The 53909-nt window shown below is 72.5% G+C and carries 59 protein-coding genes (2 of these 59 running past the window's edge); 28 read left to right on the top strand and 31 right to left on the bottom strand.

Features of this window, described 5'->3' with window-relative positions; all coding sequences use genetic code 11:
* From ACIQD7_RS20740 to ACIQD7_RS20720, 5 genes are all read right to left on the bottom strand, one after another.
* Window positions 1–802: the 5' portion of an ATP-binding protein gene (locus ACIQD7_RS20740; RefSeq protein ID WP_121830855.1), read on the bottom strand. It extends 593 nt beyond the left edge of the window; 802 of the gene's 1395 nt are visible here — the first part of the coding sequence; its start codon is at window positions 800–802; its stop codon lies off the left edge, out of view.
* Between the two features lie 20 nt (window positions 803–822).
* A complete protein-coding gene (locus tag ACIQD7_RS20735; RefSeq protein ID WP_121830854.1) occupies window positions 823–2376 on the bottom strand; it encodes an SCO6880 family protein in 1554 nt (517 codons plus the stop codon).
* Window positions 2373–3707, bottom strand: a complete 1335-nt coding sequence (locus tag ACIQD7_RS20730; protein ID WP_402443260.1) for a hypothetical protein — start codon at window positions 3705–3707, stop codon at window positions 2373–2375. The genes ACIQD7_RS20735 and ACIQD7_RS20730 overlap by 4 nt, the downstream gene beginning before the upstream one ends.
* Entirely contained in the window at window positions 3697–4536 is an 840-nt protein-coding gene (locus ACIQD7_RS20725; protein ID WP_121830852.1) for a hypothetical protein, read from the bottom strand. Before ACIQD7_RS20725 ends, ACIQD7_RS20730 begins: the two co-directional genes overlap by 11 nt.
* Before the next feature lie 113 nt (window positions 4537–4649).
* Complete coding sequence (locus tag ACIQD7_RS20720; protein WP_024757447.1) at window positions 4650–4958, bottom strand: hypothetical protein; 309 nt, start codon at window positions 4956–4958, stop codon at window positions 4650–4652.
* Window positions 4959–5405: 447 nt separating this feature from the next.
* On the opposite strand from ACIQD7_RS20720, the gene ACIQD7_RS20715 reads away from it, so the two are divergent.
* On the top strand, window positions 5406–6365 hold the full coding sequence (locus ACIQD7_RS20715; protein ID WP_237529068.1) for a bifunctional lytic transglycosylase/C40 family peptidase: 960 nt from the start codon (window positions 5406–5408) through the stop codon (window positions 6363–6365).
* A gap of 205 nt (window positions 6366–6570) precedes the next feature.
* Complete coding sequence (locus tag ACIQD7_RS20710; RefSeq protein WP_402443259.1) at window positions 6571–7302, top strand: phosphatase PAP2 family protein; 732 nt, start codon at window positions 6571–6573, stop codon at window positions 7300–7302.
* 28 nt (window positions 7303–7330) lie between these two features.
* On the opposite strand, the gene ACIQD7_RS20705 is transcribed toward ACIQD7_RS20710, so the two are convergent.
* A complete protein-coding gene (locus ACIQD7_RS20705; protein WP_183953211.1) occupies window positions 7331–7498 on the bottom strand; it encodes a hypothetical protein in 168 nt (55 codons plus the stop codon).
* Between the two features lie 122 nt (window positions 7499–7620).
* On the opposite strand from ACIQD7_RS20705, the gene ACIQD7_RS20700 reads away from it, so the two are divergent.
* Window positions 7621–8463: a hypothetical protein gene (locus ACIQD7_RS20700; RefSeq protein WP_402443257.1), complete on the top strand. Its 843-nt coding sequence runs from the start codon at window positions 7621–7623 to the stop codon at window positions 8461–8463.
* Window positions 8464–8626: 163 nt separating this feature from the next.
* Window positions 8627–8812, top strand: coding sequence for a hypothetical protein (locus ACIQD7_RS20695; protein ID WP_030221031.1), 186 nt, complete (start codon window positions 8627–8629; stop codon window positions 8810–8812).
* 38 nt (window positions 8813–8850) lie between these two features.
* Here ACIQD7_RS20695 and ACIQD7_RS20690 read toward each other — a convergent pair whose 3' ends face one another.
* A complete protein-coding gene (locus tag ACIQD7_RS20690; RefSeq protein ID WP_402443255.1) occupies window positions 8851–9225 on the bottom strand; it encodes a metal-sensitive transcriptional regulator in 375 nt (124 codons plus the stop codon).
* Between the two features lie 192 nt (window positions 9226–9417).
* Here ACIQD7_RS20690 and ACIQD7_RS20685 point away from each other — a divergent pair, with 192 nt between their 5' ends.
* Both ACIQD7_RS20685 and ACIQD7_RS20680 read left to right on the top strand, forming a co-directional pair.
* Window positions 9418–10038: a DUF47 domain-containing protein gene (locus ACIQD7_RS20685; protein WP_121830848.1), complete on the top strand. Its 621-nt coding sequence runs from the start codon at window positions 9418–9420 to the stop codon at window positions 10036–10038.
* A 6-nt stretch (window positions 10039–10044) separates the two neighbouring features.
* Window positions 10045–11043, top strand: coding sequence for an anion permease (locus ACIQD7_RS20680; protein WP_402443253.1), 999 nt, complete (start codon window positions 10045–10047; stop codon window positions 11041–11043).
* A 124-nt stretch (window positions 11044–11167) separates the two neighbouring features.
* Here the strand turns inward: ACIQD7_RS20680 and pstB are convergent, their stop codons facing one another.
* From pstB to pstS, 4 genes are all read right to left on the bottom strand, one after another.
* A complete protein-coding gene (gene pstB / locus ACIQD7_RS20675) occupies window positions 11168–11944 on the bottom strand; it encodes a phosphate ABC transporter ATP-binding protein PstB (RefSeq protein ID WP_121830846.1) in 777 nt (258 codons plus the stop codon).
* Between the two features lie 26 nt (window positions 11945–11970).
* Window positions 11971–13044 carry a phosphate ABC transporter permease PstA gene (gene pstA / locus ACIQD7_RS20670; RefSeq protein WP_121830845.1) on the bottom strand — a complete coding sequence of 358 codons (1074 nt, stop codon included), beginning with the start codon at window positions 13042–13044 and terminating at the stop codon, window positions 11971–11973.
* Window positions 13041–14015, bottom strand: coding sequence for a phosphate ABC transporter permease subunit PstC (pstC, locus tag ACIQD7_RS20665; protein ID WP_402443251.1), 975 nt, complete (start codon window positions 14013–14015; stop codon window positions 13041–13043). The genes pstA and pstC overlap by 4 nt, the downstream gene beginning before the upstream one ends.
* A 113-nt stretch (window positions 14016–14128) precedes the next feature.
* Window positions 14129–15271: a phosphate ABC transporter substrate-binding protein PstS gene (gene pstS, locus ACIQD7_RS20660; protein ID WP_402443250.1), complete on the bottom strand. Its 1143-nt coding sequence runs from the start codon at window positions 15269–15271 to the stop codon at window positions 14129–14131.
* A 278-nt stretch (window positions 15272–15549) separates the two neighbouring features.
* Between pstS and ACIQD7_RS20655 the strand changes: the two genes are divergently transcribed.
* Window positions 15550–17196: a recombinase family protein gene (locus ACIQD7_RS20655; RefSeq protein WP_402443248.1), complete on the top strand. Its 1647-nt coding sequence runs from the start codon at window positions 15550–15552 to the stop codon at window positions 17194–17196.
* On the opposite strand, the gene ACIQD7_RS20650 is transcribed toward ACIQD7_RS20655, so the two are convergent.
* The 7 genes from ACIQD7_RS20650 to mshD form a co-directional block, all read right to left on the bottom strand.
* A complete protein-coding gene (locus ACIQD7_RS20650) occupies window positions 17147–17593 on the bottom strand; it encodes an NUDIX hydrolase (RefSeq protein WP_121830840.1) in 447 nt (148 codons plus the stop codon). The two genes, ACIQD7_RS20655 and ACIQD7_RS20650, sit on opposite strands and share 50 nt — an antisense overlap.
* Window positions 17590–18573 carry a CHAD domain-containing protein gene (locus tag ACIQD7_RS20645; RefSeq protein WP_402443246.1) on the bottom strand — a complete coding sequence of 328 codons (984 nt, stop codon included), beginning with the start codon at window positions 18571–18573 and terminating at the stop codon, window positions 17590–17592. The genes ACIQD7_RS20650 and ACIQD7_RS20645 overlap by 4 nt, the downstream gene beginning before the upstream one ends.
* Entirely contained in the window at window positions 18560–20788 is a 2229-nt protein-coding gene (locus ACIQD7_RS20640) for an RNA degradosome polyphosphate kinase (protein ID WP_402443244.1), read from the bottom strand. Before ACIQD7_RS20640 ends, ACIQD7_RS20645 begins: the two co-directional genes overlap by 14 nt.
* Before the next feature lie 200 nt (window positions 20789–20988).
* Entirely contained in the window at window positions 20989–21972 is a 984-nt protein-coding gene (locus ACIQD7_RS20635) for an ABC transporter permease (RefSeq protein WP_402443242.1), read from the bottom strand.
* Complete coding sequence (locus ACIQD7_RS20630; RefSeq protein ID WP_402443240.1) at window positions 21969–22811, bottom strand: ATP-binding cassette domain-containing protein; 843 nt, start codon at window positions 22809–22811, stop codon at window positions 21969–21971. Before ACIQD7_RS20630 ends, ACIQD7_RS20635 begins: the two co-directional genes overlap by 4 nt.
* Window positions 22808–23197: a GntR family transcriptional regulator gene (locus ACIQD7_RS20625; RefSeq protein WP_121830860.1), complete on the bottom strand. Its 390-nt coding sequence runs from the start codon at window positions 23195–23197 to the stop codon at window positions 22808–22810. Before ACIQD7_RS20625 ends, ACIQD7_RS20630 begins: the two co-directional genes overlap by 4 nt.
* 111 nt (window positions 23198–23308) lie before the next feature.
* Window positions 23309–24235 (bottom strand): mycothiol synthase, encoded by a 927-nt coding sequence (gene mshD, locus ACIQD7_RS20620; RefSeq protein WP_402443238.1) that lies wholly within the window; start codon window positions 24233–24235, stop codon window positions 23309–23311.
* 156 nt (window positions 24236–24391) lie between these two features.
* Between mshD and ACIQD7_RS20615 the strand changes: the two genes are divergently transcribed.
* Both ACIQD7_RS20615 and ACIQD7_RS20610 read left to right on the top strand, forming a co-directional pair.
* A complete protein-coding gene (locus ACIQD7_RS20615; RefSeq protein ID WP_402443236.1) occupies window positions 24392–26233 on the top strand; it encodes a bifunctional metallophosphatase/5'-nucleotidase in 1842 nt (613 codons plus the stop codon).
* Window positions 26234–26340: 107 nt separating this feature from the next.
* Complete coding sequence (locus ACIQD7_RS20610) at window positions 26341–27195, top strand: phosphatidylinositol-specific phospholipase C (protein ID WP_402443234.1); 855 nt, start codon at window positions 26341–26343, stop codon at window positions 27193–27195.
* Here ACIQD7_RS20610 and ACIQD7_RS20605 read toward each other — a convergent pair.
* From ACIQD7_RS20605 to ACIQD7_RS20585, 5 genes are all read right to left on the bottom strand, one after another.
* Complete coding sequence (locus ACIQD7_RS20605) at window positions 27160–28584, bottom strand: ATP-binding protein (RefSeq protein WP_402443304.1); 1425 nt, start codon at window positions 28582–28584, stop codon at window positions 27160–27162. The genes ACIQD7_RS20610 and ACIQD7_RS20605 overlap by 36 nt on opposite strands.
* 89 nt (window positions 28585–28673) lie before the next feature.
* The gene (locus ACIQD7_RS20600) at window positions 28674–29402 is read right to left on the bottom strand and encodes a response regulator transcription factor (protein WP_161372139.1); all 729 of its coding nucleotides are present in this window, start codon (window positions 29400–29402) and stop codon (window positions 28674–28676) included.
* A gap of 20 nt (window positions 29403–29422) precedes the next feature.
* Window positions 29423–30613, bottom strand: a complete 1191-nt coding sequence (locus tag ACIQD7_RS20595; RefSeq protein ID WP_402443233.1) for a S1C family serine protease — start codon at window positions 30611–30613, stop codon at window positions 29423–29425.
* 102 nt (window positions 30614–30715) lie between these two features.
* Window positions 30716–31777 (bottom strand): LacI family DNA-binding transcriptional regulator, encoded by a 1062-nt coding sequence (locus ACIQD7_RS20590; RefSeq protein ID WP_121828038.1) that lies wholly within the window; start codon window positions 31775–31777, stop codon window positions 30716–30718.
* Between the two features lie 24 nt (window positions 31778–31801).
* Window positions 31802–32620 (bottom strand): response regulator transcription factor, encoded by an 819-nt coding sequence (locus ACIQD7_RS20585; RefSeq protein ID WP_402443231.1) that lies wholly within the window; start codon window positions 32618–32620, stop codon window positions 31802–31804.
* 444 nt (window positions 32621–33064) lie between these two features.
* Here ACIQD7_RS20585 and ACIQD7_RS20580 point away from each other — a divergent pair, with 444 nt between their 5' ends.
* The 7 genes from ACIQD7_RS20580 (at window position 33065) to ACIQD7_RS20550 (ending at window position 37396) form a co-directional block, all read left to right on the top strand.
* Complete coding sequence (locus tag ACIQD7_RS20580) at window positions 33065–33319, top strand: MoaD/ThiS family protein (protein ID WP_161374566.1); 255 nt, start codon at window positions 33065–33067, stop codon at window positions 33317–33319.
* 11 nt (window positions 33320–33330) lie between these two features.
* The gene (locus tag ACIQD7_RS20575) at window positions 33331–34530 is read left to right on the top strand and encodes a hypothetical protein (RefSeq protein WP_402443228.1); all 1200 of its coding nucleotides are present in this window, start codon (window positions 33331–33333) and stop codon (window positions 34528–34530) included.
* 140 nt (window positions 34531–34670) lie between these two features.
* Window positions 34671–35357 carry a DUF2993 domain-containing protein gene (locus tag ACIQD7_RS20570; RefSeq protein ID WP_121828042.1) on the top strand — a complete coding sequence of 229 codons (687 nt, stop codon included), beginning with the start codon at window positions 34671–34673 and terminating at the stop codon, window positions 35355–35357.
* Between the two features lie 253 nt (window positions 35358–35610).
* The gene (locus ACIQD7_RS20565) at window positions 35611–35691 is read left to right on the top strand and encodes an Ms5788A family Cys-rich leader peptide (RefSeq protein ID WP_351229977.1); all 81 of its coding nucleotides are present in this window, start codon (window positions 35611–35613) and stop codon (window positions 35689–35691) included.
* Between the two features lie 149 nt (window positions 35692–35840).
* Complete coding sequence (locus ACIQD7_RS20560; protein WP_121828043.1) at window positions 35841–36686, top strand: sulfurtransferase; 846 nt, start codon at window positions 35841–35843, stop codon at window positions 36684–36686.
* A 53-nt stretch (window positions 36687–36739) separates the two neighbouring features.
* On the top strand, window positions 36740–37027 hold the full coding sequence (locus ACIQD7_RS20555) for a DUF1416 domain-containing protein (RefSeq protein ID WP_030220952.1): 288 nt from the start codon (window positions 36740–36742) through the stop codon (window positions 37025–37027).
* 105 nt (window positions 37028–37132) lie between these two features.
* On the top strand, window positions 37133–37396 hold the full coding sequence (locus tag ACIQD7_RS20550) for a DUF3099 domain-containing protein (RefSeq protein WP_161374568.1): 264 nt from the start codon (window positions 37133–37135) through the stop codon (window positions 37394–37396).
* Window positions 37397–37400: 4 nt separating this feature from the next.
* On the opposite strand, the gene ACIQD7_RS20545 is transcribed toward ACIQD7_RS20550, so the two are convergent.
* Window positions 37401–37763: a DsrE family protein gene (locus tag ACIQD7_RS20545; RefSeq protein WP_121828046.1), complete on the bottom strand. Its 363-nt coding sequence runs from the start codon at window positions 37761–37763 to the stop codon at window positions 37401–37403.
* A gap of 175 nt (window positions 37764–37938) precedes the next feature.
* Between ACIQD7_RS20545 and ACIQD7_RS20540 the strand changes: the two genes are divergently transcribed.
* From ACIQD7_RS20540 to ACIQD7_RS20515, 6 genes are all read left to right on the top strand, one after another.
* Complete coding sequence (locus ACIQD7_RS20540) at window positions 37939–38676, top strand: hypothetical protein (RefSeq protein WP_402443225.1); 738 nt, start codon at window positions 37939–37941, stop codon at window positions 38674–38676.
* 17 nt (window positions 38677–38693) lie between these two features.
* Entirely contained in the window at window positions 38694–39548 is an 855-nt protein-coding gene (locus ACIQD7_RS20535; protein WP_402443223.1) for a hypothetical protein, read from the top strand.
* A complete protein-coding gene (locus tag ACIQD7_RS20530; protein ID WP_402443221.1) occupies window positions 39545–40441 on the top strand; it encodes a hypothetical protein in 897 nt (298 codons plus the stop codon). Before ACIQD7_RS20535 ends, ACIQD7_RS20530 begins: the two co-directional genes overlap by 4 nt.
* 226 nt (window positions 40442–40667) lie before the next feature.
* Window positions 40668–41240, top strand: a complete 573-nt coding sequence (locus ACIQD7_RS20525; RefSeq protein WP_121828049.1) for an FABP family protein — start codon at window positions 40668–40670, stop codon at window positions 41238–41240.
* A gap of 60 nt (window positions 41241–41300) precedes the next feature.
* Window positions 41301–41765: a Fur family transcriptional regulator gene (locus ACIQD7_RS20520; protein WP_121828050.1), complete on the top strand. Its 465-nt coding sequence runs from the start codon at window positions 41301–41303 to the stop codon at window positions 41763–41765.
* 92 nt (window positions 41766–41857) lie between these two features.
* Window positions 41858–42838 (top strand): folate-binding protein YgfZ, encoded by a 981-nt coding sequence (locus ACIQD7_RS20515; RefSeq protein ID WP_121828051.1) that lies wholly within the window; start codon window positions 41858–41860, stop codon window positions 42836–42838.
* A 2-nt stretch (window positions 42839–42840) separates the two neighbouring features.
* Here the strand turns inward: ACIQD7_RS20515 and dtd are convergent, their stop codons facing one another.
* On the bottom strand, window positions 42841–43266 hold the full coding sequence (gene dtd / locus ACIQD7_RS20510) for a D-aminoacyl-tRNA deacylase (RefSeq protein ID WP_161372925.1): 426 nt from the start codon (window positions 43264–43266) through the stop codon (window positions 42841–42843).
* Between the two features lie 129 nt (window positions 43267–43395).
* Between dtd and ACIQD7_RS20505 the strand changes: the two genes are divergently transcribed.
* Together ACIQD7_RS20505 and ACIQD7_RS20500 are read left to right on the top strand one after the other, a co-directional pair.
* The gene (locus ACIQD7_RS20505; protein WP_121828053.1) at window positions 43396–43995 is read left to right on the top strand and encodes an ABC transporter substrate-binding protein; all 600 of its coding nucleotides are present in this window, start codon (window positions 43396–43398) and stop codon (window positions 43993–43995) included.
* A 107-nt stretch (window positions 43996–44102) separates the two neighbouring features.
* Entirely contained in the window at window positions 44103–45347 is a 1245-nt protein-coding gene (locus ACIQD7_RS20500) for a GNAT family N-acetyltransferase (protein ID WP_402443218.1), read from the top strand.
* A 37-nt stretch (window positions 45348–45384) separates the two neighbouring features.
* Here the strand turns inward: ACIQD7_RS20500 and ACIQD7_RS20495 are convergent, their stop codons facing one another.
* On the bottom strand, window positions 45385–46140 hold the full coding sequence (locus tag ACIQD7_RS20495) for an ABC transporter permease (RefSeq protein WP_402443217.1): 756 nt from the start codon (window positions 46138–46140) through the stop codon (window positions 45385–45387).
* Window positions 46133–47101 carry an ATP-binding cassette domain-containing protein gene (locus ACIQD7_RS20490; RefSeq protein WP_402443216.1) on the bottom strand — a complete coding sequence of 323 codons (969 nt, stop codon included), beginning with the start codon at window positions 47099–47101 and terminating at the stop codon, window positions 46133–46135. The genes ACIQD7_RS20495 and ACIQD7_RS20490 overlap by 8 nt, the downstream gene beginning before the upstream one ends.
* Before the next feature lie 614 nt (window positions 47102–47715).
* On the opposite strand from ACIQD7_RS20490, the gene ACIQD7_RS20485 reads away from it, so the two are divergent.
* From ACIQD7_RS20485 to ACIQD7_RS20475, 3 genes are all read left to right on the top strand, one after another.
* Window positions 47716–48480: a TetR/AcrR family transcriptional regulator gene (locus ACIQD7_RS20485; RefSeq protein WP_402443215.1), complete on the top strand. Its 765-nt coding sequence runs from the start codon at window positions 47716–47718 to the stop codon at window positions 48478–48480.
* On the top strand, window positions 48477–49103 hold the full coding sequence (locus ACIQD7_RS20480) for a TetR/AcrR family transcriptional regulator (protein ID WP_402443213.1): 627 nt from the start codon (window positions 48477–48479) through the stop codon (window positions 49101–49103). Before ACIQD7_RS20485 ends, ACIQD7_RS20480 begins: the two co-directional genes overlap by 4 nt.
* Window positions 49104–49173: 70 nt before the next feature.
* Window positions 49174–51186 carry a HelD family protein gene (locus tag ACIQD7_RS20475; protein WP_402443212.1) on the top strand — a complete coding sequence of 671 codons (2013 nt, stop codon included), beginning with the start codon at window positions 49174–49176 and terminating at the stop codon, window positions 51184–51186.
* A 201-nt stretch (window positions 51187–51387) separates the two neighbouring features.
* On the opposite strand, the gene ACIQD7_RS20470 is transcribed toward ACIQD7_RS20475, so the two are convergent.
* From ACIQD7_RS20470 to ACIQD7_RS20460, 3 genes are all read right to left on the bottom strand, one after another.
* On the bottom strand, window positions 51388–52101 hold the full coding sequence (locus ACIQD7_RS20470) for a DUF5710 domain-containing protein (protein WP_402443210.1): 714 nt from the start codon (window positions 52099–52101) through the stop codon (window positions 51388–51390).
* A gap of 60 nt (window positions 52102–52161) precedes the next feature.
* The gene (locus ACIQD7_RS20465) at window positions 52162–52578 is read right to left on the bottom strand and encodes a VOC family protein (RefSeq protein WP_402443208.1); all 417 of its coding nucleotides are present in this window, start codon (window positions 52576–52578) and stop codon (window positions 52162–52164) included.
* A gap of 138 nt (window positions 52579–52716) precedes the next feature.
* Window positions 52717–53112 carry a helix-turn-helix domain-containing protein gene (locus tag ACIQD7_RS20460; RefSeq protein ID WP_121828062.1) on the bottom strand — a complete coding sequence of 132 codons (396 nt, stop codon included), beginning with the start codon at window positions 53110–53112 and terminating at the stop codon, window positions 52717–52719.
* Between the two features lie 64 nt (window positions 53113–53176).
* Here ACIQD7_RS20460 and ACIQD7_RS20455 point away from each other — a divergent pair, with 64 nt between their 5' ends.
* On the top strand, window positions 53177–53740 hold the full coding sequence (locus ACIQD7_RS20455) for an HAD domain-containing protein (RefSeq protein ID WP_402443206.1): 564 nt from the start codon (window positions 53177–53179) through the stop codon (window positions 53738–53740).
* Window positions 53741–53751: 11 nt separating this feature from the next.
* Here the strand turns inward: ACIQD7_RS20455 and ACIQD7_RS20450 are convergent, their stop codons facing one another.
* Window positions 53752–53909: the final stretch of an endonuclease/exonuclease/phosphatase family protein gene (locus tag ACIQD7_RS20450; RefSeq protein WP_402443204.1), read on the bottom strand. 784 nt of this gene lie beyond the right edge of the window; 158 of the gene's 942 nt are visible here — the last part of the coding sequence; its start codon lies beyond the right edge, outside the window; it ends in the stop codon at window positions 53752–53754.

The raw sequence follows: 53909 nt of genomic DNA, 5'->3' as shown, positions 1-53909 counted from the left end.
AGACGATCAGGGGCGCGTCGAGGTCGATGCCGACGGTCGTCGGGCCGTCGAACATGCCGCGCAGGTCGCCGTCGACCAGGCGGTCCAGGACGAGGGCGACGTCCAGGCCCCAGGCCCGTACGTCCTCTATGGCGACGTTCATCGCCTCGGCGGACTCGGCCTTGGGGTGGCGCAGCTGCTCGACGATGTCGGTGAGGATCGGCTGGCGTTCGGTGACGTGGTTGTTCACGTACGCGTGGGCGACCTTGAGCGCGAAGCCGGAGCGCTCGTCGAGGCCGTGGCCCATCGCCACCTCGATGATGGTGCGGAGCAGCGCGAGCTGGCCCGTGGTGGTGATCGACGGGTCGAGCGGGTTGAGGCGGATCCCGGCGTCGTTGGCGACCATGGGGTCCAGGCGGATGGGGGTTATCCCCAGCTCCTGGGCGATGAGGTTCCACTCGCCGACGCCGTCCTCGCCCTGGGCGTCGAGGACGACGACCTGCCGGTCGCGGAAGCGGAGCTGGCGGAGCACGTACGTCTTCTCCAGGGCCGACTTGCCGTTGCCGGACTCGCCGAGGACCAGCCAGTGGGGGGCGGGGAGCTGCTGCCCGTACAGCTGGAAGGGGTCGTAGATGTAGCCCTTGCCGCTGTAGACCTCGCGGCCGATGATGACGCCGGAGTCGCCGAGGCCGGGGGCGGCGGTCGGCAGGTAGACGGCCTGGGCCTGTCCGGTGGAGGTGCGGACGGGCAGCCGGGTCGTCTCCACCTTCCCGAAGAGGAAGGAGGTGAAGGCCTCGGTGAGGACGGACAGCGGATCTCGCATGGGTCTGTGCCCCTTCGGCCCTAGCGGCGGATGCCGGTCGCGAACGGCAAGGTGTTCACAAAGGCCCGGTGGTGCTCGCGGTCGCACCACTCCAGCTTCAGGTACGACTTGCCGGCCGAGGCCCTGATCGTGCGCTTGTCCCGGGCGAGGGCCTCGGGGGAACGCGACGACACCGTGATGTACCCGACGAGGTTCACTCCGGCAGCGCCGCTGGCGAGATCTTCACCCCGCTGGTCGAGCCGGCCGTGGGCGGCGATGTCGCGCGGGTCGACCGTGCGGTTCATCTTGGCGGCGCGGCTGGCGTCGGCCTCGTCGTTGGTCTTCTCGGTGAGCATCCGCTCGATGGCGACCTCGGTGGGCTCCAGGTCCATGGTGACGGCGACCGTGCGGATGACGTCGGGGGTGTGGACGAGGAGGGGGGCGAGGAAGTTGACGCCGACGGGGGTCATCGGCCACTCCTTGACCCAGGCGGTGGCGTGGCACCAGGGGGCGCGGGTGGAGGACTCGCGGGTCTTGGCCTGGAGGTACGTCGGTTCCATCGCGTCGAGTTCGGCGGGCCAGGCGTTGCGCTTGGTCATGGCCTGGATGTGGTCGATGGGGTGGTCCGGGTCGTACATGGAGTGGACGAGGGAGGCGAGCCGGGACTGGCCGAGGGGCTGGCGGACGCGGATGTCGGCCTCGGCGAGGCGGGCGCAGATGTCGGTGAGCTCGCGGGCCATGACGACGGCGAGGCCGGCGTCGCGGTCGAGGCGGCGGGCGCCGGAGGCGTGCTTGGCGGCGCGGGCCATGGCGTTGGCCTCGGCGGCGAGTTCGCGGGTGTAGTGCATACAGGCGACGAGGTAGGCGCGGTGCTGCTCGCTGGAGGTGGAGACCATGGACTGGAGCTGGTCGTAGGACTCCATGAGCCACGCGGGCGCGTGCGGGTCGCCGCGCTGGCCGACGTCCTTGGCGTGGGCGTCGGGGTCGGCGGGGAGGGTGCGGGCCAGCATCTGGAGGCGGGTGACGAAGCCGTCGCCGTTGGCGACGTGCTTGAGGAGGGTGCCGAAGCGGTCGACGAGGGCCTCCTGGTCCTCGCTGTCGCGCAGGCCGACGCCGGGGCCCTCGATCTCGATGGCGGCGGTGACGGTGCGGCGGTCGGCGTGGAGGAGGACGGCGATCTCGTCGGGGCCGAAGGGGGCGGCGAGCCAGCCGACGCGGCCGATGCCGGGGGGCGGGCCGACCTCGACCTCGCGGCCGTCGAGGCGGGTGCCGGCCTCGACGACGGCGGAGCGGTAGGCGGTGCCGCGCTTGAGCATCCGCTTGTAGCTGCGGTTGATCTCGAACCACTTGTAGAACGTGCGGCCCTTGTACGGGAGGTACACGGCGGCGATGGCGAGCATGGGCAGGCCCGCGAGGAGGGCGATCCGCAGGGGGAGGAGGGGGACGAGGAGTCCGCTCATCATGCCGAGGAAGGCGCCGACGATGATCAGGGCGATCTCGCCGGTCTCGCGGTTCTTGCCGACGATCGCGTTGGGCCGGGCGCGGCCGACGAGATACGTGCGGCGGGGCGCGACCGGCTGGGACTGGGTCGTCAACGCCCTGCACCTCCAGAGTTCTTGCGGTTGCTGTGCGGGGTTCCCGCGGTGGGACTGCTGCTGCGGGGGGCGGGCGGGGGAGTCGCGCCGCCGCCGCTTCCGCCGCGGCCGCTGTGGGCGGCCATGCCGCCGGAGAGCTGGTTGGCGGGGCGGGGGGCCGCGGAGGCCTGAGCGCCGCCGCCGTCGCCGCGGGAGCTGTGGGTCTTGATGCCCTGGGAGACGAGGGAGGCGGGGGAGGAGATGACGGCGGCGGCCGCGTTCTCGCCGGCGCGGTGGAGGCGGTTGTTGCGGGAGGCGGCGATCTCGTCGCCGAAGCCGGGGACGAAGCGGTAGATCATCGCGGAGGCGAAGATGGCGAGCAGGATGATCGCGAGGCCGGAGACGACGGCGGAGAAGGAGTCCGGGCCGGTGCCGGAGGAGAGGGCGCCGGCGAGGCCGAGGACGATGACGATGACCGGCTTGACCATGATGATCGCGATCATGATGCCGGCCCAGCGGCGGACGTGGCCCCACATGTTCTTGTCGACGAGGCCGGAGTAGACGACGACGCCGAGGAGGGCGCCGACGTACAGCATGACGGCGCGGAGGAAGAGCTCCAGGTAGAGGACGCCGGCGGCGATCACGGTCACCAGGGACACGATGATCAGCATGATGGGTCCGCCGCCGATGCTGTCGCCCTTCTGGAGGGCCTCCTTGAAGCTGCCGAAGAAGACGTCGGTCTGCTGTCCGGTGCCGGAGGCGATGACCTCGGTGACGGCGTCGGTGGCGTTGACGACGGTGTAGAGGATCAGGGGGGTGAAGGCGGAGGCGAGGACCGTCAGCCAGAGGAAGCCGATGGCTTCGGAGAGGGCGGTGGTGAGGGGGACGCCGCGGATGGCGCGCTTGGCGACGGCGAGGAGCCAGAGGAGGAGGGTGAGGACGGTGGAGGCGGCGAAGACGACGGCGTAGCGGCCGAGGAACTCCATGTTGGTGAAGTCCACGTCGGCGGTCTCTTTGACGGCCTTGGAGAGGTAGTCGATGGTGGCTACGGCGGCGTCGGCGAAGCCGCGGGAGAGGGAGGACAGGGGGTCCAGGGCCGTGGTGGGGTCGGTGAGCGGGTCCTGACCGCCGCCGCCACCGGTCTGGCCCCTCTCGCAGTGCTCCCTGGCCTGTCCCGTGAGGAGTTCGCAGCCCCTGCTGCTCGGGCTCGCGCTCGGAGAGGGCGTGGCCGTGGGGGTGGACGGCGGTGTGGGGTCCGCGAAGGCCCGGCCCGCGAACAGGACGGCGGCCGTCTGGACCGCGCCGAACGCGGCGGTGATTCCGGCGCTGCGGGCGAGCGGCTTACCGGGCATAAGTGAAGCCTCCGAACTGACCGACGGCGTCCGCCATGTCCTGGGCGCCGGAGGCCCGCTGGTCGCGGGCGACGGGCACGGGTCCGTCCTTCTGGGTGGTCTTGACGACCTTCCAGTCGCCGTCGGCCCACCGCAGTTCGAACGTGTCGGTGTACCAGGCCTCGGAGACGGGGTTCTCGGAGGCCTCGCCCGCGAGGCCGAACAGGGTCGAGTACCAGACCGAGACCGTCGCCCGGTCGGTGCCGTAGCTCTCCACCTTGGAGCCCACGGGGATGACCCGGGAGATGAACGTCATGCCCTGCGGGGCCGTGCCGTCCTCCCGCAGGCCGATGCGGGTCAGGAGGTCCTTGGAGCCGTAGGCCTTGTCGAGGTCGGCCCTGCGGGCGGCCGCGGCGTCGGGGGTGTAGACCGTGGTGACGATCTCGTCGCGTCCGGCGGTGGTGAACATCGCCGCCGACCCCAGCGCCACCGCGTAATTCGTCGCCGCACTCTGCGCCCCCTGCTCGTCGTGCGCGTACCCCGTCGGGATCGGGCCGTTCCTGGTCGTGACCGGGGGGACGCCCGTGGCCGTGGTGGGGGCCGTTTTGCCCGGGGTGCCGGCGCGGGGGGCGGAGGGGTCCGCCGGGTCGCCGCCGCCGCGGTTGGCGAGGGCGATGGCGCCGATGAGGAGGACCACCACGCCGACGACCGTGACGAGGGAGCGGGAGCCGCGGACGGGGCGGCGGCCGGCGCCGTACACGTCGCCGCTGTTGCCCTCGGGCAGGCGGGTCCGGGTCTGGCCCGAGCCGCCCACGCCGCCGAAGCTGTCGTGCTCGTCGCCGGGACTCATGCCGGGTACGCCCCCTCACTCGTTCGCGGGTACGGCCGTGCTTCAACGGGTTCAACAGGACTGGGCATCGGGTTCGGGTGGGCCGTCTCGGAGTGGTCGGGTCCGACGGGGCGTCAGACCGCCATTCCGTAGACGATGGTGAAGAGCGTCCCCAGCGAGCCGATGATGAAGACGCCGGTCAGGCCGGCCACGATCAGCCCCTTGCCCTGTTCCGCGCTGAACGTGTCGCGGAGGGCGGTCGCGCCGATGCGCTGCTTGGCCGCGCCCCAGATGGCGATGCCCAGGCAGAGCAGGATGGCCACGGCCATCACGACCTCGATCATCACCTTGGCCTCGTTGCCCAGGCTCCCGAAGGGTCCCCAGTTCGGGGCGATTCCACCGATAATGGTGGTGATGTCGCCTTTTTCGGCCGCCAGGTACATGTAACTCACCGCCCCTGTATGGGTTGTTGGCCGCCCCTCCCGGACGGCACGGGTCATCGCCCTATCTTCGCTGATGAAACCGCTTGCGTGTGACTGCTTGGCGGCTCTCTTTACCCGATCCCCGCACACTTGACCGGTCTGACCGTCTTGACCTGCGGTGGTGTGGCCGGTTTCCGCGTGAAGAAGCGTATGGTCACTCTGTGTATCACGGAGGGTGACTCCGGGCAATGATCGTCGTTGTTCCACTCTTGGGGCGGCGCACGGACGGCACGTGTGACGAGGTCGTCGCGTGCCGTCCCCAAGGCGGGCTCCGCCGCCTAGACTGGCTTCCCGGACGTACTGCCATGGGCCGAGGGGTGGTTGACGGTGCGTAGGGCGGTCCGCAGGGCGGGCAGGGCGTGGCTGGTGGCCGGCGGGGCCTTCGGGGTCTGTCTCGCCTTCGTGGCCATGCTCGTCGTCGGCACGTACTCCGCCGCCTCGGGTCTCGCCGCCGGCGCGGGCAGCGGCAAGAACGGCACCGTGGCGCTTGCCAAGGGCGCCGTCCCGGCCCTCTACCAGGGGCTCGTGCAGCGGTGGGGGAACCTCTGCCCCGCCATCAACCCGGCCCTGCTCGCCGCGCAGCTCTACCAGGAGAGCGGCTGGAACCCGCGGGCCGTCTCCCCGGCCGACGCCCGGGGCATCGCCCAGTTCATCCCCGGTACCTGGGCCAGTCACGGCATCGACGGGGACGGGGACGGGGACCGGGACATCTGGGACCCGAAGGACGCGATCCCGTCGGCCGCCTCGTACGACTGCGAGCTCGCCAAGTACGTCCGGAACGTGCCGGGGGACCCGGCGAGCAACATGCTGGCCGCGTACAACGCGGGCGCGTACCGGGTGATCCGGCACGGCGGGGTGCCGCCCATCAGCGAGACCCAGAACTACGTCCGCATCATCAAGTCCCTGGAGAAGAGCTTCGCCCGGCCCCTCGGCCGCGTCGACCCGTCCCGGCAGGCCGCGGGCGCGATCCACTACGCGCAGCAGAAGCTCGGCACGCCCTACCTCTGGGGCGGTACGGGCACGGCCGCGCAGAACGGCCGGTTCGACTGCTCCGGGCTCACCCAGGCCGCGTACGACAGCGTCGGCATCCAGCTGCCGCGCGTCGCCAACGACCAGTACAACGCCGGGCCGCACCCCTCGCGCGAGGAGCTGCTCCCCGGGGACCTGGTCTTCTTCTCGGACGACCTGACCAACTCGCGGGCCATCCGGCACGTCGGCGTCTACGTCGGCGGCGGCTACATGATCAACGCGCCGCGGACCGGGGCGGTGATCCGCTTCGACCGGATCGACACCCCGGACTACTTCGGCGCCACCCGGGTCACCCCGGAGGGCGCCGCCGCCCTGCCCACCCACCCGCCGCAGACCTAGGGAGCCGTTCGGGGCGTACGGGACATGGCCGGAACTCTCCGTCATGCACAGGCCCTGAGCTGCGGGGAGCCGTCACTCTTCGATAACGTCGGCATGATCCACCGGAGAGAGCGGAACGTACGCCTCAGGCGGTTCGTTCCCTGATCCGACCGCTCTGACCACGGGGGTTGGAAACCACAGACACGAGAGCAAGGGGCCGCAGCAGATGGCTGTACTCGCATCGGACGGTTCGAACCCCGATGTCAGCCTGCTCTACGACATCAACGGGCTCGCCAGGTCCGCCCCTCCGTGGTTCGACCGCGTCATGGCGTACGTCGGCGAGTACGGGATCCTCCTCGCGATCGTCCTCACCGTGCTCTGGTGCTGGTGGAGCGTCCGCCGCCGCGGCACCCTCGCCGACTCCGTCTCGGCCGTCGCCGGTCTCGTCTGGGCCCCGCTGGCCGCCGGGGCCGCCCTCCTGGTGAACATCCCCATCCGGGGCTTCGTCGAGCGCCCCCGCCCCTTCGTGGACCACGAGGGCCTGGAGGTCCTCGTCGGCGGGAAGACCGACTTCTCCTTCGTCAGCGACCACGCCACCCTGGCGATGGCCCTCGGCGTCGGTCTCTTCGTCGCCCACCGGGGCTTCGGGCTCGCCGCGATCGGCCTCGCCCTCGCCGAGGGCTTCGCGCGGGTCTACATGGGCGTCCACTACCCGACCGACGTCATCGGCGGACTCGCCCTCGGCACGGCGGTGGCGCTGCTCCTCGCCCCGCTCGCGCTCGCCCTGCTGACCCCGGTCGTCTCCGCCGTCGCCCGCTCGGGCCGCGGCGCCCGCCTCGTCCGCTCCCGGCGGACCGGGGGGACGCGGCACCCGGAGACGGTCGAGATCCCCGAGTCCCGCGTCGGCGGACCGTCCGCCGGGACCGGCCGCAAGGACCGCAAGGACCTGGCCGCCTGACGGCGGGTGAGGAGGCCCCTTAGGGGCCCTAGGGGGTTTCCGGGTCCGTCGCCGTACGGGCGTGGTCCGCCGCGTCCGTACGCGCCCGGTCCCTCGATCTGCGGGCCGGTCCCGACCAGCCGCAGCTGCAGCGTGCCAGCGCGAACGAGCCGCGCTCCGTCGTGGTGGTCGTGTGGGAGGAAGCCTGCGCGTGCACGCGTCCACCGTACTGCGCGTGACGGCTCGCCCGGGCCGTCGTTATGCGGAACGGACGTCCCCGGGCCGGGGACGAGGCGGTCCCGGGCGGACAGCGGCGAGGCGTGGGGGGGTTGGCAGGCGATGACGGTGCAGGAGTACGGGCGTCCGCAGGGCCGCGGGAGCGGGACGTTCGCCGTCACCGCCGTCCTGGTCGGCTCCCTCGTCGGGTCCGCCGCCGTCTCCGGGTGCGCCGCGCCCCCGGACCCGAAGCCCGCGGCCGATCCCGCGCTCGCCGTGCGGGGCGCCGCCGACGCGCTGACGCGGGCCGGCACCGCCAAGGCCAGCACCGCCATGGAGATGGCCTCGGGCGGGACCCGGGTCACCATCCGGGGCGAGGGCGGCTACGACTTCCGGCGCCGGACCGGGCACCTCCAGGTGGTGCTGCCCAAGGACCCGGCCGGGGCCGACGGCCACCGGCCGATCACCGAACTCCTCACCCCCGGCGCCCTCTACATGAAGAACCGGGGCGCCGGGGTGCCCGCCGACAAGTGGGTCCGGGTCGACACCACCGCCCTCGACGACGGGAACCTCGTCACGGGCGGCGCCACCGACCCGGCGGCCGCGGCCGAACTGCTGCGGGGCGTCCGGGAGGTCGCGTACCTCGGCGAGATCGACCTCGCGGGGGTGCGGGTCGGGCACTACCGGGGGGTCGCCGACATCGCGCACGCGGCCCGGGCCGCGTCGCCGCAGCTGCGCGGGCCGCTCGCCGCGGCGGCGAAAGGGTTCTCCGACGACGCGGTGCCGTTCGACGCGTACCTGGACGGGGAGGGGCGGCTGCGGAAGGTCCGCCACCGGTTCAGCTTCAGCAACCAGGGCCGCACGGTCGCCGTCGCGTCGACCACGCTGCTCTACGGCTTCGGGGTCCCCGTCCGGGTCGTGCTGCCGGACCGCCGGGACCTCTACGACGGGAAGGTCGCGACCTGACCCGCCCGCGCCCCGCCCCGATCTTCCCCGCCCCGGTATCCCCCACCTCGGACGACGGTGGCGCGGGCCATCGGCAAATGGTCCAGACGTGTCATGCGCGGTGCACGGCTCCGTCCCTACGCTGGGAGACCGCTGGGAGACCGACGCCGGCAGGAAGAGGTGGATGCGCGTGGCCCCGCCCGGTACCGCGACCGTGCCCGCAGAGCAGGAGCGCGTCGCCCTCGCCGAGATAGAGCTGTGCGGCGAGCTCATCATCGCCGCCTCCGCCGCCGACGGGGAGCGGCTCAGCGCCGACCGGATAGACGAGGTGCTGAGGGTGGCGGCGGAGCGGGCCGTACGCGGCCGCTGAGCGTACGGGGGCCCGGGGGGTCCGGGGGACGCGCGCGATCAGGTGCGCATCATGCGGGCGATGGCCTTCGTGGCCTCCTCGACCTTGGCGTCGATGCCGTCGCCGCCCTTGGCCGCCGCGTCCGCGACGCAGTGCCGCAGGTGCTCCTCCAGGAGCTGGAGGGCGAAGGACTGGAGCGCCTTCGTGGAGGCGGAGACCTGGGTGAGTATGTCGATGCAGTAGACGTCCTCGTCGACCATCCGCTGGAGGCCCCTGATCTGGCCCTCGATCCTGCGGAGGCGCTTGAGGTGCTCGTCCTTCTGCTTGTGGTAGCCGTGCACGCCGTGCTCGTGGCCGGCCTCCGCGGCGGTCTCGACGGGCCCGACGGCCTCGACGGGCTCGGGGGTGACCTGGTCCGTCTCGGTGGTCGTCATCGCGTCCTCCCGTTGTCCAGAAAGGGGGTGTATACCCCTCGTGGGTATATGGTACCGATCCCCGCCGAACCGGGCGGGGGCCCGTGCAGATCACTGTGCCTGATGGGCGACACTGAGAGGACGCCGGTTAGCCGTGGCCGGATGATGCGCCTAGCATCAGCCTGACCCAACCCAGCACCCCGAGGACCTCACGTGCGATTTCGTCTGACCCCCAGGGAGACGAGCTTCTACGACATGTTCGCCGCGTCCGCGGACAACATCGTCACGGGCTCGAAGCTCCTGATGGAACTGCTCGGAGCGGAGCCTTCCGCCCGGGCCGAGATCGCGGAGCGGATGCGGGCAGCGGAACACGCCGGTGACGACGCCACCCACGCGATCTTCCACCAGCTGAACTCCTCCTTCATCACGCCGTTCGACCGCGAGGACATCTACTCCCTCGCCTCGTCCCTCGACGACATCATGGACTTCATGGAGGAGGCCGTCGACCTGGTCGTCCTCTACAACATCGAGGAGCTGCCCAAGGGCGTCGAGCAGCAGATCGAGGTCCTGGCGCGGGCGGCGGAGCTGACCGCCGAGGCCATGCCGAACCTGCGGACGATGTCCCACCTCACCGAGTACTGGATCGAGGTCAACCGTCTGGAGAACCAGGCCGACCAGATCCACCGCAAGCTGCTCGCCCAGCTCTTCAACGGCAAGTACGACGCCATCGAGGTGCTGAAGCTCAAGCAGGTCGTGGACGTCCTCGAAGAGGCGGCGGACGCGTTCGAGCACGTGGCCAACACGGTGGAGACCATCGCGGTCAAGGAGTCCTGAGGCTTCGTGGACACCTTCGCCCTGATCGTGACCATCGGTGTCGCGCTCGGCTTCACGTATACGAACGGATTCCACGACTCCGCCAACGCCATCGCCACCTCGGTGTCGACCCGGGCCCTGACGCCCCGGGCGGCCCTGGCGATGGCGGCGGTGATGAACCTCGCGGGCGCCTTCATGGGCCAGGGGGTCGCCAAGACCGTCAGTGAGGGGCTCATCGAGACCCCCACCGGCGACAAGGGGATGGGCATCCTCTTCGCTGCGCTCGTGGGCGCGATCATCTGGAACCTGGTCACCTGGTACTTCGGCCTGCCGTCCTCCTCCTCGCACGCCCTGTTCGGCGGCATGGTGGGCGCGGCGCTGGCCGGCGGCACCGAGGTGATCTGGGGCGGGGTGCTCGACAAGATCGTCATCCCGATGTTCGTCTCGCCGGTGGTCGGCCTCGTGGCCGGTTACCTGGTGATGTGCGCGATCATGTGGATCTTCCGCAAGGCCAACCCGCACAAGGCGAAGCGGGGCTTCCGCATCGCGCAGACGGTATCGGCGGCGGGCATGGCGCTCGGTCACGGCCTCCAGGACGCGCAGAAGACGATGGGCATCGTGGTGATGGCCCTGGTCATCGCGGACGTGCAGGAGGCGGGCGACGACATCCCGGTGTGGGTGAAGATCGCCTGTGCGGTGATGCTGTCGCTCGGTACGTACGCGGGCGGCTGGCGGATCATGCGGACGCTCGGCCGGAAGATCATCGAGCTGGACCCGCCGCAGGGCTTCGCGGCGGAGACCACGGGCGCGTCGATCATGTTCGGCTCGGCGTTCCTGTTCCACGCGCCGATCTCGACCACGCACGTCATCACCTCCGCGATCATGGGCGTGGGCGCGACGAAGCGGGTCAACGCGGTCCGCTGGGGCGTCGCCAAGAACATCATCCTGGGCTGGTTCATCACGATGCCGGCCGCTGCGTTGGTCGCCGCGCTGAGCTTCTATGTCGTGAGGCTCTGCTTCGGCTAAGGGTTTCCCGTATGGAAACGGGCCCGGTTCCCCTTGTGGGGGAGCCGGGCCCTTCGTCGTGCGGTGGCACCGCCATGCAGCACCGCAAGACGCCACGCGGCGGAGCCGCATGGAACTGAGGGGGCTATCCGAAGCGGCCGGAGATGTAGTCCTCGGTCGCCTGGACGCTCGGGTTGGAGAAGATGCGCTCCGTGTCGTCCAGCTCGATCAGCTTGCCGGGCTGGCCGACGGCCGCCAGGTTGAAGAAGGCGGTGCGGTCGGAGACGCGGGCGGCCTGCTGCATGTTGTGCGTCACGATGACGATCGTGAAGCGCTCCTTCAGCTCGCCGATCAGGTCCTCGATGGCGAGGGTGGAGATCGGGTCGAGGGCCGAGCAGGGCTCGTCCATCAGCAGGACGTCGGGCTCGACCGCGATGGCGCGGGCGATGCACAGGCGCTGCTGCTGGCCGCCGGAGAGGCCGGAGCCCGGCTTGTTGAGGCGGTCCTTGACCTCGTTCCAGAGGTTCGCGCCCTTGAGGGACTTCTCGACGATGTCGTTGAGCTGGGACTTCTTGTACTTGCCGTTGAGCCGCAGGCCCGCCGCCACGTTGTCGAAGATCGACATGGTGGGGAAGGGGTTCGGCCGCTGGAAGACCATGCCGACCGTGCGGCGCACGGCGACCGGGTCGACGTTCGTCCCGTACAGGTTCTCGTCGTCCAGCATCACCTTGCCCTCGACGCGGCCGCCGGGGGTGACCTCGTGCATCCGGTTCAGGGTGCGCAGGAAGGTGGACTTGCCGCAGCCGGAGGGGCCGATGAAGGCCGTCACGGAGCGGGGCTCGACGGTCATCGAGATGTCGTCGATCGCCTTGTGGGCGCCGTAGTAGGCGGAGAGGCCGCTGACGTCGATTCGCTTGGCCATATCAGTTCACTTCCAGGATGACCGCGTCAGCGGCCGGTCTTCGGGGCCTTCCAGCGGGCGATGCCGCGGGCCACCAGGTTGAGGATCATGACGAAGGCGATCAGGACGAGCGCGGCGGCCCAGGCGCGGGCCACGGCGGCGTCGGTGCCGACCGCGTACTGCTCGTACACGTAGAGCGGCAGGGAGGACTGGGCGCCTTCGAAGGGGTTCGGGTTGATGAGCTTCGTACCGAACACGAGGAGCAGGACGGGGGCCGTCTCGCCGGTGATGCGGGCGACCGCGAGCATGACGCCCGTGGTGATGCCGCCGATCGCGGTGGGCAGGACCACCTTCAGGATGGTGCGCCACTTGGGGATGCCGAGGGCGAGGGAGGCCTCGCGGAGCTCGTTCGGGACGAGCTTGAGCATCTCCTCGGTGGAGCGGACCACGACCGGCATCATCAGGATGGCGAGGGCCATCGCGCCGGCGAAACCGGAGGGGCCGAAGCCCAGCATCAGGTTCCAGGTGGCGAGGACGAAGAGGCCGGCGACGATCGACGGGATGCCCGTCATGACGTCGACGAAGAAGGTGACGGCCTGGGCGAGCTTCCCGCCGCCGTACTCGACGAGATAGACCGCGGTCAGCAGGCCGATCGGCGCGGCGATCAGGGTCGCGATGCCGACCTGCTCGATGGTGCCGAGCAGCGCGTGGTAGACGCCGCCGCCGGCCTCGGCGTCGAGGACGCCGTTCATCGAGTGGGTCAGGAAGTAGCCGTCGAGGACGGCCATGCCCTTGCTGATCGTGACCCAGGCGAGGGAGAGCAGCGGGACGACGGCGAGGACGAAGCAGACCCAGACGAGGCTGGTGGCGACGCGGTCCTTGGCCTGGCGGCTGCCCTCGACCTTGCTGGTCAGGACGTATGTGACGAGGACGAAGAGCAGGGCGGAGATCAGGCCCCACTGGACCTTGCTGTGCCAGCCGGCGGCGAGGCCGGTGCCGACGCCCGCGAGGACCGAGCCGACGGCGACGGCCGCCGGGGTCCAGCGGGGGAGGCGGGCGTGGGAGAGGGACCCGCGGCGCGGGGCCACCGCGACCGGACGGTCCTGAATGGCGTGGCTCATGCCGCTGCCCCCGAGTACTCCTTGCGGCGGCCGATGATCCAGCGGGCCGCGCCGTTGACGAGCAGGGTGATGGCGAAGAGGACGAGACCGGACGCGATGAGGGCGTCCCGGCCGAACTCGTTGGCCTCGTTGAACTTGGCGGCGATGTTCTGGGCGAAGGTGCCGCCGCCTGGGTCGAGCAGGTGGCCCGAGATGAGGAAGCTGGGGGAGAGGACCACGGCGACGGCCATGGTCTCGCCGAGCGCGCGGCCGAGGCCCAGCATGGAGGCGGAGATGATGCCGGAGCGGCCGAAGGGCAGCACCGACATGCGGATGACCTCCCAGCGCGTGGCGCCGAGGGCGAGGGCGGCCTCCTCGTGCATCTTCGGGACCTGGAGGAAGACCTCGCGGGTCACGTTGGTGATGATCGGGAGGATCATGATCGCCAGGAGGATGCCCACGGTGAAGAGGTTGCGGGCGACGCCGTCCTGGGACTTGTCGAAGATGTAGGTCCAGCCGAGGTACTGGTCGAGCCACTCGTTGAGGCCGGCCAGGTACGGGACGAGGAAGATCGCGCCCCAGAGGCCGTAGATGATGCTGGGCACGGCGGCGAGCAGGTCGACGACGTACGCGAGGGGCTTGGCGAGCCGGCGCGGGGCGTAGTGCGAGATGAAGAGCGCGATGCCGATCGCGACCGGGACGGCGATGACCATCGCGACGACCGACGAGACGACGGTGCCGAAGGCGAGGACGGCGATGCCGAAGACCGGCGGGTCACCGGCCGGGTTCCACTCGAAGGTGGTGAAGAAGTTGGCGCTGTCCTTCGAGATGGCGAGGACGGCGCGGTAGCTGAGGAAGACCGCGATCGCGGCCATGATGACGAGGAGGGTGATGCCGGAGCCTCGGGAGAGTCCGCTGAAGACGCGGTCCCCGGGGCGGGAGGCGCTCTTGGCGCTCCGGCTCCTCTTGAGCTCTGGTGTGGTGGTGGCCATCTGCTTCTCCGGTCTGCGGGGCCCGTACGGGGTGTGCGGGCTCCTGGCGGCGGTGCACCGGATGCCGGGGGCGGCTCCTCCACGGGAGGTGGGGGGCCGCCCCCGGCCGGGGGTCAGGACAGGGTGGGGACGATCGTGCGGACCTTGGCGGCGATCTCGGCCGGGAGCGGGGCGTAGCCGGCGTCGGTGAGGACCTTCTGGCCCTCCTCGCTCACGGTGTAGTTGAGGAAGGCCTTCAGGGTCGGCAGGGTCTCCGCCTTGTTGCCCTTGTCGCAGGCGATCTCGTACGTGACGAGGACGATCGGGTAGGCGCCCTCGGCCTTGGTGGCGTAGTCGAGGGAGAGGGCCAGGTCGCTGCCGGTGCCCTTGACCTTGGCGGCGGCGATGGCCTTGGAGGCGTTCTCCGAGGTGGCGGCGACCGGGGCGGCGGCGCCGGTGTTGATGCTGACCGTGGAGATCTTGTTCGCGGTGGCGTACGAGAGCTCGAAGTAGCCGATGGAGCCCTCGGCGTCCTTGACCGCGGTGGCGACGCCGGAGGAGCCGTTGGCGGCCTGGCCGCCCTGGGCGGGCCACGACTTCGACTTCGGGTCGTGCTTCCAGTCGGCCGCGGCGGCGGTCGAGAGGTACTTGCCCAGGTTCTGGGTGGTGCCCGACTCGTCGGAGCGGTGGAAGGCCTGGATGGTGGAGTCGGGGAGCTTGGCGCCCGGGTTCAGCTTGGCGATCGCCGGGTCGTTCCACTTGGTGATCTTGTTGTCGAAGATCTTGGCGATGGTGGAGGCGTCCAGGACCAGGTTGTCCACGCCCTCCAGCTTGTAGCCGATGGCGATGGGGCCGCCGACCATGGGCAGGTTGACGCCCTTGCCGGTCTTGCAGATCTTCTGGGACTCGGCGACCTCTTCCTCCTTCAGGGCGGAGTCGGAGCCCGCGAAGGCGACCTGGCCCTGGTTGAACTTGGTGATGCCGCCGCCGGAACCGATGGCCTGGTAGTTGATCTCGACGCCGGAGCAGGCGGCCTGGAAGTTCTTGACCCACAGGTCCATCGCGTTCTTCTGCGCGCTGGAGCCGGCCGCGAGGAGCTGGCCCTTGGCGCCCTCACAGGCGATGTTCGAGGCGGCGGCCGAGGTGCTGCCGCCGTCCTTCTTGTCCGGGGTCGCGGTGTTGTTGTCCGAGCCACACGCCGAGAGGACCAGGGCGCCGGAGACGACGAGGGCACCGATCGCGGAGGCGCGAAGCCCGTTCTTGCGCGAAAGCTTCACTTTCGGGTGTTCCTTCCAGGAGCCGCCTTGTCGCGGACCGAGTGTCCTGAACGTTCTACGGCGGCGTGTGTCGGTTTGGCGGGTGCTTCGCTGTGCTCCGAGCACCTCGTAAGGCCGAAATTAGGCAGAACAGGTGAAGCGGTCGACGGGGGAGGGTGAACGGGAAGTGAACCGTGCCGGAAGCCCGGGGGTGGGGCGCGGGCGGGCGACAGAGCCGACGCCGTGCCTTTTCGGTGCCACCGTTCGTTGCCGTACCGACTGCGGTGCAGGGGGACGAGATGCTCGACACACGCGATCCGGAGAGGCCGTCCAAGACGTTCTCCCGCTGTTTCATCGCTCCGGATCTCCGGAAATGGCTCGAAGGGGGCGGGACGGCGGCGGGATGGTTGCGCGGACGCGTGCCCTTGATCTCGTACGCCAGGATCTCGGCGGACAGGTGGGAGGGGGATTCCGTCGGCGTCGCCCGCCAGCACCGGAACAACACCAGAAGCGTGGAGGCTCTGGGGTGTGCCGTGGTCCTGCACTACGAGGACAACAACCTGACGGCGGCGAAGGAGACGGTCCCGCGTCCTGCGTTCCGGCGCATGTGCCAGGACATCGTCCACGGCCACGAGCGGGAGACGGGAATCCCCGTCCGGGGGTGCGTCGGCGTCGAACGCGAGAGGGTCTACCGCCTTCCCCGTGACTTCAACGCGTTCCGCGATGCCCTGACCCTGGCCGATGGCGGGATCTTCGTTGAAGGAGATGTGGTCCTGACCCTCACCGAGGACGACACCCCTCCGACGGATCGGGGCGAAGTGGACAGGACGCGTGAGCGTACGGCGAGGAGCCGTGCCGACCGCGCGGAGGAGGGGCGTGTCTGTGCGGGACCACGTCGGTTCGGCTGGCTGGGGGCTTCCTCGGATCCCCGCAGGACCGGCAACCGGTACCGCGACGAGCAGGAGTGGCCCCACCTGCTTTCCATAATCAAGGCGCGTGCGGCGGGAACGTCATGGCGGGGAATCGCCGCCGATCTGAACCGGCGGGGAATCCGGACGGCGAGGGGAGGCCGCTGGTCCGGGCAGGGAGTCAAGGGCCTGGTCTCCCATCCCGCCTGGTGGGGCGGCCGGATTCTCGACGGTGCCCTGGTGAGGGATTCCACGACCGGTGAACCGGTGATCGGGCGGTGGGAGCACGCCGACGAGACCCGGGCCGGGGTCGGGTACGGGACCTGGAACGGAATCATGGCCGGGGTGCGGGCAGGACGCGCGCGCCGAGGGCTGGGCGGGAGCGGCGAGGCGGCTCCGGTCGCTGCGGCTCCCCGGACGTATCTGTTCTCCGGCGTCCTTCGGTGCGGACGCCTCAACGACCTGGGAGAGGTCTGCCGCTCCAGGCTCCACGGGAACAGGGCGACCGGGAGGAACGCGAAGTACGGCGACTACTACCGGTGCGGAGACCCCAACTGCAGGGGCGTCGGGCGGCGGGTGGTCGCCGTGGACGCGCTCCTGGAAGGGCTCGTTCTGGATCGCCTCGACCCGCACGTCACGGACCGTGCGCCCGAGCCGGCTGCCTGGCGCGGCGAGGGGAAACTGGCCGAACTGCGGAGGTCACGGAACGGGATCGAGACGTCGGTCGTCGCGGGGGAGGCGGCGTGGGACGACGTCCGGGAGCTGCTGGTGAGGCTCGGGCGGAGCATCGAAAGCCTGGAGGAGGAGCGGCGGGAGCACAGGGAGGCGTGGAAGAGGGAGAACCTCCTGCGCGGGTGGAGCCGTGCCGCATGGGAATCCATGACAGTGGGCGAGAAGCGCGAGGTGATCGCAAGGGTGCTCACATCGGTTCTCGTCCTGCCCGTTCCGGACGGGGTCAGCGACAAGGCGTCCTTCGATCCGTCCCTGCTCAGGCCCGAGTGGAGCCGGGAGACGTTCTCCGGGCGCTCAGCTCCCTGAGGAGCATGTCGACCAACTCCTTGTCCCCGGGCTGCGTGAGACGGGCCCGTGCCGCGTCCGGAGCGAGCCACAGCAGACGGGTCACCTCGCTGTTCGCCTCGAACGTGCCGCCGGTGGCCTCGGCGGCCCAGTAGCGGACCTCCTTGGGGCGGCCCCGCACCTCGTAGTGCGCACTGCGCAGTTCGACGCTCGGGAGGCACGTCATGCCGGTCTCCTCCCGGACCTCTCGTATCGCCGCCTCCCGCGCCCCCTCTCCCCGTTTCAGCTTGCCCTTCGGGTGGGACCAGTCGGACCACTTCGGGCGGAAGACCAGCGCGACCTCGATCCCCCGCCCCGAGGGCGCCGGGCGCCACAGGACGCAGCCCGCCGCCAGGATCGGGTCCCGGGAGGCGGTCACGGGACCGGGGCCTTCGTCCTGCGCCAGGCGCGCTGGAAGGCGAAGCGGGCGGCCTCGACCTCGTGGCGCTGGTCGGCGTGGAGGACGCCGAGGGCGTAGGCCGTCGCCGGGGCGATCCGGGGGGTGCGGGCGGCGGTGGCGGCGGCCGACGCGGCCTCGGCGGCGTCGCGGTGCCGGTCCAGGGCGCGGGCCGCCTCGTACAGGACGGGGTCCGGCTCGCCCCCGGCGTACAGGGCCTCGGTGGCGTACCGGTGCAGCCGCAGCAGCAGCCGGGTCTGGTGCCAGGGCGCGTCCTGGGTCTCCCCGGCGGCCAGGGCGAGGGCGTCGGCGTTGTAGGGGTGGGCCGCCCGGGTCAGCGGGAGGGCGGCGACCGCGTCCAGGAGGCGTCTTTCGGCCACCCCGGCGGAGGCGTCCATGACCTCGGCGGCGGGCGCGGCGGAGGCGGGCCCGAGCGGGACCTCGGAGGCGAGGAGGGCGACGGCGTCCGCGACCGCGTGGAAGCGGGCGGAGCCGAGCGCCTGGAGGGCCGCCGAGTGGGCGCGCGTACGGGCCAGGGTGAGCTGGCGTTCCAGGAGGGCGCCGGCCCGGGCCGCGCCGACCGAGAGTCCGGCGGGCTCGCTGCCCCGGGCGGCGGGGACGGGCCCGCCGCCGCTCGACAGGCGGGACAGCGCGTCCACCAGGCGGACCAGGCGCGAGGTGCAGGCCTGCTCCACGGCCAGGGTGCCCGAGAGCCAGGCCAGCTCGGTGCGCAGCTCGTCGGCCCAGGCGGCGTCGAGCAGCGGCCGGAAGGTGTGGAGGGTGGCGCCGATCCGCCGGGCGGCGGCCCGCAGCGTGCGGGCCGCCTCCTCCGCCCCGGCGGTGTCGGAGCCGCTCTCGCCGTGCAGGCGCAGGCCGCGGAGGAAGTCCGCGGCCCGGGCATGGAGGTAGGGGGCCAGGACCTCGCCCGCCGTGACGTCCTGCGACTGGTCAGGATTGTGCACGCCTGCGCCTCCGCGCGTCGATGAGCATCTCCTGGACGTGCCGCAGGGGCCGTCCCTCGGGGTCGGTCGCGTGCCGCGTCCAGTTCCCGTCCGGGCCGAGGTGCCAGGAGGAGGTGGTGTCGGACATCCCGGTCTCCAGGAGCCGGGTGAGGGCCGCCCGGTGCCCCGGGTCGGAGACCCGTACGAGGGCCTCGATCCGGCGGTCCAGGTTGCGGTGCATCATGTCGGCGCTGCCGAACCACACCTCGGGCTCGCCGCCGTTGCAGAAGGCGAAGATCCGGGAGTGCTCCAGGAAGCGGCCGAGGATCGAGCGGACCCGGATGTTCTCGGAGAGCCCGGCGACCCCGGGCCGTACGGCGCAGATGCCGCGGACCCAGATGTCGACGGGGACGCCGGCCCGCGAGGCCTGGTAGCAGGCGTCGATGACGGCCTCGTCGACCATCGAGTTGACCTTGATCCGCACGTACGCGGGCCGGCCGGCGCGGTGGTGGGCGATCTCCTTGGTGATCCGGGAGACCAGGCCGTCCCGCAGCGACTTCGGGGCGGTGAGCAGGCGCCGGTAGGTCTCGCGGCGGGAGTAGCCGGAGAGCCGGTTGAACAGGTCGGAGAGGTCCGCGCCGACCTGCGGGTCGGCGGTGAGCAGGCCGAGGTCCTCGTAGAGCCGGGCGGTCTTGGGGTGGTAGTTGCCGGTGCCGACGTGCGAGTACCGGCGGAGCAGCTCGCCCTCCTGCCGCACGACGAGCGACAGCTTGCAGTGGGTCTTGAGGCCGACGAGGCCGTAGACGACGTGGCAGCCGGCCTCCTCCAGCTTGCGCGCCCACTTGATGTTGGCCTGCTCGTCGAAGCGGGCCTTGATCTCGACCAGGACGAGGACCTGCTTGCCGGACTCGGCGGCGTCGATGAGGGCGTCCACTATCGGGGAGTCGCCGGAGGTCCGGTACAGCGTCTGCTTGATCGCCAGGACGTCCGGGTCGGCCGCCGCCTGCTCCAGGAAGGCCTGGACGGAGGTGGAGAACGAGTCGTACGGGTGGTGCAGGAGCACGTCCCGCTCGCGCAGCGCGGCGAAGACGTCCGGCGCGGACGCGGACTCGACCTCGGCGAGGTCCCGGTGGGTGCCGGCGACGAACGTCGGGTACTTCAGCTCGGGCCGGTCCTGCCCGGCGATCCCGAAGAGGCCGGTGAGGTCGAGCGGGCCGGGCAGCGGGTAGACCTCGGCGTCGGAGACCTTCAGCTCGCGCACGAGCAGGTCGAGGACGTACGGGTCGATGGACTCCTCGACCTCCAGGCGGACCGGCGGGCCGAAGCGGCGCCGCATGAGCTCCTTCTCCAGGGCCTGGAGCAGGTTCTCGGCGTCGTCCTCCTCGACCTCCAGGTCCTCGTTCCTGGTCACCCGGAACATGTGGTGCGCGAGCACCTCCATGCCGGGGAACAGCTCCTCCAGGTGCGCGGCGATGACGTCCTCCAGGGGGACGTACCGCTGCGGGGAGGCCTCCAGGAAGCGGGAGAGCAGCGGGGGCACCTTCACGCGCGCGAAGTGGCGGTGGCCGCTGACCGGATTGCGTACGACCACGGCGAGGTTGAGCGAGAGCCCCGAGATGTACGGGAAGGGGTGGGCCGGGTCGACGGCCAGCGGGGTGAGGACGGGGAAGATCTGCTGGCGGAAGAGGGTGAAGAGCCGCGCCTGCTCCTTCTCCGTGAGCTCGGGCCAGCGGATCAGGTGGATGCCCTCGTCGGCCAGGGCCGGGGCCACGTCCTGCTGGTAGCAGGCGGCGTGCCGGGCCATGAGCTCGCGCGAGCGGGTCCAGATCAGGTCGAGGACCTCGCGGGGCTGGAGGCCGGAGGCGGAGCGGGTGGCGACGCCGGTGGCGATGCGGCGCTTGAGGCCGGCGACCCGGACCATGAAGAACTCGTCCAGGTTCGAGGCGAAGATCGCGAGGAAGTTCGCCCGTTCGAGGAGGGGGGTCGTGGGGTCCTCGGCGAGTTCGAGCACGCGCTCGTTGAACGCGAGCCAGCTGCGCTCCCGGTCCAGGAACCGTCCCTGGGGCAGTTCGGCGCCGAGCGCGCCGTCGCTCTCGTACGTGTCGGGATCGGTGTCCAGGCCGGAGTCGAGGTCGGTGGCCGTCTGCGGACGGTGCGCGGCTATGGAACCGAGGGGGGCGGAGGATGCGGAGGGCGCGGAGGGCTGGACCGGGACCTCGGCGGGCTGCTGGCTCATGACCCCATTCTTCCGCGCGGGGGACTTCTCAGGCGCGTCGGAGCGGGCCGCGGGGGAGGGAAGCCTCCCTTTGGGAAGGCCGGACACGGAGCGCTTCATTGCGTGAGCGTCGCAAGCGCTTCTGAATGGCCGGTAACGACGACATGTCGTACGGGAATCGGGGGCGGGGCCGTGCGCGGGCCCCGCCCGTCACTGTGCGTCTACGGGTGCCGGGCGCGCAGGACGCGGAAGGCGGCGTAGGCCGCGAGGGCGGCGAGGGCGAGGAGGATGCCGGCCTCGATGAGCTGGGTGGGCCAGAAGTGGGACTCGGGGTGGTAGTCGACGTACTGGGCGTTGACGCCGTGCCGGGTGAGGCAGGCCTCGTGCAGCTTCATCCCCCCGTCCTCCATGGCGTCGAGGCCGGGGGCCTCGTTCACCTCGTCCCAGCAGACCGACTCGTCGAAGCGGGCGCCGGAGGCGGTGAGCAGCCCCGTGTCCATCATGAAGCCGTTCTCCGGGGGCCAGAGCGCGGCGTCGCGCGCGCCCGTGACCGTCTTCACGGTCAGGAAGGACCAGCGGAGCGCGCCCAGGACGAGTGCGACCACGCCCATGACGAGGCCCGTGACCGCCATGGCGAGCAGGGTGCGGCGGACCAGTTGCCCGACGAGGGCGCCGACGGCGACCGCGGCGAGGACGTACGCGAGGAGGACGACGCCGCTCGCCTCGTACGGGCCCCGGTCGGACCAGTTGAGGTTCCAGGTGCCCGAGGTCCGGCCCCAGCCGATCCGGAAGACGGCCATGAGAACGAGGGTGGTCGCGAGCGCGGCGGCGGTCGCGGTGAGGAGCTTGGCGCGGAGCCAGGCCGCCGGGCTCACCGACTGGGTGAGGGAGAGTTTGTACGTCCCCGACTCGAACTCGCGGGCGACCAGCGGGCCCGCGACGAAGGCGCCCGCCAAGAGCGGCAGCAGGAGCATACCGACGGACAGCTGTTCCATACCGAAGCGGAGCATGTGGTAGCCGCTGTTGTTGTCGGCCGCGCGCTGGTAGCCGTCCTCCACGTACACGTCCGGGTACTGCAGGTCCCAGATCCGCAGCCCCCCGATCACCGCCAGCGCCGCGAGCACCAGCGCGCCCGCCAGCCACAGCGTCCGCCGGTACTGGCGGGCCGTCACCCAGTAAGGGCCCTTCAGGGTGGGGGTGCTCATGCCGGGGCTCCCTCGGAGGTGCGGAGGTGGGCGAGGAGGAGTTCCTCCAGGGAGGGTTCGGAGGTCTCCCAGGGGCCTTCGACCGGGCCCTCGCGGCGGATCAGGGCGGTGAGCTGGCGGCCCGTGGTGCGGGAGTCGACCACCGTGTGCGGGGCGAGGTCGGCGACCGGGCCGGTGAGCAGGGTGTGGGCGGCGAGGAGGTCCTCGACGGGGCCGTCGAGGCGGATCCGGCCGCCGTGGAGCAGGAGGAGGTGGTCGCAGGAGCCCTCCAGCTCGGTGAGGATGTGGGACGACATGACGACGGTGGTGCCGTGCTCGGCGGCGTCGGCCATGAGCAGGCCCATCAGCTGGTGCCGGGCGAGCGGGTCGAGGTCGGCCATCGGCTCGTCCAGGAGGAGCAGTTCGGGCCGCTTGCCGAGGGCGAGCGCGAGGGCGACGCGGGTGCGCTGGCCGCCGGAGAGGTGGTGCACGAGGGTGTCGGAGGAGAAGCCGCCGCCCTCGACGATCCGCTCGGCGAGGGCGGGGTCCCAGCGTCCGGGGTTGAGCTCGCGGCCCATGCGCAGGGTGTCGGCGACGCTGAGCCGGGGGTGGAGCGGCTTGTCCTGGGCGACGTACGCGAGGCGTTCGCGCCCCGGGCCCGCGAGGGTGCCCTCGGTGGGGCGAAGGAGTCCGGCGGCGAGGGTGAGGAGGGTGGACTTGCCGGCGCCGTTGGGGCCGACGAGGGCGCAGATCCGGCCTTCGGGGAGGGCGAAGTCGCACTCCCGCAGGGCCCAGCCGCCTCTGCGGCCTCCGTACTTCTTGCCCAGGAGGTCCGCCCTCAGGGCGGTGTCCTTGGTCATCGGTCGTCGTCCCCCTCGAAGTGTTCTTTCAGTACGGAGGTGAAGAGCGCGGCCACGTCGTCCCGTTCGAGCCCCGCGGCCCGTGCCCGGCGGGCCCAGTCGGCGAGTTCGCCGCGCAGCGGCGAGTCGGCGGGGCCGGTGCCGAGGGTGGCGCGGACGAAGGTGCCGAGGCCGCGGCGGGCCTCGACGAGGCCTTCGCGTTCGAGCTCGCGGTAGGCCTTGAGCACCGTGTTGGGGTTGATGGCCGTCGCCTCGACGACCTCGCGCGCGGTGGGCAGTCGGTCGCCGGGCTCCAGGAGGCCCATCCGGAGGGCCTGTTTCGTCTGCTGGACGATCTGGAGGTAGGTGGCGACGCCACTGCGCCGGTCGATGCGGTACTCGACCACGATCCCTTCCACCACCCTTTCACTAATCAAGTAGTGAAAGGGTGGTGGAAAGAAGGGGGCGGTGTCAACCGCCCCCTGGGAAGACGTACTTACGGCTCCGTGCGTACGGGGCTACGACTCCGTGCGGTACATCAGGTCCACCTCGTGCGTGGTGAAGCCCAGCCCCTCGTACACCCGCACCGCCGTCGAGTTGTCCCCGTCCACGTACAGCATCGCCGTCGGCAGCCCCTGCGCCGCCAGGTGCCGCAGGCCGATCGCGGTGAGCGCCTTGCCGAGGCCGCCGCCCTGGGCCTCGGGCAGGATGCCGACCACGTACACCTCGCCGAGCTGCTCCTCGGCGTGCGTCTTCGTCCAGTGGAAGCCGACGAGACGTCCGTCCCGCTCCGCGAGGAAGAAGCCCTTCGGGTCGAACCACGGCTCGGCGGCGCGGTCGTCCAGGTCCCGCTGGGTGAGCGAGCCCTGCTCGGGGTGGTGGGCGAAGGCGGCGGCGTTGACGGCGAGCCAGGCCGCGTCGTCCTGCCCGGGGACGAAGGTGCGGACGGTGACGCCCTCGGGCAGCACCGGCTCCGGGAGGTCGAGCGGCACCAGGGACCGCCGCAGCTGGCGCAGTTCGCGGAAGAGGGTCAGGCCGAGGACCTGGGCCAGGTGCCGGGCGGCCGGCTTGCCGCCGTGCGCCCAGACGCGCAGCCGCTTGCCGGAGGCGTCGAGCAGGGCCGTGCCGAGCGCCCGGCCGTGTCCGCGCCCGCGCCGGTCGGGGTGGACGACCAGCTCGGCGGCCGGGGCCTCGATCGGGTCGGTCTCCTCCAGCTGGGCGTAGCCGTAGAGCCGGGGGCCGACGGTCAGCAGGAAGTGCCGCACGCCCTCGCGGCGGCCGTTGCGCAGGTAGAGCCGCCCCTGTTCGGACACGGCGTGCATCCCGTCGGCCCGGTCGGCGGCCTCCAGGAGCTCCCCTACGTCCTGGACCTGCCCGGGGGTGAGCTCGTCGTAGGTGTGGATCTGCCGTCCGGGTTCGAGGGCCGGTGCCGCGTCGGAAGTCATGGCACGAGCCTACGGCGGCCCGCCGCCGCCCGGTGGAAAGCGGGCGGCAACCGTCTTGTAATCCGCACCCCCCTGTTGCGCTACGCGCGTTGACCCTAGGCTGCACCGGCATACGGGAAGTGCGTCCCGTAGAGGCGCAAGGGGAACAGAGGACAGATGGCAGCGACACCGAGGAAGAGCAGGACGGCGCGACGGATCCTCGCCGCGGGGGCCGGACTCGTGACGGTCGGGGCGCTGGTCGCCGCGATGCCGTCGGCCGGCGCGGCCGGTGACCGGTTCGGCGGTGGGCACGGTCACGGGCACGGACACGGCAAGGGGCAGGGCCGTCTGGTCGACGTCCAGTTGCTCTCCTTCAACGACCTGCACGGCAACCTTGAGCCGCCGACCGGCTCGTCGGGCCGGCTCACCCACCTGAACGAGGACGGCACCACCCGGACCATCGAGGGCGTCGGCGGCGTCGAGTACCTCGCCACGCACCTGCGGCAGGCCCGCAAGGGCAACCCGTACTCCGTCACCGCCGCGGCGGGCGACATGATCGGCGCCTCGCCGCTGGTCTCCGGGCTCTTCCACGACGAGCCGACCGTCGAGGCGCTGAACAAGCTGAAGCTCGACGTGACCTCGGTCGGCAACCACGAGTTCGACGAGGGCGCGCGCGAGCTGGCCCGGATGCAGAACGGCGGCTGTCACCCGACCGAGGGCTGTTTCGAGAAGGGCAAGAGGTTCAAGGGCGCCGACTTCCCCTACCTCGCGGCCAACGTGACGAACGAGAAGAGCGGCAAGCCGCTGCTCGACCCGTACTTCGTCTGGGAGCGCAACGGCGTCAGGATCGGCTTCATCGGCGTCACCCTCGAAGGCACGGCGAACATCGTGTCCGCCGAGGGCATCAAGGGCCTGAAGTTCGGCGACGAGGTCGAGACGATCAACAAGTACGCCAAGGTGCTGGAGCGCAAGGGCGTGAAGTCGATCGTCGCCCTGCTCCACGAGGGCGGCCTGCCCGCCTCGGGCGCGTACAACTACGACTGCGACAGCCCGGGTCCCGGCAACGGCATCTCCGGTCCGATCGTCGACATCGCCAAGAACGTCAGCCCGCAGGTCGACGCCCTGGTCACCGGCCACACCCACCAGGCGTACGCGTGCACGATCCCGGACCCGGCGGGCAAGCCGCGCACGGTCACCTCGGCGGCCTCCTTCGGCCGGCTCTACACCGACACGACGCTGACCTACGACCGGCGCACGAACGACATCGTCCGCACGGCCGTCGCCTCCGCGAACCACGTCGTCACCCGTGACGTGAAGCCGGCCGAGGACATGACCAGGCTGATCGACCGGTGGAAGACCCTGGCCGCGCCGATCGCCAACCGTCCCGTCGGCCACGTCGCCGCCGACATCGAGAACCCCCTCGACCCCCAGGTCTACGAGAAGCCGCTGGGCGACCTGATCGCGGACGCGCAGCTGGAGGGCATGGCCCCGGCCGACAAGGGCGGCGCCCAGCTCGCCCTGATGAACCCGGGCGGCATCCGCGCGCCCCTGACCCACAAGGCGTCCGGCGCCGAGGGCGACGGGGTCGTGACCTACGGCGAGGCGTACACCGTCCAGCCGTTCACCAACATGATGACGGCGGTCGACCTGACCGGCGCCCAGCTCGTCACCGCGCTCCAGCAGCAGGTCAGCGGCGCGAACCTGGCGTCCCCGAAGATCCTCCAGGTGTCGAAGGGCTTCACGTACACCCTGGACATGACGAAGGCCGGCGCCGACCGGATCGTGGTCTCCTCGGTGCGGCTGAACGGCGAGCCGATCGACCCGGCGAAGACCTACCGGGTCGCGATGAACGAGTTCCTGTCCGGCGGCGGCGACGGCTTCGCCGTCCTGAAGGACCACAAGAACAAGCTGGTCGGCGCCTCCGACCTGGACATGTTCACCGCCTACCTGACGGCCCACTCCTCGGCCTCCGCACCGCTCCCGGTGCCGGCCGCGAACCGCATCACCGTCATCAAGTAACCCTCCGGGAAGGGGCGGCGGACCGTTTCGGCGGGCCGCCGCCCCTTCGCTTCTCCCCGTGCCGCACCCTGGCGGTGTTTGAAGTGAACCTGTCATAGTGCGGTGCCATGGAGCGACGACGATTCCTCGTGGGGGCCGCGGCCGCCGGTGCCGCCCTGCTCGTCGGGGCGCCCCCCGCCTCGGCCGTGGACGTGCGGGCGTGGATGGCCGGGCACGGGGACGGGACCGCGCTGAACCGGCTCACCATCCCCGGCACGCACGACTCCGGCGCCCGGTTCGGCGGGCCCTGGAGCGAGTGCCAGAACACCACGATCGCCCAGCAGCTGGACAGCGGCATCCGCTTCCTGGACGTGCGGTGCCGGGTGACCGGGGGGTCGTTCGCGATCCACCACGGGGCCTCGTACCAGAACGCGATGTTCGGCGACGTGCTGATCGCCTGCCGGGACTTCCTCGCCGCCCACCCCTCCGAGACCGTCCTCATGCGGGTCAAGCAGGAGTACTCCGAGGAGTCCGACGCCACCTTCCGGGCCGTCTTCGACGACTACCTCGACCACCGGGGCTGGCGCCCCCTCTTCCGGATCGGCGACCGGCTGCCGCTCCTCGGCGAGGCGCGCGGGAAGGTCGTCCTCATCGCCGACAACGGCGGACTGCCCGGCCTGAAGTGGTGGGACGGGTCCCAGATCGCCCTCCAGGACGACTGGAACGCCCTGCCCGACGCCAAGTACCCCAAGATCCAGGCCCACTTCCGGGCCGCCGTCGCCCAGCCGGGGCGGCTCTACGTCAACTTCGTCAGCACCTCCGCGTACCTCCCGCCCCGCTGGAACTCCGACCGGCTCAACCCCCGCGTCCACGGCTTCCTCGACAGTGCCGAGCTGGCCGGCCGGACCGGGCTCGGGATCGTCCCCCTGGACTTCCCGAACACCCGGTCAGGCCTGGTCGAGGCCCTCCTCCGGCACAACTGACGCACCGGAGGCCCCGTCCGGCGGCGGTGTCGGCGCTCCCGGCAGCCGCACCGTCGCCACCGTCCCGCCGCCCTCCGCCGGGGCCAGCGCCACCGTGCCGCCCGCCTGCCGGACCGTACGGTCCACGATCGACAGGCCCAGGCCCGAGCCCGGCAGGCTGCGGGCCGACGGCGAGCGCCAGAAGCGGTCGAAGACATGCGGCAGCTCGTCCGCCGGGATGCCCGGACCGTGGTCCCGGACCGTCAGCTCGCCCCGCATCAGGGTCACCTCGACCGTCCCCCGGGGCGGCGAGAACTTCACCGCGTTGTCCAGGACGTTCACCAGGGCCCGTTCGAGCGCCGCCGCCTCCGCCCGTACGTACCAGGGCGCCAGGTCCGTCACGAAGGTCAGCTCCGGGCCGCGCAGCCGCGCCCGGTCCAGGGCCGTCCGCAGCACCGTGTGCAGCGGCACCACCCCGAGGGGACCCGACCGCCCCGCGTCCGGCCTGGCCAGCTCCTGGAGGTCCCCGATCAGCGACGCCAGCTCCGTCATCTGCGCCTTCACCGAGGCCATCAGGGCCCGCCGGTCCTCCGGCGGGATCGCCCGGCCCGTCTCCTCGCTCCGCGCGAGGAGTTCCACGTTCGTGCGCAGCGAGGTCAGCGGCGTCCGCAGCTCGTGCCCCGCGTCCGCGATCAGCCGCGCCTGGAGGTCCCGGGAGGTCGCGAGCGCCGCCGTCATCGCGTTGAACGAGCGCGACAGACGGGCGATCTCGTCCTCGCCCTCCACCGGGATGCGGACCGTCAGGTCCTCGGTCGCCGCCACGTGCTCCACGGCCCCGGTCAGCCGGTTCACCGGCTCCAGACCGGTCCGCGCCACCCACAGCCCCGCCGCGCCCGCACCGACGACCCCGACCCCGGAGACCAGGAGCAGCACCCAGCGCAGCGTCGACATCGAGTTGTCGATCTCGGCGAGCGGCCGGGCGAGGGAGACCGCGAGGCCGGGCGTCCTCTCCTGCGGATAGGTGTAGACGCGCATCTCGCGGCCGGAGGCGTCCTTCACCGTGTGCAGGACGTCCTCCAGGCGCCCCTGCGCCACCGCGAGGTCGGCGCTCCCGACGGGAATCGCGGCCTCCCCCGAGGTGCACACGCTCCCGTCGGCGAGGATCACCTGCACCGTGTACGAGCCCGCCACCGACGGCGGCGCGGTGCCCTGGCGGCAGAACGACAGGATGTTCTGCGCCCCGCCCGGATCGAGCCGGGTCGAGCGCAGCGCGGAGTCCAGCTCGGACTCCAGCTGCTCCCGCGTCACGAACCAGCAGGCCAGCGACACCCCCGCCACCGCGAGCGCCACCGCGACGGCGGTGAGCAGGGCGAGCCGGGAGCGCAGCGGCCGGGAACGGAACCAGGCCAGGGGGCGGAAGCGGCGGCCGGGCGGGGCGGCGGGCGCGGGCGGGCCCGCCGGTTCGTGCGGGCCGGCGGGCGGGTGCGGAGGAACCGTCGTCACTCCCCGCCCCCTCCGCGCAGCGCGTACCCCACGCCCCGCACCGTGTGGACCAGGCGCGGCTCGCCGCCCGCCTCCGTCTTGCGCCGCAGGTACATCACGTACACGTCGAGCGAGTTCGAGCTCGGCTCGAAGTCGAAGCCCCACACCGCCTTGAGGATCTGCTCGCGGGTCAGCACCTGGCGCGGGTGCGCCAGGAACATCTCCAGGAGGGTGAACTCGGTCCGCGTCAGCTCCACGGGCCGCCCGCCCCGGGTCACCTCGCGGGTGGCGAGGTTCATCCGCAGGTCCTCGAAGGACAGCACGTCCTCCCCGGCCGGGGCGCCGGCCGTCGCCGCCGCGTACGAGCTGCGGCGCAGCAGGGCCCGGATGCGGGCGAACAGCTCGTCCAGCTCGAAGGGCTTCACCAGGTAGTCGTCCGCACCCGCGTCGAGCCCGGTGACCCGGTCGCCGACGGTGTCGCGGGCGGTGAGCATCAGGATCGGCACGGTCGAGCCGGACGCCCGGATGCGGCGGGCCGCCGTCAGGCCGTCCATGCGGGGCATCTGCACGTCGAGGACGACGAGGTCGGGGGCGTACGACTCCATGGCGGCGAGCGCGTCCAGACCGTCGACGGCGTCCCGCGTCCCGTACCCCTCGAAGGCGAGGCTGCGGCGCAGGGCCTCCCGGACGGCGGGCTCGTCGTCGACGATGAGGATGCGTTCGGCTTCGTTCTGCTGTCCCGTCATGGGGGCAGCGTCCCATGCGTTCAGTTGTCGCCGCCCGAGCGGAGTCCGTCCAGGTCGGCCTTGACCGTGTCGATCGGGATCGCGAATCCGAGGCCGACGCTCCCGGCCGCGGAACCGTTCGAAGAACTGGGCGAATACATGGCCGAATTGATTCCGATGATCTCGCCGTTCATATTGATCAGCGCGCCGCCGGAATTCCCCGGATTGAGCGAGGCGTCGGTCTGGAGCGCCTTGTACGTGGTCTTCGACGAGCCCGTGTCGCCGTTGAACTGCTGTCCGCCGAACTCGAACGGCCACCCCTGCCGGGGGTCGTACTGCTGCCGGCCCTGACCCTGGCCCTGGTCCTGTCCCTGGTCCTCGTCCTTGGCGACGGTCACGTCCCGGTCGAGGGCGGAGACGATGCCGCTGGTGACGGTCCCGGTCAGGCCCTCGGGGGAGCCGATCGCCACGACCTCGTCGCCGACCTTCACGTCCTTGGAGTTCCCGAGCGAGGCGGCCTTCAGGCCGGAGGCGCCCTTCAGCTTGATCAGCGCCAGGTCCTTGTCGGGGTCCGTGCCCACGACCTCGGCCGGGTAGGTCTTGCCGTCGTCCAGCCGCACGGTGATCTCCGAGGCGCCGGAGATCACGTGGTTGTTGGTGACGATCTCGCCGTCGGAGGTGATGATCACGCCCGAGCCGGTCGACTTGCCGGAGTTCGACGCGGCGGAGATCTCCACGATCGAGGGGGAGACGGCCTCGGCGACCCCGGCGACCGTGCCCGCGCCGCGCGCCGCCACGTTCGTCCCCGCCACGGGGGCGGAGGCGGAGGTCGTCGCCGGGTCGGCGGCGAGCCGCTGGACCAGCGTCGCCGTGCCGCCGCCGATCGCGGCGGCCGCGATGGCCACGGCCGCCATGAGCCCGACCCCGCGCTTCGCACGGCGGCGGGGGCCCGGGACGGGGCCGGGGAAGGCGGCGGGGGCCGGGTCCGCCGGTGGCGGGACGTGCCCGCTGTTCCCGCTGTTCCCGCTGTGTCCGCCGTGCCCGCTGTTCCCGCCGGACGGCCAGATCGTGGTGCCGTGCTCGGTGGTGAACGGCTCGGCGGCGGAGGGCTGGGCGGCGGAGGGCTGGGCGGTGATCGGCTCCGTGAACGGCCCGTACGGCGGTCGGGCCGGCTCGTACGGCGGCCTCGGCGGGTAGTACGGCTGCTGCGGCTGCTCCTGGTGATCCGTCATGGGAAGACTCTCGGAGCCGTACATGAGAGCCGTCTGAGGACCGGCTGAGAAGCCCGACAGAACCCCGTATGCCCGATGTAAAGAGCGCGGGGGTACGGGGGCTCAGCGCAGGGTCGAGTCCGGCGACAGGTCCGGGCCGCCGCCGTCGCAGCCGCAGGAGCGGCGCACGATCAGGGCCGACGGGAAGAGCCGCACCCGCTCGCGGCGCGAGCCCGCGACCCGCAGCGAGTCGTCGAGGACCAGGTCCACCGCCGCCCGGGCCATCGCCGGGCGGTCCGAGTACACCGTGGTCAGCGGCGGGTCGGTGAGCGCCGCCTCCTTCACGTCGTCGAAGCCCGCGACCGCCAGCTCGGTCGGCACCTCGATCCGCAGCTCGCGCGCCGCCCGCAGCACGCCGAAGGCCTGGTCGTCGGTGGAGCAGAAGATGGCCGGCGGCCTGTCCGGGCCCGCCAGCAGCTTGAGGGCCACCTGATAGGCGTCGTAGCGGTTGTACGGGGCCTCGAAGAGCCGGCCCTCGGTGGAGCGGCCCGCCTCGACCATGGCCCGCCGCCAGCCCTCGACGTGGTCGGCGACCGGGTCGCCCACGGCCGGGGTGTTCGGGACGCCGCCGAGGCACGCCACGTACGGGTGGCCGTGCTCCAGGAGGTGCCGGGTGACGAGCTGGGCGCCGCCGATGTCGTCGGTGACGACGGCCACGTCGTCGATCGCCTCGGGCCGCTCGTGCAGCAGCACCACGCGCGCGTCCCAGGCCTCGATCTCGCTCGCGGCCTGCTCGCTCATGCCCTGGCTGACCAGGATCAGACCGGAGACCCGCATCCCGAGGAAGGCGCGCAGGTAGTGGATCTCGCGCTCGGTCCGGTAGTCGGAGTTCCCGACCAGGACCATCTTGCCGCGCTCGGCGGCGGCCTGCTCGACCGCGTGCGCCATCTCCGCGAAGAACGGCTGGCGCGCGTCCGGGACGATCATGCCTATGAGGTCGGTGCGCCGGGACGCCATCGCCTGGGCCACCCGGTCGGGGCGGTAGCCCAGCTCCTTGATGGCGGCGAGGACACGCTCGCGCGTGGCCGGGGCGACCGGCCTGGGTCCGTTGTTGATGACGTAGCTCACGACCGCGGTCGAAGTACCCGCCAGTCGAGCTACGTCATCCCGCGTCACCTTGGCCACGCGCGGCAGTCTACGCGGGGGGACCTACCTACCGGCAGGCCGCACTGTGGCGTCCGCCACGTTCCTGTCCTCCGAAGGGGTGACGTCCGCCGTGGCGTTCTTGACGCGGGCGGCCTCCTCCTTCGCGCGCGTGCCCTCCTTGGCCCGGGCCTCCTCGGCCGCCCGCTCCACCTTCTCGGGGGTCACGAAGCGGTAGCCGACGTTGCGGACGGTGCCGATGAGGGACTCGTGCTCGGGGCCGAGCTTCGCCCGCAGCCGCCGTACGTGGACGTCGACCGTACGGGTGCCGCCGAAGTAGTCGTACCCCCACACCTCCTGGAGGAGCTGCGCGCGCGTGAAGACCCGGCCCGGGTGCTGGGCGAGGTACTTCAGCAGCTCGAACTCCTTGAAGGTCAGGTCCAGGACCCGGCCCTTGAGCTTCGCGCTGTACGTCGCCTCGTCGACCGACAGGTCGCCGTTGCGGATCTCCATCGGGGAGTCGTCGGAGACGATCTGCTGGCGGCCCATGGCGAGCCGCAGCCGCGCCTCGACCTCGGCCGGCCCGGCCGTGTCGAGGAGGACGTCGTCGATGCCCCAGTCGGCGGTGACGGCCGCGAGGCCGCCCTCGGTGACGACGAGGATCAGCGGACAGCCGGGCCCGGTGGACCGCAGCAGCTGACAGAGCGAGCGGACCTGCGGGAGGTCGCGCCGGCCGTCGACGAGGATCACGTCCGCGCCGGGGGTGTCCACGAGGGCCGGGCCCTCGGCCGGGGCCACCCGGACGTTGTGCAGCAGCAGGCCGAGTGCGGGCAGCACCTCGGTCGACGGCTGGAGGGCGTTGGTCAGGAGGAGCAGTGAACTCATCGCCCACCACCTGCCCCGGTCGTGGTCATGCGATCGTGCTCGGTTCGCTCGCCCATAAGGTCGGTTCCTCCTCGGTCCCTGCGAGGACGTGCACTGCTTCGTACGGATCACTGCCTGCTCTCGCGCCCTGAGAGCTTTTGTTCATCCGTCCGTAACAACGGTCGGAAAACGCAAAAGGACCCGGTGGCTGCGTCGCCCGGATCCTCTGCCCAGCAGAATAGCCCACATGCGTTCCGGGCGAGAGGGCGGATTTCACATCGTGGATGTCTCTTGGCTCACTTCCCGCACCCGGAACGCAATGTTGCGCGCGCGTGAGGCGGCCGTGTCGCGCCGGTTCACGAACCCTCTCCCGTGAGGATCACCGGGACGGCGGTCACCGGTCCGGCCCACGCGCGCATGGCCCATCATGGGAGCGGCGCGCACACGAACGAAGGGAGCGCCGCTATGGCAGCGGGAACCATCCGCTACTGGGCCGCGGCCAAGGCGGCCGCCGGCGTCGCCGAGGAGCCGTACGCCGCCGAGCACCTGGCCGAGGCCCTGGACGCCGTCCGCGCGAAGCACCCGGGCGAGCTCGCCCAGGTCCTCCGGCGGTGCTCGTTCCTGGTCGACGGCGACCCCGTCGGCACCCGGAGCCATGAGACCGTACGGCTTGCCGAGGGCGGCACGGTCGAGGTGCTCCCCCCGTTCGCAGGAGGGTGAACCCCAGAGCAATGAGCAACGACCAGCACTACGGCGGGCAGCCGTACGACCCGTACGCGGGCGGACAGCAGGACCCCGACGTCACGCAGACGTGGGAGGGCCAGACCTGGGACACCCAGTACCAGCCGGCCGTCCAGCCCCGCCCGCAGGCACCCGGCCCGTACGAGCAGCCCTACGGGGGAGGGGGATACGGGGAGCAGCAGCAGTACGCGCCCCAGCAGCCGTACGGGACCGAGGGGTACGCGCCGCAGGCGTACGAGCAGGCGCAGCCCCGGGCGTACGAGCAGCAGGCGCCGCAGCCGCCGCAGTCCTACGAGCAGCCGTACGCGGGCGCGTACCAGGCGCAGCCCCAGCCGGTCGCCGCCCCGGTGCCCGCCCCGGTCGCCGCCGACCCCGCTCCGGTGGCCGACGGCGGCCCCGCCTACTCCTCGCCGACCACCTCGGGGAACACCCGGATCACCGACGCCCAGCGCGCCCGCGCCGAGGGCCGCTCGCCGATCATCGAGCCCGGGATGCAGCCCGCCGCCCTGACGGCGGTCCTCGGGCTGCTGCTCGCCGGCGGCGCCGCCCTCGGCCCGTACGGGCTGCTCGTCCCGCTCGTCCTGCTCCAGGGGCTCACCGCGGCCGGCTGGTTCCGGCTCAACGGCATGTGGCCCGCCCGGCAGGGCATCGCGCTCGCCTTCGCCGGCGGTCTCGTCGCCGACGGCGCCCTGCTCGCCGTCGGCCGGGAGAACGCCGCCCCCGCGATCCTGGGCACGCTCGGCGCCTGGGTGCTGCTCTGCCTCGTCCTCCAGCTGCGCAGCCACGCGGACCCGGACGAGCGGATGTACGGCCTGATGGCCACCGTCGCCTCGGCGGCGCTGACCGTGATCGCCACCGGGCACCTCGGCGCGGCCCCCGACGCGGTGGTCGTCGGCGGGGTCGCGGTCGCCGCCGCCGTCCTCGCCAAGGCGCTGCCGCTGCCGGGCCCGGTCTCCGTCGTCGCCGCGCTGCTCGCGTCGGCGGGCGCCGGGATCGCCGCCGGCGGCCTCACGGACCTGGGCGCGTCCGGGGCGCTGCTCGGCCTCGGCGCCGGGGTCTGCGCCCTGGTCGGGCTGCGGGCGGCGAGCTACGACTACCCGTCGCGGTTCGTCCACATGACCGCGGGCGTCGCGCTGCCGCTGACCGCCGCCGCGCCCGCCGTGTACCTCCTGGGGCGCGCCCTGGCCTGACGGGGCGACCTTCAGGGGTGACCCCCAGGGGTGACCCCGAACCGTCCCGGAGACCGTCCGGGCGCGGGAACCAACCGGACCCCCGGCACGTCGATCTTCGTGTCGGGGGTCGAAAACTTTCACGGGGGGACGCACATTCCATGCGAGCACTGCGGATTCTGCTCATCCTGGCCGTCGTCCTCGGCGGGATCTTCGTCGGGATCGACCGCCTCGCCGTGGCGTACGCGGAGTCGGAGGCGGCGGGCCGGATGAAGCTCTCCGGCGCGCAGAGCGAGGCGATCGAGGTCGACGTCAAGGGCTTCCCCTTCCTCACCCAGGTCGCCGCCAAGCGGCTCGACCGGGTCGACGTGCGGGCGACCGGCATCCAGGCGCGGGCCGGCGACCGGAAGATCCGGGTCGGCGAGCTGGACGTCGTCCTGCGGGACGTGACGGTGACCGGCGACTGGTCGGGCGCGACGGCGGGCTCCGCGAGCGGCACGGCTCTCATCTCGTACGCGGACCTCACCGCCGCGTCCGAGCGCGAGGCCACCGTGGCCTACGGCGGCAACGGCAAGGTGAAGGTCACCGGCAGCGTCGACGTCCTGGGGCGCACCCTGACCCGGACGGTCCTCTCGACGGTGTCCGTCGTGAACGGCGACACGATCCGGTTCCGCGCCGACGAGGTGCCCGGCGAGGGCATCCCGGGCGTGGAGGAGCTGGTCCGCGCCCGCACCGACTTCGAGCGTCCGCTCCACGTGCTCGCCGGGATGAAGGTGGAGAAGGTCGAGCCGCGCCCGGAGGGTCTGGTGGTCACGGTCTCGGGCAAGGACATAGCCCTGGCGGGCTGAGCCGCCCTGGGGAGGACCGCGCGGGGCCGGGGCGTCACGCGCGGCCCGGGGGCGCCGTGCGGGCTCTCCGCCTACCCGCTGGTCACATACTGAGACGGCACCGTCCGATCCGCAGAAACAGAACCGGACGCCCCGGTGCGGAGGCGCCCGGAGCCGTCCCGCGCCGTGATCACGTCTTGCATCTCGGACGATCGCGTCTCAAAATACGACACACCGGTGACACGGCCGCCTGTCCGTCCCTACGATCGTGGCCATGAAGCGACAGGCGGATCTCACGAAGCGGCGGGCAGTAGACCTGTGCCGCGTCGCCGCCATGCTCTGTCGCCCCGTCTGAGCGGGACGTCCGACCCCGCCTTCCTCACGGCCCGCCGACCGACGTCGGGGCCGCATCCCGCGCAGCCGTACGCCGTCGCCGCACGCTTCCGACGCGTACCCGCACCACCCCGCACCACACCGCCGCACACTGCCCCGGAGGAGAACAGCATGGCTCGCAGCGACGTCCTGGTCGACGCGGACTGGGTCGAGGCCAACCTCGACAACCCGCAGGTCGCCCTCGTCGAGGTCGACGAGGACACCTCGGCCTACGAGAAGAACCACATCCGCAACGCCATCCGCATCGACTGGACCCAGGACCTCCAGGACCCGGTCCGCCGCGACTTCATCGACCAGGAGGGCTTCGAGAAGCTCCTCTCGGCCAAGGGCATCGCGAACGACACCACGGTCGTGCTCTACGGCGGCAACAACAACTGGTTCGCCTCCTACGCCTACTGGTACTTCAAGCTCTACGGCCACCAGGACGTGAAGCTCCTCGACGGCGGCCGCAAGAAGTGGGAGCTCGACTCCCGCGACCTGGTCGACGGCTCCGAGGTCCCGAACCGCCCGGCCACCGAGTACAAGGCCAAGGCCCAGGACGCCTCGATCCGCGCCTTCCGCGACGACGTCGTGTCCGCGATCGGCGCCCAGAACCTGGTCGACGTGCGCTCGCCCGACGAGTTCTCCGGCAAGCTCCTCGCCCCGGCGCACCTCCCGCAGGAGCAGTCGCAGCGCCCCGGCCACGTGCCGAGCGCCCGCAACATCCCGTGGTCGAAGAACGCCAACGACGACGGCACCTTCAAGTCGGACGACGAGCTCAAGGCCCTCTACGAGGACGAGCAGGTCGACCTGGCGAAGGACACCATCGCCTACTGCCGCATCGGTGAGCGCTCCGCGCTCACGTGGTTCGTCCTGCACGAGCTGCTCGAGGTCCCGAACGTCAAGAACTACGACGGCTCGTGGACCGAGTACGGCTCCCTCGTCGGCGTGCCGATCGAGCTCGGCGCTGCCAAGTAATCCCTCCGGACCTCCCCTTCTTCCGGAACCCCCGACCGTAAGGACAGAACAGCATGTGTGGAGCGCAGCCCGGCGGCCCCGACGCCTCGACGATCAAGCCCGGTGAGACCACCATCCAGGGCTTCGTGACCAAGGACGGCGAGCCGGTCACCGGTTACGTCCGCCTCCTGGACTCGACCGGCGAGTTCACGGCCGAGGTTCCGACCTCCGCCACCGGACAGTTCCGCTTCTACGCGGCCGAGGGCACCTGGACCGTCCGCGCCCTGGTGCCGGGCGGCACCGCCGACCGCAAGGTCGTGGCGCAGAAGGGCGGTCTCGCGGAGGTCGCCATCGCGGTCTGATCCGCGACGCCTGATCGGCCGAAGGGCCGTGCCTCCTGGGGGGTTGGACGCCATTCCGGGACTTGGGGCACGGCCCTTCGGTCTGCCCGGACGTAGGCTGGAGACGTGTACGCACGCCGTCGCCACGCCTACTTCTGGATGATGGGCGCCTGCCTGGCACTCTTCGTGGGCGCCTGGGCCGTCGTGCGCCTCTTCTCGACGCCGGCGGCCGTCGCCATGTGCGTCGTCGCCATGCTCATCCCCCCGGTCGCCGCGATGACCGCCAACCGCCGGGGCCCGGACGACCGCTGGTGGGACGATCCGTCGGGCGATCCGCAGTCGGACGAGTGGTGGGACGAACTGGACGGCAAGAAGCGCCGGGAGCGCTAGGGGTTCAGTAGACGAGGGCCTGGGTCTCGTCCGCCGTCGCCTCCTGGACGAAGACCTGGGCGCCGGCGATGCGGACGCCGTTCAGGACGTCCTTCTCCGTGATGTCGCGGCGGGCCGCGCACTGCGTGCAGAGCGTCACGCGTCCGCCCGCCAGGATCGAGTCGAGCAGGTCCGGGAGCGGTGCGGCGTGCGGGAGTTCGAACTCGGCGGCCCGGCCCGGCAGGGCGAACCAGGCGGATTCGCCGGTCAGCCAGAGCGACACCTCGACCCCGCTGGCGACGGCCACGGCGGCCACCGTGAAGGCCTGCGAGCAGCGTTCGGGGGAATCCGCCCCCGCGGTCACCTTGATCACGAGCTTCTTCGCCATACACCGAACTGTAATGCGAAGCACCACAACCTCATGCACCCCTCACGTGTCAGGTGGGTGCACGGGTTACGGAATCCGTGCTTCAGGTCTCGTGGGGGGACTCTTGAACGACGAAGAAATCATCCCTGACCAGGGAAAAACGCCACCGGACGCGGCTCCGGAGGCGCCGCCCGCCGTGCCCGCCGCACGGCCCCGCCGCCGGGTCCTCCGTACGGTCGGGCTGATCGCCGTCGCCGCCGTCATCGGCCTCGTCGGCGGCACCGCCGTCGGCTACGGCGTCCAGGCCCAGCGCGAGCCGACCGCCCTTCCGCCGCTGAACCAGCCGGACCTCGCCCACCCGAAGCCCCTCCCGAAGGGGCAGAAGGCGAAGCCGCTCCCCGCCTCGGAGGACCTGCGGGCGAAGGCGCAGGGCGACCTGCGGAAGCTGCTGCTGCCGAAGCCCGCCGGGGCGAAGAAGGCCGAGTACGCCGACGCCGACGGCTGGATGGACGTCTCCCGGTTCGCCTCGGCGTTCGACCGGCCGAGCCGCGCCCTCGACTACCAGCTGGACCTGGGCATCCGGCGCGTCGCGGTCACCGCCTGGGCGACGGGCGAGCACCGGGAGGTCGAGATCCGGCTCGTCCAGTACCGCGCGAGCGACGTCCACGGGGCGGCGGATTTCGTCGAGGACCAGCAGGGCTACATGCCGGACGAGGACTTCGCCGAGAGCGAGGGCCAGGAGCTCAAGGGCTCCTCCAACGGCCGCTCCTACGTCTTCCCCGTGAAGCGGAAGGCCGGCTACCTCGACATGTACGAGGCCAGGGCCTACTTCTACCGCGGTGACATCGCGGTCGAGATCTTCGTCGTGGACACGAAGAAGATCTCCCAGAACGACATCCGTTCGCTGGCCGAGCGACAGCTGGGGCGCCTGTGAGTGAGGACCGGAACGACGTGACCGACCCCGTGAACGACCCCGCCCCCGTGCCCGTGGCCGAAGGGACGGGCGAGCCGCAGCCGCCGGCGGAGACGGAGACGCCGAAGAAGAGGCGCGCCCGCCGCGTCCTGCTCGGCGTCGTCCTGCCCTCCGTGCTCGTCCTCGGCCTGATCGGCGGCGGCGTCACGTACACCGCCCTCACGGTCTCCTCCGCCGACCGCACCGCGCCGACACAGGTGTGGGGCGGGGCGAAGCGGACCGCGCACGACGAGGACCCGGCCGCCGCCCTGATGCGCGGCAAGGCCGGGACGCCGCTGAGCAAGCTCCTCCTGCCGATTCCCGAGGGGTACGAGCCCGGCCCCGACGAGCAGCTGTACGGCAACGACGGCGAACTCGGCGCCGCGGACGCCACCGCGCTGATGAAGCGCGCGGGCGAGGGCCTCTCCGGCAAGAAGCGCCGCGCGTTCGAGAAGGACATCGACAGGCTCGGCATCGAGGGCATCGGCGTCCGCTCCTTCGCCGACCCGTCCGACGACCTCGTCGTCTCCGTCCAGATCGCGCGGATGAAGGACAAGAAGCGGATCAAGGACACCTACCGGCTGCGCAAGGAGGTCATGGACTTCCTCGAGTTCCCGAAGGGGCCCAAGGTGAAGGACCACCGTAACGCCGTCTGCTACACCGCGCCCGAGGACAAGGAGCTGGACAAGGAGGAGCGGGCCGTGGCGCTGGAGCACATGATCTGCCTCGCGTACGACTCCGAGGTCTTCGTCACCCTCACGGCGGCGGGCGCGAAACCGTTCGACGAGGCACGCGTGGCGGGCCTCCTGAAGCAGCAGCTCGACCACATCGAGTCCCCGGGGGAGTACGTATGACCGAGCAGGCCCTGACTCCGGCGCCACCCGCGCCTCCCACGGCCGCACCCGCGCCCGCCGAGGAAACGGCACCCGCACCCGGCACCGAAGCCGAAGCGGCGCCCGCACCCGCACCCGCGACCGCGCCGAAGCCGAAGAAGTCCCGCCGCCCCCTCCTCCTGGGCATCGCCCGCTGGACCGCCGCCGTGCTCGTCTGCGGAGGCGTCGGCGCCGGTACGGCCCTGGGGATCACCGGCATGGAGCGTACCGACGTGCCGGGCCTCGCGACCGAGTCCGACGGCCGCTGGGACTACCCGAAGCTCGCCCTCCCGGCGCTGCCCGAGGACGCCCCGCGCCCGTGGACCGAGGGCAACGCGGGCGAGATCCACCACGCCGACCTGCGGAAGCTCCTGCTGCCCGCCCCGGCGGGCGCCACCGTCGACCCCCGCCTGAGCGGCGGCTGGGCCGGCCTCGACTCGTACCTCGCGCTGCTCCCGCAGAAGGACCGCGGCGAGGTGAAGGAGTACACGGCCGACTCGGCGCTCCGGCACGTCGCCGCCCGCGGCTGGACCACGCCGGACGGCACGACCACCCGGGTGCACCTGCTGCGCTTCGCGTCGGTGGCGTTCGCGGAGGACTTCAAGGACGAGACGATGGAGGCGGTCTCCAAGAGCAGCCGGCTGCCCCTCGGCGTCGAGGAGGCGGCGATCGACACGTCCCTGAAGGACGTCGACGTCCCCTACCTCTCCCTCTACGCCTACGCGGAGACGGCGCCGCACGGCCCCGAGCAGACCCGGTGGGCCTACATCCAGGCCGGGGACACGGTCGGGGTGGTCACCCAGACCCGTAAGGGCGGGACCCTGACCGTGCCGTTCCAGCAGACCGTCGGACTCCAGGCGCAGCTGCTCGGCTGACCGTCCCCGAGACCCACCTCACCGAGTGGGCCGGACCCCGGGCCACTAAGCTGGGGTCCGGCCCGTTCCGCCTTCACACCTCAGTCGAGGAGCATTCCGTGATCATTTTCTTCGAAGCTCTGCTGGTCCTGGTCTGCGTCGGCGTACTCGCCTTCACCGGCCTGGCCGTGAAGAAGCTGTACCAGGGCCAGCGGTAATCCACCTCTAGAGAACGCCAGAGCTGCTCATGATCGAGATTCCGTCCGACCTCAACCCGGACCTCGTCCCCCTCGCGTTCCTGCTCGGCACGTGGGAGGGCGCGGGCGTCTCCGACTTCCCCGGCGCCGAGAAGTGCAACTTCGGCCAGTCCGTGACCTTCAGCCACGACGGCCGGGACTTCCTGGAGTACCGGTCGCACTCCTGGGTCCTGGACGACGAGGGCAACAAGGTCCGCCCGCTGGAGAGCGAGAGCGGTTACTGGCGGATCGACAAGGACCGCAAGGTCGAGGTCGTCATGGTCCGCGACCAGGGCGTCGTCGAGATCTGGTACGGCGAGCTCGCCGACCAGAAGCCGCAGATCGACCTGGTGACGGACGCCGTCGCCCGGACCGCGGCCTCCGGCCCGTACAGCGGCGGCAAGCGTCTGTACGGCTACGTCAAGAGCGACCTGATGTGGGTGGGCGAGAAGGCGACCCCCGAGGTTCCGCTCCGCCCGTACATGTCGGCGCACCTGAAGAAGGTCGTCACGCCGGAGGAGGTCGCGGAGATGGCCCGCAACCTGCCCGACATGCCGGACGACGGCATCGCCTTCTTCCGTTAGACGAGCGTCCGCCGGACGAAGGCCTGGGGTCGTGCGCCGCGCCCTCCTACACTGGGGGGCGTGGTGAGCACCGACTGGAAGAGCGACCTGCGGCAGCGCGGCTACCGGCTGACGCCGCAGCGCCAGCTTGTCCTGGAGGCCGTCGACGCGCTGGAGCACGCGACGCCCGACGACATCCTCTGCGAGGTCCGCAAGACGGCCTCCGGGGTGAACATCTCCACCGTGTACCGGACCCTGGAGCTCCTGGAGGAGCTCGGGCTCGTCAGCCACGCGCACCTGGGGCACGGGGCGCCGACGTACCACCTCGCCGACCGGCACCACCACCTCCACCTGGTCTGCCGGGACTGCTCCGGAGTGATCGAGGCGGACGTCGAGGTGGCCGCCGAGTTCACCGGCAAGCTCCGTGAGACCTTCGGCTTCGAGACGGACATGAAGCACTTCGCGATCTTCGGGCGGTGCGGGGACTGCGCCGCGAGGAAGCGTGCGGAGCTCCCGGACGCGGGGGAGCCCCCGGCGGGCGGGTAGGGCCCCGGGCCGTCCTCCCGTACAACGGGTCGGCTTCCGTACCACCCCCGTACGCCCGACCGGCCCTGGACACGGAGTCGTAGGCTTTCCCCATGCAGCGACATTCAACGACCAGCCCCCTGCTGTCCCTGCCCGGAGCCGTCGCCGCCGAGGGGCGCGACGAGGGCGTCGCCGCGCACTACGGCGACCTGTTCCGCGAGCAGCGCGCCCTCTCCGGGGGCGAGGGCTTCGTCGACCTCTCGCACCGCGGCGTCGTCGCCGTCTCCGGCGACGACCGGCTGAGCTGGCTGCACCTGCTGCTCACCCAGTACATGACCGACCTGCCGCCCGGACGGGCCACCGAGGCGCTGGTCCTCTCCGCGAACGGGCACATCGAGCACGCCCTCTACCTCGTCGACGACGGCGAGACGGTGTGGGCGCACGTCGAGCCGGGCACGCAGGGCGAGCTGATCGCCTATCTGGAGTCGATGAAGTTCTTCTACCGGGTGGAGGTCGCCGACCGCACGGAGGACACCGCCGTCGTCCACCTCCCGGCCGGCTCCATCGCCGAGGTGCCCGAGGGGGCCGTCGTACGGGAGACCGCGCACGGCCGCGACCTGTTCCTGCCCCGTGCGGACCTGGAGTCCTTCGCGGCCTCGCACGGCCCGGCGGCCGGGATCCTCGCGTACGAGGCGCTGCGGGTCGAGGCGTACCGGCCGCGGCTCGGCTTCGAGACCGACCACCGGACCATCCCGCACGAGATCGGCCTCATCGGCAGCGCCGTCCACCTCCAGAAGGGCTGCTACCGGGGGCAGGAGACCGTCGCCCGCGTGCAGAACCTGGGGAAGCCGCCGCGCCGCCTGGTCTTCCTGCACCTGGACGGCAGCGAGGTGCTCCTGCCGGGCCACGGCACCCCGGTGCGGCTCGCGTCCGACGGCGAGGACGGGCGCCAGCTCGGCTTCGTGACCACCGCCGTCCGCCACCACGAGCTGGGCCCGATCGCCCTCGCCCTGGTCAAGCGGAACGTTCCTGTGGACGCGCCCCTGGTCGTCGGGACGACGGCGGCGGCGCAGGAGACCGTCGTCGAGCCCTAGCCTCAGACCTCGATCAGGACCGTGAACGGGCCGTGGTTCGTGAGCGAGACGCGCATGTCCGCTCCGAAGCGGCCCGTCTCCACGTGCGCGCCCAGCTCGCGCAGCCGGTCCACGACCTCGTCCACGAGGGGCTCGGCGACCGGGCCGGGCGCGGCCGCGTTCCAGGTGGGGCGGCGGCCCTTGCGGGCGTCTCCGTAGAGGGTGAACTGGGAGATCACGAGCAGCGGCGCGTTCACGTCGGAGCACGACTTCTCGTCGTCCAGCACCCGGACGGACCAGAGCTTTCTGGCCAATTGGGCGGCCTTCTCCGGGGTGTCGTCATGGGTCACCCCGACCAGGACGCACAGCCCCTCGCCCTCGATCTCACCGACGGTCTCCCCTGCGACGACGACGCGCGCGCCGTCGACCCTCTGCACCACTGCTCGCATGGGCCCCAACCTACCCACCCGAACGCGGGAGGGGCCGAACGGGTGCAGAGCGCCTGCACGCGCACGGGTGGGAGTGGCACCATGCCTGTCAGGCGGTGCGGCTCCGCACCGGTCGAGGGGACGAAACTCATGAGTGCACCTGGCACCGGACCCACGCCGTCCGGTCCCGTACCGCTGGCGCGGGCCGGCGGTTCCTCCGTGACGCGGCCGCCCGCGCAGCGGACCTCCGAGCCCGCCCTGCCGGACCGGGCGCAGCCGGACCTCGGCACGCTGAGGCTGCCCGAGCTGCGCGCGCTGCGCCGGGACGTCCAGAGCGACGAGGCCGACCTGAGCTACGTGCGGCGGATGCTCCAGGGCCGGATCGACATCCTGCGGGCCGAGCTGGCGCGCCGGACCGACCCGGAGGCGCCGGTCCTCGACCGGCTCTCGGAGATCCTCGCCGACGTGCCCTCGCGGCACCGCAGTTCGGCCCGGCACGTGACGCTGTCGACGCCGCGCGGGGAGGAGTACCGGCGGCTCGCGGCCGAGATGCTGTCCGAGGTCGAGCTGTCGGACCTGACGGCCCGTACGGACGACGAACTGCACGCGGGGATGGGGCGGCTCGCGGGGTACGAGCAGCAGGTCTCCCGGCGTCGGCAGCAGCTCCAGCGGACGGCCGACGACTGCGGCGCGGAGATCGCCCGCCGGTACCGGGAGGGCGAGGCGCAGGTCGACGACCTGCTGGCCTGAGGCGCCCCGGACGGCTCCCGGGCCGCTCCCGGGGCAGTCCCGCGGCCGCTCCCCGGGCGGTCGAAAATCCGGTGCGGGTCGGTCGGGGGCCTGCGTAGGGTCGGAGGATGACTGTCGACATACGCGCGGTGACGGAGTCCGAGTTCCCCGACTGGCTGCGGGGCCTGCGCACCGGTTTCCTCCGCCCGCCCGTCGTGCCCGGCGGGGACGTGGCCGACCGGCTGCCGCACACGGACCTGGCGCGGACCCTCGGGGCGTTCGACCGGGACCGGGTCGTCGCCACCTTCCGCTCGTTCCGGCAGGAGGTCAGCACGGTCGGCGGGGGGAGTCTCCCCGCCGACGCGATCACCCAGGTGACGGTCTCGCCGACGCACCGGCGCCAGGGCCTGCTGAGCCGCATGATGGCCGCCGACCTGGCGGTCGCGAAGGAGCGGGGCGACGCGCTCGCGACCCTGATCGCCGCCGAGTACCCGATCTACGGCCGGTTCGGCTTCGGCCCGGCGAGCTGGGTCACCGAGTGGAGCGTGGACCTGCGGCGGACCGGGCTCGACCCGCGCCGCTCGGGCCGCCCCGGGGACGGCGGCCGCGTCGACCTGTCCGACGGCGACGAGATCCGCAAGATCGGTCCCGAGCTGCACCGCCGGTTCGCCGGGGTCCGGGCCGGGGTCACCGACCGGACCGAGCGCACCTGGGCGCAGGGCACCGGCCTCGGCTTCCAGCTCGACCCGTGGACGGAGCCGTACTACGCGGTGTACCGGTCGGAGTCCGGCGAGCCCGAGGGGTTCGTGTCGTACCGCACCGACGACAAGTGGGACGACACCAAGCAGCCGGTGAACACCGCGATCGTGCGGGACCTGGTCGCCGTCACCCCGGCCGCCGAGCGCGCCCTGTGGCTCTACCTCTGCTCGCTCGACTGGGTGACCACCCTGCGCTCCGGCTACCGCGCGCCCGACGACCCGCTGCCGGACCTCCTGCCGGACCCGCGCGCGGCGAGGACGGTGACCCACGCGGACATGCTGTGGGTCCGGGCCCTGGACGTGCCCCGGTTCCTGGAGGGCCGCGCGTATCCGGTGGCGGACGGCCTCGTCCTGGACGTGCGGGACGCGGACGGCCTCGCGGGCGGGCGCTTCCGCCTCGACGCCTCGCCGGAGGGCGCCTCCTGCGTCCGTACGGACGCGTCCGCCGACCTCGTCCTGGACGTCGCGGAGCTGGGGACGCTGGCGTTCGGCGACCGGTCGGCGGTACGGCTCGCCCGGCTCGGGCGCGTCGAGGAGGCGACGGCCGGCGCGGCGGCCCGCGCCGACCTGCTGTTCCGCACGCCGCTGCGGCCGTTCTCGCCCGACATCTTCTGAGCCGTTCCCCGGGGTTCAGCGGGGTCGGAAGCGTAATTCAGCGGGTCCGCAGGCGGAACAGGAAGCCGGAGGCGACGACCGCCAGGGCCAGCAGGGCCGCGCACCAGCCCAGCGCGATCCACGGCGCGTCACCGGCCGGCAGGCCGAGCAGCAGGCCGCGCATCGATTCGATGAGCGGGGTCACCGGCTGGTGCTCGGCGAAGCCGTGCAGCCAGCTCGGCATGGTGTCGATGGGGACGAACGCGCTGCTCGGGTACGGCAGGAACATCATGAAGAAGGTGATGGCCCCGGCCGCCTCCGGTGTCCTCGCGACGAGCCCGAGGGCCGCCGACAGCCAGGAGACGGTGGTGATCCAGGCGAGCAGCAGCCCGATCGCCGCGCACCAGCCGGCGGCGGTCCCGGCCGGGCGGAAGCCGATGGTGAAGGCCACGCCGAGGACGAGACCGGTGGAGAGCGCGTTGCGGACGACGGTGGCGGCGACGTGCCCGGCGAGGAACGGCGTGCCGCCGACGTCGAGCGTGCGGAAGCGGTCGACGACCCCGAGCCGCATGTCCTCGCTGACGCCGACGGCGGTGCTCGCCGCGCCGAATCCGGCGCAGAGGACGAGGACGCCGGGGACGACGTAGGTGACGTACCGGGTGCCGGTCTCGATGGCTCCGCCGAAGAAGTAGACGAAGACCAGCATCAGCATGATCGGCAGCATCATCGAGGTGACGATCGCGTCCGGGTTGCGGCGGCTGATCCGGATGCCGCGGCCGGCGAGGACGCTCGCGGCGGTGAGGGCTTCAGACACGGCTGGGCTCCTTGCCGCCGTTCGTGGCGGAGGTGTCGGTGAGGGCGAGGAAGACGTCGTCGAGCGTGGCGGTGTGGAGGGTGAAGCGGGCGATGTCCCGGCGCTCCGGGTCGAGGACGTCGAGCAGTTCGCGGACGTGGGCGGCGCTGCCGTCGGTGGGGACGCCGAGGGAGAGGGCGGCGGGGGCGGCGGTGGCCGTACGGCCGGGGGCGGCGGCGGTGAGCCGCAGGTAGCCCTCCTGGTCCCGGGCGACGAGGTCGAGCCGGTGTCCGGCGTAGCGCGACTTGAGTGCGGCAGGGGTGCCGGTGGCAAGGGTGCGGCCCTTGCCGAGGACGGTGATCAGGCCGGCGAGCCGGTCGGCCTCCTCCAGGTACTGGGTGGTGAGGAAGACCGTCGTGCCGGCGGCGGAGAGTTCGCGGACCGCGCTCCACAGCTCCTGGCGGCTGCGCGGGTCGAGGCCGGTGGTGGGCTCGTCGAGGAACATCACCCGGGTGGTGCCGGGGTCGCGGACGAGGCCCGCGGCGAGGTCGAGGCGGCGGCGCATCCCGCCCGAGTAGGTCTTGGTGAGGCGGTCACCGGCGTCCGCGAGGCCGAAGCGTTCGAGGAGTTCGGCGGCGCGGCGGGCGGCGGCGGGCCGGGAGAGCCCGGAGAGCCGGGCCACGGTCCGCAGGTTCTCGGCGCCGGTCTGGGTCTCGTCGACGGCGGCGAACTGGCCGGTGAGGCTGATCGCGCGGCGGACCCGGGAGCGTTCGGCGACGATGTCGTGCCCCGCGACGCGCGCGTGGCCGGCGTCGGGCGCGGTGAGGGTGGCGAGGATCCGGACGGTGGTGGTCTTCCCGGCGCCGTTGGGGCCGAGCAGGGCGAAGACGGACCCCTCGGCGACCCGCAGGTCGAGGGCGTCGAGAACGCGGACGGAGCCGTGGCTCTTGGACAGGCCGGTGGCTTCGACGGCCGTGGGCATGGCGTACTCCCTGGGCTCGCTGGAGGGCACGACGGAATGCCGCGCCGGTACTGCGTATGCCTTACGCGTTACTGTGTAAGGGTTACGCATTACTAGGATGTCCGTCAAGCACGGGGCCCTGCGGGCGGGGCCGCGGCGCGTGCGGCGCGGGTGCGGTGCGGCTTGTGTCGTACGAGCGGTGCGGTGCGGTGTGTGCCGTACGGGCGGTGCGGGCTGTGCGCGTCCTGCGGGGCGAGGCGTACGAGGTGCGAAGGCGGAGGGTCATGGCGGACGGCGAGAGCGGCCGGGGAGACGAGCGGGCGGCGCCCGGCGGGACGGACGGCGGGACAGGCGGTCGGCCCGGACCCGGCGCGGGCGCCCGGCCGGGGTCTCGCGCGGGTGGCCCGGCGAGTGACCCGGCGCACGGCCGGGCGGAGGGTCCGGCGGGCGGCGGTGGAAGTGGTCCGGTCGGCGATCAGGCGGGCGGTCGGGCGGGGGGTCCGGCGGGCGGCCGTGGAAGTGGTTCGGCGGGCAGTCCGGCAGGTGATCCGGCGGGCGGTGGTGGGAGTGGTCCGGCAGGCAGTCGGGCGAGCGGCCCCGCGGGCGGTCGCCCGGACGGCCCCACAGGTGGCGGCGTGGGCGCTTCGACCGGCGGCGGGTCCTTCCTGCCGCCCGCGATCGAGGCGGCCTGGGGGGTGCGGGAGCGGCCCGCCAAGGGGCCCCGGCCCAGCCTGACCCTGGACCGGATCGTCGGCGCGGCCGTCTCCCTCGCGACGGCCGAGGGGCTCGACGCCGTCTCCATGGGCCGGGTCGCCAAGGAGCTGGGCGTCTCGACCATGTCGCTCTACCGGTACGTCTCCGCCAAGAGCGAGCTGTACGTCCTCATGCAGGAGGCCGCGACCGGCGTCCCGCCCGAGCTCCCCCCGCCCGGCACCGACTGGCGCGAGGCGCTGGCGGCCTGGGCCTGGGCGATGCGCGAGGTCTACCACCGCAACCTCTGGCTGCTGCGGCTCCCCGTCGCCGGGCCGCCCGCGACCCCGAACATGGTCGCCTGGTGGGAGAGGGCCCTCGTCGCCCTGGAGGGGACGGGCCTGGACGAGGGCGCCGTGCTCTCGGTGACCCTGCTCGTGTCCGGCTACGTGAAGAACGAGGCCGTCCTGACGGCCGACCTCGCCGCCGTGGTCGGCGCGAGCGACGACCCGCCGGAGGAGGTCATGGCCCGGTACGCCCGCACCCTGCGGCGGCTCGCGGACCCGGAGGAGTATCCGGCGGTGACGCGCATCCTGAAATCGGGCGTCCTCGACGTCGCGGACGACCCGGAGGACGAGTTCCGCTTCGGCCTGGAACGGATCCTGGACGGGGTCGCGGTCCTGGTGGCGGGCAGGGGGGCCGCGTCGTGACGGGGGAGCGGCCGGCGCCCGGTCTCCGCGAGCGCAAGAAGGCCCGCACCCGGCAGACCTTGTCGGACACGGCGATCGCGCTCTTCCTGGAGCGCGGGTTCGCCGGGGTCTCCGTCGCGGAGGTGGCCGCCGCCGCCGAGGTCTCGAAGCCGACGCTCTTCCGTTACTTCCCGGCCAAGGAGGACCTGGTCCTCCACCGGTTCGCGGACCACCAGGACGAGCCGGCCCGCACGGTGGAGGCGGGGCGCGCGGCCGGGCGGGCCCCGCTCGACGCCCTGTACGCGCGCCTGCTCGACGGCCTGGAGCGGCGCGATCCGGTCACCGGACTCTGCGACGCGCCCGAGGTCCTGGCGTACCACCGCCTCCTCTACGGCACCCCGGAACTGCTCGCCCGCCTCCACGCGTACCAGGCCGGGACGGAGGCGGCCCTCGCGGGCGCGCTCGGCGGTGATCCCCTGGTGGCGCGGCTCGCCGCCGGGCAGGTCGTGGCCGTGCTCCGGATCCTCGCGGACCGGAACGTCGCCCGGATCGCGGGCGGCGAGACGGCGGACGCGGTGGCGCCGGACGCGGTGGCGGCGGCGGGGAAGGCGTTCGGGACGCTGCGGGAGGGCCTCCCGTACTGAAACCTCCTCCACCCTCCCTTTCCCGAGTAAAAAATGTAACCCAGTAACGTTTTCCGTTAGGCTTGCCGGAATGACGTCACTGGACACCGCCGGACACCCGGAATCCGAGCTCGCCCGCGAGCGCTCCCACCACGACGCCTGCCGCGCGGCCCTGGCCCGCATGACCGAGGACGCGGCCGGACAGGTCGCCACCGGCGAGGACACGGCCGCGTCCGGCGCCGACGCCGAGGCCCTCGGCCGCCATCTGCGCGGCCGCGCCAAGGAGATGGGCGAACAGCCGCCGGGGCCGCTGTTCTTCGGCCGCCTCGACCGCGAGGACGGCCAGACCCACCACATCGGCCGCCGCCGGATCGCGGAGGACCCCGCCGCCCCGCCGCTCGTCGTCGACTGGCGCGCCCCCGTCTCCCGCGCCTACTACCAGGCCGGAGCCCACGACCCGCAGGGCGTCCTGCGCCGCCGCCGCTTCGGCTGGGCCCCGGACGGCCTCGGCGCCTCGGGGGACCTGACGGCCCTGGAGGACGAGTACCTCGCGGACGGCGGGGGAGGGGAGGCCGGAACCCTTCTCGCCCGGGAGATCGAGCGCCCCCGAACCGGCCCCATGCGGGACATCGCCGCCACCATCCGGCCCGAGCAGGACGACCTCGTGCGCTCCGACCCGGCCGCCTCCCTGTGCGTGCAGGGCGCGCCCGGCACCGGCAAGACCGCCGTGGGCCTGCACCGGGCCGCGTACCTGCTCTACACCCATCCGCAGCGGATCCGCCGCTCCGGACTCCTCGTCCTCGGCCCGCACCGGACCTTCCTCTCCTACATCGCGCAGGTGCTGCCCGCGCTCGGCGAGACCGGGATCCGCCAGACCACCCTGGACGAGGAGATCGCCCGCCACCCGGTCCGCGCCGAGGACGGCGGTGCGGCGGCCCGGGTCAAGCACGACGCCCGGATGGCGGAGGTGCTGTGCCGCGCGCTGTACGCCCGCGTCGGCCCGGCCCCGGCGGACGGCCTGACCGTCCCCGACGGCGCCTACCATTGGCGCCTCCCGGCCGGCGAACTCGCGGCGATCGTCACGGCGGTACGGGAGGAGGCGCCGCCCTACGCCACGGGCCGCGAGCGGGTCCGCGCCCGGGTCGTCCGGGCCCTCCGGGACCGCGCCGAACGCCGGTCGGGGCCGAGGGGCACGGCCTGGACGCGCCGGATCGAGCGCTCGCGCCCGGTGACGGCGTTCCTGGACGCGTGCTGGCCGAAGGCGGTCCCGGAGGAGGTCCTCGCGGAGCTGCTCGCCGATCCGGCCGGCGCGACGGAGCTGACCGCCGGCGAGCGGGACGCGATCCGCTGGGAGCGGCCCCCGCGCTCTTACCGCACGGCCCGCTGGACCGCCGCCGACCTCGTCCTCCTCGACGAGCTCGCGGGCCTCGTCGAGCACCCCGGGGGCTACGGCCACGTCGTCGTGGACGAGGCCCAGGACCTCTCGCCCATGCAGTGCAGGGCTGTCGCCCGCCGCACCGCGTTCGGCTCGCTCACCGTCCTCGGGGACCTGGCGCAGGGCACCACGCCCTGGGCCGCCCGCGACTGGCGCGAGCAGCTCGCCCACCTGGGGAAGCCGGAGGCGCGCGTGGTGCCCCTGACGCTCGGCCACCGGGTCCCGGCGGCGATCGTGGACCTCGCCAACCGGCTCCTGCCGCACCTGGACGCGGACGTCCCGGCGGGCCGGTCGGCGCGCGCGGACGGGGAGGTGACCGTCCACCGGGCGGCGGACCTCCTGGCCGGGACCCGCGCGGCCGTGCGGGCCGCGCTCGCGGCGGAGGGCTCGGTGGGGGTGATCGCGGCCGACGGCCTCGCGGGAGCGGTGGCCGCCGAGGTGGCGGGGACGGCGCCGGAGCGGGTGACCGTACTGTCCGCCGGGCTCGCCAAGGGCCTGGAGTTCGACCACGTCGTGGTGGTCGAACCGGCCGCCGTCGCGGCGGCCGGACCGCGCGGCGCGAACCTGCTGTACGTGGCCCTCACCCGGGCCGTGTCGCGGCTGACGCTCGTGCACGCGGAGGACCTTCCGGAGTGCTTGCGGGAGCCGGTCCCCCTCACGGCGCGGTGAGCCGGGCCCGGCGGGGGCGGTGAGTCGGGGTCCGGCGGGGGCGGCGCGGGTCTCCGGCCCTCCCGCCGCCGGGCCGCGCGGCACGGGCGCCGCCACGGCCGGGGCCGCGAGCGGGAGACTGGTGCCGGCGCCGAAGGCCAGGCGGCAGCCGCCGGTCAGGGCCTCGGCGGCGGGCCGCCCGGCCCCGGCCTGCCCCACCCCCTACCCCCGCCCGCCCCCTAGCCGGTTCAGCGTCTCCACCGCGACCCGGGCGCGCGCGTCCGCGTGCGGGGGTGCGGCGAGGGTGACGCCCGCGCCGGTGAGGATGCCGAGGTCCAGCTCCCAGTCGTACCGCGAGCGGTGGTCCCAGACCTCGAAGGCGATCTCCACGTGCTCGCGCGCCCCCGCCTCGCTCATCCCGGTGACCTTCCGCAGGTGGGCGAGGGCCCGGTCCTGGAGGCCGCGCACCTGCGCGAGGCCGAAGTGCGTGACGGTGTGGCAGTCGGTGCACAGGCAGATGAGCCGCTTGAGGGTCTGGACGCGGGCGGCCTCGTCGAAGGTCCAGCGCTCGTGGGCCTCCAGCCACCGCCGGGCCGTACGGTCCTCGCCCGCCCCGCAGGCCTCGCAGCGCTGCCCGGCCCGGCGGGTGATCATCCGGCGCAGCCGCTCCCAGTCGGCCGGGGCGACGCAGGACCGCACGTTGGTGAACCAGCAGGTCCGGGGCACGAGGTCGACGAACAGACCGCTGCCGAGGCTCCGGTCCTCCCCGGGCAGCAGCTCGGGCACGTCGGCGGCTGCGGTCCAGCGGGCGAGCTCCGCCATCCCCGGCCGGGGCGCGTACCACCGCCGGGCCGCCGGGTCCCAGCGGGCGCCGCCGCGCTTCGCCTCGTCCTTCTCGGCGTACGGAACGTCCAGCCACACCCGCTCGACCGCCATGCCCGTCCTCCCCGTCGGCCCCGGCCCATGCTGCCACGGGCCGGGGCCGGCGGACGAGGGTCAACCGGTACGGCGCCGGGCGAAGCGGATCATGTTCCCCGACGGGTCGCGGAAGGCGCAGTCGCGGACGCCGTACGGCTGGTCGAACGGCTCCTGGAGAACCTCGGCGCCGGACTCCCGGATCCGCTCGAAGGTGGTGTCGACGTCGTCGGTGGAGAAGATCACGCCGCGCAGCAGACCCTTGGCGAGCAGCTCCGCGACGGCCTGCCGGTCGGCGGGGGAGGCGCCCGGGTCGGCGAGCGGCGGTTCGAGGACGATCTCCACGCCGGGCTGCGCGGGCGACCCGAGGGTCACCCAGCGCATCCCCTCGAACCCGACGTCGTTGCGGACGTCGAGCCCGAGGGCGTCGCGGTAGAAGGAGAGCGCCTTGTCGTGGTCGTCGACGGCGATGAAGCACTGGGAGAGGGTGATGTCCATGGGATCGACGCTACGGCGGGGACCCGGGACCCCGCTTCTCCGATCCTGACCGTTCGAGGGGACACCGGCCCTTCGGGGGACACCGGCCCTTCGAGAGGACACCGGCCCCTTGATCACTGCTCGGGGGACACCGGCCCCTCACCCCTTCCGGACGGGCCGGGTGAATACCTTGGCGACGCACGCCGGGATCTCCGCGCCCTCCTCGTGGTCGCGGGCTCGGTAGGCGCTCGGCGTCTCCCCGACCAGCTCGGTGAAGCGCGAGCTGAACGACCCGAGCGAGGTGCACCCCACCTCGAAGCAGACCTCGGTCACGCTCAGGTCGCCCCGCCGCAGCAGCGCCTTGGCCCGCTCGACGCGACGGGTCATCAGATAGCTGTACGGGGTCTCCCCGAAGGCGGCGCGGAAGCTCCGCGCGAAGTGCCCGGTCGACATCAGGGCCACCTTCGCCAGCGCCGGGACGTCCAGCGGCGACGCGTAGTCGCGGTCCATGGTGTCGCGTGCGCGCCGCAGCCGTACCAGGTCCTCCAGGTTCACCCTTCCAGGATGGCACGGAGCGGAGACCGGGGGCCCGGCCCTTCCCGTGGCGTACGGTGCGAACGTGACCGCGGAACAACGGAGTCGGCGAGGGAACCCTCCGCCCGTCCCGCTCCTCTTCCTTGACGTCGACGGCCCTCTCATCCCCTTCGGAGGGCCGTCGACGCGCTCCCCGGAGGGCTACCCGACGTACCTCCCGCCCACCGGCCGGCCGGACGAGGGCAGGAACCCGCTCCTCGCGCGGGTGGACCCCGGGCTCGGGCCGCGCCTGGCGGCGACGGGGTGCGAGCTGGTGTGGGCGACGACCTGGATGGACGACGCGAACGCGTACGTCGCGCCCTGGCTCGGCCTGCCGGAGCTGCCGGTGGTGCTCTGGCCGGACGAGACCGACGAGGACGTGGCCGAGCGCGCGCGCACGGGCCTCCACTGGAAGACCCGCCCCCTCGTCGCCCGCGCCGCGGGACGGCCCTTCGTCTGGGTGGACGACGAGATCACCGGCTCCGACCGGGCCTGGGTGGCCGCCCACCACCCCGGCCGGGCCCTCCTCCTGCGCGTCGATCCCCGCGACGGCCTCACGGACGCGGACTTCGACGCCCTGACGGAGTGGCTGGACGGTCCGGCGGAGTAGGCACGGGGGCGTCAGCGCAGGGTGACCCGGGCGAGGACCGGCAGGTGGTCGCTGCCGGTGGCGGGCAGGGTGCGGATGCGGCCGACGGTCGCCGAGCGGGCCATGACCTGGTCGATGCGGGCCACCGGGAAGGCGGCGGGGAAGCTGAGGGCGAGACCGCGCCCGGCCG

It is taken from the genome of Streptomyces sp. NPDC093071, assembly GCF_044754545.1.
Lineage (GTDB): Bacteria > Actinomycetota > Actinomycetes > Streptomycetales > Streptomycetaceae > Streptomyces.
This window is presented reverse-complemented; position numbering and strand designations above follow the sequence as displayed.

Excerpts from the sequence above, each read along its gene's own strand:
- ACIQD7_RS20730 (WP_402443260.1), bottom strand. The coding sequence starts at position 3,707 with ATGCCCGGTAAGCCGCTCGCCCGCAGCGCCGGAATCACCGCCGCGTTC.
- ACIQD7_RS20725 (WP_121830852.1), bottom strand. The coding sequence starts at position 4,536 with ATGAGTCCCGGCGACGAGCACGACAGCTTCGGCGGCGTGGGCGGCTCG.
- ACIQD7_RS20720 (WP_024757447.1), bottom strand. The coding sequence starts at position 4,958 with ATGTACCTGGCGGCCGAAAAAGGCGACATCACCACCATTATCGGTGGA.
- ACIQD7_RS20715 (WP_237529068.1), top strand. The coding sequence starts at position 5,406 with ATGCTCGTCGTCGGCACGTACTCCGCCGCCTCGGGTCTCGCCGCCGGC.
- ACIQD7_RS20710 (WP_402443259.1), top strand. The coding sequence starts at position 6,571 with ATGGCTGTACTCGCATCGGACGGTTCGAACCCCGATGTCAGCCTGCTC.
- ACIQD7_RS20700 (WP_402443257.1), top strand. The coding sequence starts at position 7,621 with ATGACGGTGCAGGAGTACGGGCGTCCGCAGGGCCGCGGGAGCGGGACG.
- ACIQD7_RS20695 (WP_030221031.1), top strand. The coding sequence starts at position 8,627 with ATGCGCGTGGCCCCGCCCGGTACCGCGACCGTGCCCGCAGAGCAGGAG.
- ACIQD7_RS20690 (WP_402443255.1), bottom strand. The coding sequence starts at position 9,225 with ATGACGACCACCGAGACGGACCAGGTCACCCCCGAGCCCGTCGAGGCC.
- pstB (WP_121830846.1), bottom strand. The coding sequence starts at position 11,944 with ATGGCCAAGCGAATCGACGTCAGCGGCCTCTCCGCCTACTACGGCGCC.
- pstA (WP_121830845.1), bottom strand. The coding sequence starts at position 13,044 with ATGAGCCACGCCATTCAGGACCGTCCGGTCGCGGTGGCCCCGCGCCGC.
- pstC (WP_402443251.1), bottom strand. The coding sequence starts at position 14,015 with ATGGCCACCACCACACCAGAGCTCAAGAGGAGCCGGAGCGCCAAGAGC.
- ACIQD7_RS20655 (WP_402443248.1), top strand. The coding sequence starts at position 15,550 with ATGCTCGACACACGCGATCCGGAGAGGCCGTCCAAGACGTTCTCCCGC.
- ACIQD7_RS20640 (WP_402443244.1), bottom strand. The coding sequence starts at position 20,788 with ATGAGCCAGCAGCCCGCCGAGGTCCCGGTCCAGCCCTCCGCGCCCTCC.
- ACIQD7_RS20635 (WP_402443242.1), bottom strand. The coding sequence starts at position 21,972 with ATGAGCACCCCCACCCTGAAGGGCCCTTACTGGGTGACGGCCCGCCAG.
- ACIQD7_RS20630 (WP_402443240.1), bottom strand. The coding sequence starts at position 22,811 with ATGACCAAGGACACCGCCCTGAGGGCGGACCTCCTGGGCAAGAAGTAC.
- mshD (WP_402443238.1), bottom strand. The coding sequence starts at position 24,235 with ATGACTTCCGACGCGGCACCGGCCCTCGAACCCGGACGGCAGATCCAC.
- ACIQD7_RS20615 (WP_402443236.1), top strand. The coding sequence starts at position 24,392 with ATGGCAGCGACACCGAGGAAGAGCAGGACGGCGCGACGGATCCTCGCC.
- ACIQD7_RS20610 (WP_402443234.1), top strand. The coding sequence starts at position 26,341 with ATGGAGCGACGACGATTCCTCGTGGGGGCCGCGGCCGCCGGTGCCGCC.
- ACIQD7_RS20600 (WP_161372139.1), bottom strand. The coding sequence starts at position 29,402 with ATGACGGGACAGCAGAACGAAGCCGAACGCATCCTCATCGTCGACGAC.
- ACIQD7_RS20595 (WP_402443233.1), bottom strand. The coding sequence starts at position 30,613 with ATGACGGATCACCAGGAGCAGCCGCAGCAGCCGTACTACCCGCCGAGG.
- ACIQD7_RS20585 (WP_402443231.1), bottom strand. The coding sequence starts at position 32,620 with ATGAGTTCACTGCTCCTCCTGACCAACGCCCTCCAGCCGTCGACCGAG.
- ACIQD7_RS20580 (WP_161374566.1), top strand. The coding sequence starts at position 33,065 with ATGGCAGCGGGAACCATCCGCTACTGGGCCGCGGCCAAGGCGGCCGCC.
- ACIQD7_RS20575 (WP_402443228.1), top strand. The coding sequence starts at position 33,331 with ATGAGCAACGACCAGCACTACGGCGGGCAGCCGTACGACCCGTACGCG.
- ACIQD7_RS20570 (WP_121828042.1), top strand. The coding sequence starts at position 34,671 with ATGCGAGCACTGCGGATTCTGCTCATCCTGGCCGTCGTCCTCGGCGGG.
- ACIQD7_RS20565 (WP_351229977.1), top strand. The coding sequence starts at position 35,611 with ATGAAGCGACAGGCGGATCTCACGAAGCGGCGGGCAGTAGACCTGTGC.
- ACIQD7_RS20560 (WP_121828043.1), top strand. The coding sequence starts at position 35,841 with ATGGCTCGCAGCGACGTCCTGGTCGACGCGGACTGGGTCGAGGCCAAC.
- ACIQD7_RS20555 (WP_030220952.1), top strand. The coding sequence starts at position 36,740 with ATGTGTGGAGCGCAGCCCGGCGGCCCCGACGCCTCGACGATCAAGCCC.
- ACIQD7_RS20545 (WP_121828046.1), bottom strand. The coding sequence starts at position 37,763 with ATGGCGAAGAAGCTCGTGATCAAGGTGACCGCGGGGGCGGATTCCCCC.
- ACIQD7_RS20530 (WP_402443221.1), top strand. The coding sequence starts at position 39,545 with ATGACCGAGCAGGCCCTGACTCCGGCGCCACCCGCGCCTCCCACGGCC.
- ACIQD7_RS20525 (WP_121828049.1), top strand. The coding sequence starts at position 40,668 with ATGATCGAGATTCCGTCCGACCTCAACCCGGACCTCGTCCCCCTCGCG.
- ACIQD7_RS20515 (WP_121828051.1), top strand. The coding sequence starts at position 41,858 with ATGCAGCGACATTCAACGACCAGCCCCCTGCTGTCCCTGCCCGGAGCC.
- dtd (WP_161372925.1), bottom strand. The coding sequence starts at position 43,266 with ATGCGAGCAGTGGTGCAGAGGGTCGACGGCGCGCGCGTCGTCGTCGCA.
- ACIQD7_RS20505 (WP_121828053.1), top strand. The coding sequence starts at position 43,396 with ATGAGTGCACCTGGCACCGGACCCACGCCGTCCGGTCCCGTACCGCTG.
- ACIQD7_RS20500 (WP_402443218.1), top strand. The coding sequence starts at position 44,103 with ATGACTGTCGACATACGCGCGGTGACGGAGTCCGAGTTCCCCGACTGG.
- ACIQD7_RS20490 (WP_402443216.1), bottom strand. The coding sequence starts at position 47,101 with ATGCCCACGGCCGTCGAAGCCACCGGCCTGTCCAAGAGCCACGGCTCC.
- ACIQD7_RS20475 (WP_402443212.1), top strand. The coding sequence starts at position 49,174 with ATGACGTCACTGGACACCGCCGGACACCCGGAATCCGAGCTCGCCCGC.
- ACIQD7_RS20470 (WP_402443210.1), bottom strand. The coding sequence starts at position 52,101 with ATGGCGGTCGAGCGGGTGTGGCTGGACGTTCCGTACGCCGAGAAGGAC.
- ACIQD7_RS20465 (WP_402443208.1), bottom strand. The coding sequence starts at position 52,578 with ATGGACATCACCCTCTCCCAGTGCTTCATCGCCGTCGACGACCACGAC.